This is a genomic window from Streptomyces sp. NPDC005576 (assembly GCF_042871745.1).
GTDB lineage: Bacteria > Actinomycetota > Actinomycetes > Streptomycetales > Streptomycetaceae > Streptomyces.
The window spans coordinates 332,144-381,868 of record NZ_JBIAJC010000008.1 but is presented as its reverse complement, the minus strand read 5'-3'; the positions used below and the strand labels follow the sequence as shown (position 1 = coordinate 381,868).

Annotated in this window: 29 protein-coding genes and 1 pseudogene (1 of these 30 running past the window's edge); 17 read left to right on the top strand and 13 right to left on the bottom strand. The window is 72.1% G+C overall.

Features of this window, described 5'->3' with window-relative positions:
• Nucleotides 1-445: 445 nt before the first annotated feature.
• The 3 genes from ACFYPN_RS17170 to ACFYPN_RS17160 all read left to right on the top strand — a co-directional run bounded on the left by ACFYPN_RS17170 (nucleotide 446) and on the right by ACFYPN_RS17160 (nucleotide 2,302).
• Complete coding sequence (locus ACFYPN_RS17170) at nucleotides 446-910, top strand: DUF2199 domain-containing protein (RefSeq protein ID WP_389298978.1); 465 nt, start codon at nucleotides 446-448, stop codon at nucleotides 908-910.
• On the top strand, nucleotides 910-1,572 hold the full coding sequence (locus tag ACFYPN_RS17165) for a hypothetical protein (RefSeq protein WP_389298976.1): 663 nt from the start codon (nucleotides 910-912) through the stop codon (nucleotides 1,570-1,572). The genes ACFYPN_RS17170 and ACFYPN_RS17165 overlap by 1 nt, the downstream gene beginning before the upstream one ends.
• Before the next feature lie 112 nt (nucleotides 1,573-1,684).
• On the top strand, nucleotides 1,685-2,302 hold the full coding sequence (locus ACFYPN_RS17160; protein WP_389298973.1) for a DUF6000 family protein: 618 nt from the start codon (nucleotides 1,685-1,687) through the stop codon (nucleotides 2,300-2,302).
• Between the two features lie 592 nt (nucleotides 2,303-2,894).
• On the opposite strand, the gene ACFYPN_RS17155 is transcribed toward ACFYPN_RS17160, so the two are convergent.
• Nucleotides 2,895-3,908, bottom strand: coding sequence for a LacI family DNA-binding transcriptional regulator (locus ACFYPN_RS17155; RefSeq protein WP_389298971.1), 1,014 nt, complete (start codon nucleotides 3,906-3,908; stop codon nucleotides 2,895-2,897).
• A 407-nt stretch (nucleotides 3,909-4,315) separates the two neighbouring features.
• On the opposite strand from ACFYPN_RS17155, the gene ACFYPN_RS17150 reads away from it, so the two are divergent.
• Together ACFYPN_RS17150 and ACFYPN_RS17145 are read left to right on the top strand one after the other, a co-directional pair.
• Nucleotides 4,316-5,284 (top strand): glycoside hydrolase family 6 protein, encoded by a 969-nt coding sequence (locus ACFYPN_RS17150; RefSeq protein ID WP_389298966.1) that lies wholly within the window; start codon nucleotides 4,316-4,318, stop codon nucleotides 5,282-5,284.
• 115 nt (nucleotides 5,285-5,399) lie between these two features.
• Nucleotides 5,400-6,689, top strand: coding sequence for a glycoside hydrolase family 6 protein (locus tag ACFYPN_RS17145; protein ID WP_358757068.1), 1,290 nt, complete (start codon nucleotides 5,400-5,402; stop codon nucleotides 6,687-6,689).
• Nucleotides 6,690-6,880: 191 nt separating this feature from the next.
• Here ACFYPN_RS17145 and ACFYPN_RS17140 read toward each other — a convergent pair whose 3' ends face one another.
• The 6 genes from ACFYPN_RS17140 to ACFYPN_RS17115 form a co-directional block, all read right to left on the bottom strand.
• A complete protein-coding gene (locus ACFYPN_RS17140) occupies nucleotides 6,881-8,701 on the bottom strand; it encodes a hypothetical protein (RefSeq protein ID WP_389298965.1) in 1,821 nt (606 codons plus the stop codon).
• Complete coding sequence (locus ACFYPN_RS17135) at nucleotides 8,698-12,519, bottom strand: DUF5682 family protein (protein WP_389298964.1); 3,822 nt, start codon at nucleotides 12,517-12,519, stop codon at nucleotides 8,698-8,700. Before ACFYPN_RS17135 ends, ACFYPN_RS17140 begins: the two co-directional genes overlap by 4 nt.
• Nucleotides 12,520-12,522: 3 nt before the next feature.
• A complete protein-coding gene (locus ACFYPN_RS17130) occupies nucleotides 12,523-13,743 on the bottom strand; it encodes an AAA family ATPase (RefSeq protein ID WP_389298962.1) in 1,221 nt (406 codons plus the stop codon).
• Complete coding sequence (locus ACFYPN_RS17125) at nucleotides 13,740-18,926, bottom strand: hypothetical protein (RefSeq protein WP_358757060.1); 5,187 nt, start codon at nucleotides 18,924-18,926, stop codon at nucleotides 13,740-13,742. The genes ACFYPN_RS17130 and ACFYPN_RS17125 overlap by 4 nt, the downstream gene beginning before the upstream one ends.
• Nucleotides 18,923-19,783, bottom strand: a complete 861-nt coding sequence (locus ACFYPN_RS17120; RefSeq protein ID WP_358757058.1) for a DUF4132 domain-containing protein — start codon at nucleotides 19,781-19,783, stop codon at nucleotides 18,923-18,925. Before ACFYPN_RS17120 ends, ACFYPN_RS17125 begins: the two co-directional genes overlap by 4 nt.
• A 315-nt stretch (nucleotides 19,784-20,098) precedes the next feature.
• Complete coding sequence (locus ACFYPN_RS17115) at nucleotides 20,099-22,459, bottom strand: chitinase C-terminal domain-containing protein (protein WP_358757056.1); 2,361 nt, start codon at nucleotides 22,457-22,459, stop codon at nucleotides 20,099-20,101.
• A gap of 416 nt (nucleotides 22,460-22,875) precedes the next feature.
• Here ACFYPN_RS17115 and ACFYPN_RS17110 point away from each other — a divergent pair.
• A pseudogene (locus ACFYPN_RS17110) lies at nucleotides 22,876-23,129 on the top strand (hypothetical protein); the annotation flags it as partial.
• Between the two features lie 238 nt (nucleotides 23,130-23,367).
• On the opposite strand, the gene ACFYPN_RS17105 reads toward ACFYPN_RS17110, so the two are convergent.
• Nucleotides 23,368-23,799, bottom strand: a complete 432-nt coding sequence (locus ACFYPN_RS17105) for a DoxX family protein (protein WP_358757054.1) — start codon at nucleotides 23,797-23,799, stop codon at nucleotides 23,368-23,370.
• Nucleotides 23,800-24,165: 366 nt separating this feature from the next.
• The gene (locus ACFYPN_RS17100) at nucleotides 24,166-25,539 is read right to left on the bottom strand and encodes a cellulase family glycosylhydrolase (protein WP_358757052.1); all 1,374 of its coding nucleotides are present in this window, start codon (nucleotides 25,537-25,539) and stop codon (nucleotides 24,166-24,168) included.
• A 611-nt stretch (nucleotides 25,540-26,150) separates the two neighbouring features.
• On the opposite strand from ACFYPN_RS17100, the gene ACFYPN_RS17095 reads away from it, so the two are divergent.
• Together ACFYPN_RS17095 and ACFYPN_RS17090 are read left to right on the top strand one after the other, a co-directional pair.
• A complete protein-coding gene (locus ACFYPN_RS17095) occupies nucleotides 26,151-27,173 on the top strand; it encodes a LacI family DNA-binding transcriptional regulator (protein WP_358757050.1) in 1,023 nt (340 codons plus the stop codon).
• A gap of 1,176 nt (nucleotides 27,174-28,349) precedes the next feature.
• Nucleotides 28,350-29,492 (top strand): lytic polysaccharide monooxygenase, encoded by a 1,143-nt coding sequence (locus tag ACFYPN_RS17090; RefSeq protein WP_358757048.1) that lies wholly within the window; start codon nucleotides 28,350-28,352, stop codon nucleotides 29,490-29,492.
• Between the two features lie 80 nt (nucleotides 29,493-29,572).
• Here the strand turns inward: ACFYPN_RS17090 and ACFYPN_RS17085 are convergent, their stop codons facing one another.
• From ACFYPN_RS17085 to ACFYPN_RS17075, 3 genes are all read right to left on the bottom strand, one after another.
• Nucleotides 29,573-31,999, bottom strand: coding sequence for a glycoside hydrolase family 65 protein (locus tag ACFYPN_RS17085; RefSeq protein ID WP_389298958.1), 2,427 nt, complete (start codon nucleotides 31,997-31,999; stop codon nucleotides 29,573-29,575).
• The gene (locus tag ACFYPN_RS17080; protein ID WP_358757044.1) at nucleotides 31,999-32,760 is read right to left on the bottom strand and encodes an HAD-IA family hydrolase; all 762 of its coding nucleotides are present in this window, start codon (nucleotides 32,758-32,760) and stop codon (nucleotides 31,999-32,001) included. Before ACFYPN_RS17080 ends, ACFYPN_RS17085 begins: the two co-directional genes overlap by 1 nt.
• A gap of 94 nt (nucleotides 32,761-32,854) precedes the next feature.
• On the bottom strand, nucleotides 32,855-33,721 hold the full coding sequence (locus ACFYPN_RS17075) for a LysR family transcriptional regulator (RefSeq protein ID WP_389298955.1): 867 nt from the start codon (nucleotides 33,719-33,721) through the stop codon (nucleotides 32,855-32,857).
• Between the two features lie 95 nt (nucleotides 33,722-33,816).
• On the opposite strand from ACFYPN_RS17075, the gene ACFYPN_RS17070 reads away from it, so the two are divergent.
• The 3 genes from ACFYPN_RS17070 (at nucleotide 33,817) to ACFYPN_RS17060 (ending at nucleotide 39,027) form a co-directional block, all read left to right on the top strand.
• Nucleotides 33,817-34,134, top strand: a complete 318-nt coding sequence (locus ACFYPN_RS17070; protein ID WP_358757040.1) for a hypothetical protein — start codon at nucleotides 33,817-33,819, stop codon at nucleotides 34,132-34,134.
• A 319-nt stretch (nucleotides 34,135-34,453) separates the two neighbouring features.
• Nucleotides 34,454-37,756 carry a right-handed parallel beta-helix repeat-containing protein gene (locus ACFYPN_RS17065; RefSeq protein WP_389299003.1) on the top strand — a complete coding sequence of 1,101 codons (3,303 nt, stop codon included), beginning with the start codon at nucleotides 34,454-34,456 and terminating at the stop codon, nucleotides 37,754-37,756.
• Nucleotides 37,757-37,824: 68 nt separating this feature from the next.
• Nucleotides 37,825-39,027 carry a S8 family serine peptidase gene (locus ACFYPN_RS17060; protein ID WP_389298953.1) on the top strand — a complete coding sequence of 401 codons (1,203 nt, stop codon included), beginning with the start codon at nucleotides 37,825-37,827 and terminating at the stop codon, nucleotides 39,025-39,027.
• A 21-nt stretch (nucleotides 39,028-39,048) separates the two neighbouring features.
• Here ACFYPN_RS17060 and eccCa read toward each other — a convergent pair whose 3' ends face one another.
• The gene (gene eccCa / locus ACFYPN_RS17055; RefSeq protein ID WP_389298950.1) at nucleotides 39,049-43,026 is read right to left on the bottom strand and encodes a type VII secretion protein EccCa; all 3,978 of its coding nucleotides are present in this window, start codon (nucleotides 43,024-43,026) and stop codon (nucleotides 39,049-39,051) included.
• A gap of 210 nt (nucleotides 43,027-43,236) precedes the next feature.
• Between eccCa and eccD the strand changes: the two genes are divergently transcribed.
• From eccD to ACFYPN_RS17025, 6 genes are all read left to right on the top strand, one after another.
• Nucleotides 43,237-44,628, top strand: a complete 1,392-nt coding sequence (gene eccD, locus ACFYPN_RS17050) for a type VII secretion integral membrane protein EccD (RefSeq protein ID WP_389298948.1) — start codon at nucleotides 43,237-43,239, stop codon at nucleotides 44,626-44,628.
• An 11-nt stretch (nucleotides 44,629-44,639) separates the two neighbouring features.
• Nucleotides 44,640-46,109 carry a type VII secretion protein EccB gene (eccB, locus tag ACFYPN_RS17045; protein WP_358757032.1) on the top strand — a complete coding sequence of 490 codons (1,470 nt, stop codon included), beginning with the start codon at nucleotides 44,640-44,642 and terminating at the stop codon, nucleotides 46,107-46,109.
• A gap of 190 nt (nucleotides 46,110-46,299) precedes the next feature.
• Nucleotides 46,300-46,650 carry a hypothetical protein gene (locus ACFYPN_RS17040; RefSeq protein WP_358757030.1) on the top strand — a complete coding sequence of 117 codons (351 nt, stop codon included), beginning with the start codon at nucleotides 46,300-46,302 and terminating at the stop codon, nucleotides 46,648-46,650.
• A gap of 61 nt (nucleotides 46,651-46,711) precedes the next feature.
• The gene (locus tag ACFYPN_RS17035; RefSeq protein ID WP_358757028.1) at nucleotides 46,712-47,050 is read left to right on the top strand and encodes a WXG100 family type VII secretion target; all 339 of its coding nucleotides are present in this window, start codon (nucleotides 46,712-46,714) and stop codon (nucleotides 47,048-47,050) included.
• A 65-nt stretch (nucleotides 47,051-47,115) separates the two neighbouring features.
• The gene (locus ACFYPN_RS17030) at nucleotides 47,116-47,574 is read left to right on the top strand and encodes a type VII secretion system-associated protein (protein WP_358757026.1); all 459 of its coding nucleotides are present in this window, start codon (nucleotides 47,116-47,118) and stop codon (nucleotides 47,572-47,574) included.
• 45 nt (nucleotides 47,575-47,619) lie between these two features.
• Nucleotides 47,620-49,725, top strand: partial view of an AAWKG family protein gene (locus ACFYPN_RS17025; RefSeq protein ID WP_389298943.1) — the 5' portion only. 921 nt of this gene lie beyond the right edge of the window; only the first 2,106 of its 3,027 coding nucleotides appear in the window; it begins with the start codon at nucleotides 47,620-47,622; its stop codon lies off the right edge, out of view.

Below are 49,725 nucleotides of genomic sequence, written 5' to 3'. Positions count from 1 at the left end.
GCCTTAAGTGCTTTTTACCCCCTAACACGTTTTTTTGGTAAACCCGGGGTGGGGGGGGGCCCCCCCCCCGCGACGGGGCAAAGCTTGCCGGGCGCGGCACCAGCTGTGACGTCGGGGTCGGTGCTGCATGTGCGCACCGGCCCCTCGGCGCATCCCGACGGAGCCGGGGAGAACTTCGGTCCTCCAACCCGTCACGCGTACGCCCGGGTGGGTGTCCGAGGGACCATGGCCGGGGTCGCGCCGCCCGGCACGGCACCTCGCGACGTTGCCGGAACGTCCACATACATCCAGTATGCGGACGCCCCTCCGCCTTGCGAGGCACCGCATCCGACGCCGCGCACCCATCCACCACGAATCGCGGGGGCAGCCCTCGGGCTTCGGGCCCACGTCCATTGCTTTGGGGTCCACTTGCGCGTGCTGCGGAGCCCACCACCCGGAGCTGCCGATGAACTGTACGGCCGAGGCCCCCGCCGCGTGGGATCCAGCCTTCGCCGACGCCGACGACCGTTTGCTCTCTGCGGACCAGGACGTGGTCCGCGGGCAGCACTGCTTCGTCAAGGGCCTGATCGAGATACCGGTCATCGGCAGTGACGAGGTGTTCTCCTGGGGCGGCTGGGTTTCGCTCAGCCGAGAGAGCTTCTCCCTGCCCTCAGATCTGTGGGAGAGGCCCGGCCGCGAGACCGAGGAGCCGTACTTCGGCCGGCTCACCACCGACCTTCCGGTGTACCCGAGGACGACGCTCAGCCTGAAGACGCACGTCCATACCCGTCCGGTCGGCGAGCGCCCCTACGTCGAGCTGGAGCCCTCCGACCACCTTCTCGCCATCGAGCAACGCACAGGGATCAGCCTGGGGCGCGTGCGGGACAGAGCGTCAACCGTGCTCCACGCCGGTGATGGCGAGCAGCGGTAGTGGCTGACCAGTCCGTATCGCCCGTCCCGGTCACGCCTGGCGGTCTGAGCCGCAGGGCCCAGCAGTTCATCGAGACGGAGGGCGTCCGCGTTCGTCGGCAGGACATCCGGCGACACCGCGACGCGTGGATCGGGCACGGGGTTCCCGCTGCGGAGGTCGAACGGGCCACCGCCTTCCAGGACCGCTGGGGCGGCCTCGCCCTGCCGGCGGCCCCGTTCTACGAGGGCGGTCCGCGCATCCTGGACGCCGACTGCCCCGAGGAGATGCCCGCAGTCGGCTGGTCGTTCCCGGCAGGGGACTGTCGGGCGTCCATGGCTTACAGCTTCGCGATCGGCCCCGACGATGCGTTTGGTATCGACGCCTACTGCTGGACGCCCCTGCATGCCAGCACTGGCGGATGGTTGGAATCCCTGGCGCTCGCCGCTCATGCCCGCCGCTGGGCCACAACCGTCACAAGAGTCACGTGGAGGGCCGTCGATGCGCTGGATCTCGGCGAATTCGAGCCAGTGCCCGAAGTACAGGGTGTGACCGACTCCTGGTGGCGGGGCAAGGATTCCCTCATCGCCGTGTACCGGGGTGAGGCCGTGGGCCTCGACGCCCCGCAATGCCTCGAAGCGCACATCTACGGGGGCCTCGACGAGTGGGGCCTCTACGGCGGCTGATCTGCGGGCCTTGGGTCTGAGCGCTTACTTCGGCGCACGTGCCTGCCGTACTCGCTCACATCAGGGCAAGGGAGGGGCTGGCTCTGTTTCGCCGCAAGGCAAGATCGACGGTGTGATACGGAATCCTCGCGATGATGCCGAGGCGCTGGCCCTGGTTCGCCGCTATGTCGCGCCCGGACGACGCTACCTGAAGCTCGGCGGCAGCTTGCTGCGCATGGAAAGTCCTGAGTACGACCGATGCATGCGAGATCTCCGTGAGGACGCGGGACTTATCACCCCGGAAGAGATCGCCACGCTCCTTGAGGGCAGCCGGCGAGAGCGGAGAACTGCCGCTTGGCTCGTGGCTGTCTCACGCCGGGCCGAGTTCCGGGAGCACCTCGGATCACTCCTGCTGGCCCGCGAGGTCTGCTGCGTCGGGCTGGCCTACAGCGTGGCCCTGGCGAGTTTCGGAACGCTGCGGGACGCTGACCTGCTCGCCGCCCATCTTGATCGCTACCTCTGCCGCCCTGACCTCGGATACGACCAGGCCGTCGTCATGGGCGCTCTCCAGTTCATCGACCTGAACCTCGGAGGTGGTCAGGTCGAGCGCTTCCTGGGACCGGGCGGCTTGTGGCAGGAGTGGGTCCGGGAGGCGCCTCACCCGTGGTCCGACACGGACCCCACCCCCCACTTCCTGAGCCTCATTCGTCGGCTCTGCGCGTTCGTCGACGAATGTGCCGAGGCGCTATGACCGCCCCCCTCTCGGGTGGTCTCTCTGACCATGGCGCCGCCCGGGGGAGCAATACGGCAGTCTGCGAGAAACCGGGGTGTGCTCCTGAACCGCAACGACAGGGCTGTCGAGGTCCGGACCGTGCCGCGGGAAGAAGCGGCGCCCCTCGGCTTGTTCCTCATCTTTCTGGCGCCCCTGAAGGAGGTGCGCGGGCAGAGTGGGCCGCATGAGAGACGGTCCCGGCCCTGTTCCTGCGGGTGCAGATGACTGCCAGCCGGTGGAGCAGATCCTCGGCCGCCCCTCGACCCGGACCTGGCCGGCGGGTGCACTGCCACCGGGCAGCCGGGTCGTGGTTCGTCCGCGCCGCGGTCCGGGACGGTCCCTGGCAGGTTGAGTTCGCTGGAACGGTCGATGCCCTCGGTACACCCGAACCCAACGAGCACGCTCAGGCCCACGACGGCGAGTTGCTGTACCGGGTCGCCTTCGACACGCCGCAGTACGACAGCGACGGCCCCTACCGCAAGGCACGGACCTGGGGCCGTCACCTGCGTCCCGAGCCGGAGCCGGAGCATCGGTGTGATCCGTAGGTTCCCGGTGCCAACGAGCTGGGGAGCTACGCGGATTCCCGCCGGACCAGCCTGGTCGGCAGGATCAGAGGGCTCGGGTTCTCGCTCCCCATGAGGGCGAGAAGCATCCGTGTCATCTCGCGACCGAGGGCCTGTATGGGCTGGTGAATCGTCGTGAGGGGCGGATCGGAGGCTTCGGCGACGGGCAGGTCGTCGAAGCCGACGACGGCGACGTCGGAGGGCACCACGCGACCGGCGTGGCGCAGTGGTCTCAGTGCCCCCACCGCCATGTTGTCGTTGGCGGCGAAGACCGCGTCCAGGTCGGGACGGCGGTCGAGCAACGCTTCCATTGCGGTGATTCCCCCGCGCTCGGTGAAGTCGCCGGCCTCCTCGCCGTACGGGGTCAGCCCGGCCAGGGAGAGTGCCTCGCGGTAGCCGCGGAGGCGCGATCGGGCGACATCGGTGTCGGGTGGCCCGGTGATCATCGCGATGCGGGTACGGCCGAGGGCGATCAGGTGCTCGGTGGCCGCCCGGGCGCCGCCGACGTTGTCGACGTCCACGAAGGAGGGTACGTCCTCCCCCAGAGGCCGTCCGCCGAAGACCGCGGGCACCCCCGCGTCCAGGGCGAGCCGCGTCAGCGGGTCCTTCTCGCGCAGCGCCATCAGCATGACGCCGTCGACCGCATGGGTCCGCAGCATCTGGCGCACCCGCAACTGGCCCCGGGCCGAGGTGGCGAGACAGACCATCAGGTGAAGATCGGTCTCCTCCAGCACCGTGGTGGCACCGGCGACGACCTGTCCGAAGAACGGGTCGGCGAAGATCGCGGGGTCGTCGCCGGAGACGATGAGCCCGACCGCGCCGGCTTGCCGTGTCGCCAGTGCGCGGGCCGTGGGGTTGGGGACGTAACCCAGCTCCCGGATCGCGCGCTGCACGGCTTCGCGTTTGACGCGGCTGACGTGCGGTGCGTTGTTGAGCACCCGCGATGCCGCGGTACGGGAGACGCCCGCACGCTCGGCCACCTCGTCCAGAGTCGGCCTGCGGCGCGTCGTTTCGTCCACCACGGCAATCACCTCGATCTTGATACGACAGGAGGGTAGCGCCCCTCCGCGTCCTTACCGCGCGCCCGCAACCGGAAGCGCTTCCGGAAATGCAATCACCCATCCCACAACTCCAGTCGCGCGAACAGGCTCTTGCACATGTCTTGACACAGTCAGAGAGGCAGATCCACGATGGCTCAGCGCGACAGAGGGTAGAAAAGCAGACCGGAAGCGGTTCCAAAAAAACCTCCTTCCGAGGTTCCTCACGCAGGATCCTGACCAGGCGGGACGGTGCGCTCCAGCAGCTCTCCGCCGGGCCACCACACCGGGCATGGACGACGTCCGGCCCCTCACCCGTCCCGCACCCGCTCTTCGTCGATCCGCCGGCCTCGCACGGCCGGGGGACGACCCTGTCGAGAAGAGGCCCCACCATGCGCCGACCCACCCGACGTCTGCTCGCATCGATCCTGCTCGCCATACCGCTGGCACTCGCGGCCCCCACCACCGCGCACGCGGCTGATCCCGTCTCCAGCACCAGCGGGTTCTACGTCGACCCGAACTCGACTCCCGCCGTTTGGGCCGCCGCCAACGCAGGAGACGGGCGGGCCGCCGCCATCGGCGCCTCCATCGCGTCCAAGCCCATGGCCCGTTGGTTCGGTAACTGGAGTGGTGCCATAGGCACGGCTACCGGCGCTTACGTCGGCGCGGCCCGCGCCGTGAACAAGTTGCCCGTCCTGGTCGCGTACAACATCCCCAACCGCGACATATGCGGCGGCCAGTCGGGCGGTGGCGCCGGTAGCGTCGCCGCGTACAACTCCTGGATCGCGGCGTTCGCCGACGGCATCGGCAACCGCCCCGCCATCGTCGTTCTGGAGCCGGACGCTCTCGGCGACGTGAGCTGCATGACCTCCGCCCAGATCGCCGAACGCAACGCGCTGCTCAACAACGCCATCACCCAGTTCAACACCAAGGCTCCCCAGACCTGGGTGTACCTGGACGCCGGAAACCCCGGCTGGATAAGCGCCGCCACCATGGCCCAGCACCTGAACGCCGCAGGTCTCAGCCGGACGCACGGCTTCGCGCTGAACGTCTCCAACTACTACGCCACCGCCCAGAACACGACCTACGCCAACGCGGTCAACTCGGCGCTGCAGAGTTCCTTCGGTTACACCAGGCCCTTCACGGTCGACACCAGCCGCAACGGCAACGGCTCGAACGGCGCCTGGTGCAACCCGGCCGGCCGCAAGATCGGCACACCCAGCCAGACCGGCGGCGGCGCCGAGATGCTGCTGTGGATCAAAACCCCGGGCGAATCGGACGGCAACTGCGGCACCGGCACCGGCTCGTCCGCCGGTCAGTTCCTCCCCGAGACCGCCTACAAGATGATCTACGGCTACTGAACTCCGTCCAGCCGCAGACGTCGGCGGCCGCCTGCCCGAGCGGTCCACGCATCCGCTCCGCGCTCCGGCCGACCTGGTCCCACGCTCCCCCAGTCCGCCCAGTCCGAGGAGACCGATGGCACACCTCCTGACCCGATCCGCTCCCTTCCTCGCCGCCGCCGCCCTGGCGCTCGGCCTCTCCTCACCGGCCGTGGCTTCGCCGCCACCCGGGGCGGCCGACCACACCTTGCCCGGCAATACGCGCTTCTATGTCGATCCCGGCAGCGACGCCGCCCGCCAGACCCTCACCGACGTGAAGAACCACGACCTGGCCGGTGCGGCCACCATGGCGAAACTGGCGACCTGGCCGGAGGCCACCTGGTTCACCGACGGCACCCCCGCGGAGGTGAAGGGCGCGGTGGGAAAGCTGATGCGTGAGGCCGGGCGCACCCGCACGGTCCCGACGCTCGTGGCCTACAACATCCCGCTGCGCGACTGCTCGCAGTACTCGGCCGGCGGCGCGCAGTCCGACGCCGAGTACCAGGCGTGGATCAATGCCTTCGCCCAGGGCATCGGCACCGGCAAGGCGGTGGTCATCCTCGAACCGGACGGTCTGGCGAACCTGCCCTCCGACTGCGGCCCCGACTCCGATCCGACGGGTGCCCTCAGCGCCGGCCGTATCGCCGACCTCAACGCCGCCATCGACGCCCTGGAGGCACAGCCCGGCACCTCCGTGTATCTGGACGCCGGCAACAGTCACTGGAAGAGCGTCGGCGACATCGCCCAACGTCTGCTGCAGGCCGGGGTGACGCGTACCCAGGGGTTCTCGCTCAACGTGTCCAACAACCTGGCCACCGAGTTGAACGATCACTACGGCACCTGGGTCTCCGACTGCGTCTGGTTCGCCACCGAAGGCCCCGACTGGGCGCGCGGGCACGCCGACTGGTGCGCCGGTCAGTACTACTCACCGACCGCACCGAACGACGGGCTGCCCGGCAACGCCGTGGATCCTGACGACCCGAGCACCTGGCGGTGGACCGACCAGTGGTTCCAGCAGAACGTGGGTACCCCGCCCGCCGCCCGCCGCACCCACTTCGTCGTCGACACGAGTCGTAATGGGCGCGGCGCCTGGACCCCGCCGGCGGGCAAGTACAGCGGCGACGCCCAGGTCTGGTGCAACGCCCCCGGCCGCGGCGTGGGCGCACGGCCTACGGCCAGCACGGACGTGCCCCTGGTCGACGCCTACCTCTGGATCAAGACCGTGGGCCAGTCGGACGGCCAGTGCAACCGTGGCATATCCGGCGGCACCGTGGATCCCGAATACGGCATCGTGGACCCCGCCGCCGGTGCTTGGTGGCCCGACCAGGCCCGCGCCCTGGTCCGCAACGCCGTACCGGCGCTCACCTTCAACCGCAACCTGGTCTGAGGAGAGAATCCTTGCGCTGACCTTCATTTCCCGCTCTGGGGCCGAGGCAGGGCTGCTGGTCGTCACCGACCGAGCGGTCCATGCCTCGGCCCCGGACGCGCTGCTCCCCCACTGTTCACAGAGAGTGCGGGCTCCTTCCCGGGCGACCGGGCGACTGGGCGACTGGGCGACTGGCATCCGGGCGTCCGGCGCTACCGCGTCCATTCCCAGGCCGCCGCGCACAGGGACTCGGACACGGCGGCCGTGTAACGGGCGGCGGCGAGCCAGTGCAGGGCGAAGCCGTCGGTATCGGCGGGGAGAAGGCGGCCGAAGGGGTCGCGCTCGCGACGGGCCGCCGAGGTGCGCAGCGCGGTCAGGAGTCCGGCAGCCGTGGGGAGGCCCGCGCGGGTGAGGCGACGCGTCTCGGTGCCTACGTCGCCCAGCATGCCGAGCGCGGCGCGGCCGGCCGGGACCGTCTGTTCGACCCGGCGCTCCAGGAGGTACAGGGACGCGTGGGCGCCGGGTCCTCCGGCCGTCGGCGGGGCAAAGCGGACGGCGGCGGCCGGGTCCGGCAGGTCGGCGCGGCTCAGTCGGTCGAAGCCGAGGTCGATCGTCCCCTCGCCGGTCGGGTGCGAGCAGGCGAGAAGCGCGAGCCGGGGGTGGAGGCCGGGCACGAGGCGGCCGATGATCCTCAGCTGCGCTCCCGGCGCCGCGGCCAGCAGCATCAGGTTGTCGCGGTGGGCCAGCGCGGGGTCGTCGTCGGCGACGGTGAGCCGCACGGCGATACCTCCCCCGCAATGCGCGAGCAGGCAGACGCCGCCCGGCTCCGGCACGGCACCCAGGAGTTCGACGTCCAGAAAGAGCAGGTCACTGCCGCCGCCGTCCGGTTCGGCGTGGCGGGAGGTGGACCGCAGGGCGCGGGCGGCCTGTTCGGCCGGCGGCGCCTCCCACAGTGCGGCGAGCGGCGGTTCTGTCCATGTCGCTCCCCGGGCGGTGACGGCCTTGACGCCCTTCCCGGCGCCCAGTCGGCCGTCCGGCGACACCGTCGCCCCCGAGACCGCCAGACCGGCCCGGCCCAGCTCCCGATGGGTGAGCGCGCTGTCCCCCAGGCGCACGGCCCGGTCGGCCACGCCCAGGGCCCGCCCGACGCCGCCGGGCGCCACGTCACCGACCGTGCAGAGACGGCCGTCGGATCCGGCAACCCAGGTACGGACGCCTCCGTGCCCGGAGTCGGTAACCACGGGTTCGGTGAAGAGGCCGTACAGGCGCAGCGAGCCGTCCGGGCTGTAGGGGCGGCGCGCGCGGCCTCTGACGGCGGCCAGTTCGGCGCCGGACGCCGTCCGCACCCGGTGTGCGGTGCTCAGGAGTTCGGTCAGGGCCGTGACGAGGTCGGGGGTGCGGTAGGACGGGTCCCCGGAGCGGGCCGCGCGCAGCAGCGTGACGACGGACAGCGCGGCGCCCGCGGGGCGCGGCAGGTTCCGGAGCCGGGCGGTGTGCGCCGCGCGGAGGAGGACCGACTGGGTGACGGCCCCGGCCCCGTCGACGCCGGTCTCCAGCACGGCGGCGCCGGCCGACCACAGGGCGTCGGCCGCGGCGCGCTGGGCGGGGCTCGCCTCCTCGTCGAGCGAGGAGTCAGAGCCCGCGGTGAAGGCATCGGCCCTGGCGGGGGTGGAGCCGGGAGCCGTCGCCGAGGCGGGCAGGGGGTGTGCCCGAGAGGGCTGGTCGGCGAGCTCCGGCGGCGGGTCCGCCGTGGGCGCGGCGCAGGCGGCGGCCGCGCGGTGGACGCATGCCGGGGCGAGGAGGCAGCCGCAGGTGATGGCGTCCGCCGTCGTCACCACACCGCCCGGAGCGTGCAGGCGCAACTCGGTCTCGTCGTCGACCGCGATCGTCACCGTGTCCCCCACGCGATGCGCCGGGCGGGCGCCGAGTTTGGTGACTGCCGCGTCCAGCCGCTTGCGCAGCCGGGGCGAGAGGTCTTCCACCAGCGTGGCCGTGACCTCGGGCGCGACGGGTGGCAACTGGACGGCGGTCATGCGGTCTTCTCCCCTATCCAGCGGGCCAGTTCGAGTGGGCTGAGGGCCGCGACCGGCATGCCTGCGGCCACGAGCTGCCCGGCGACGCCCGTCGAGTAGCGGGGCCGGCCGGCGTCGTCGAGGCTGGCGCACCCGAGGACGTGGCAGCCGGTGGTCACCAGGGCCCGCACCTCGGCCAGGAGTCCGCCGAGCGGCGCGCCCTCCTCGAAGTCGCTGATGACGACGACGAGGGTGCGGGTGGGCACCGCGATCAGGCTGCGGGCGTGCCGCAGCCCGGCGGCGATGTGCGTGCCCCCGCCCACGCTCACCTCCAGCAGGAGGGAGAGGGGATCGTGTACGTGTCCGGTGAGGTCGACGACCTCCGTGGAGAAGGCCAGGAAGTGGGTGCTCAGGGTCGGCACCCCGGCGAGTACGGAGGCGGTCAGCGCGGACCAGATCGTGGACGCTTCCATGGATCCGGAGACGTCGGTGACCAGGATCAGGCGCCAGTCGGCCGACCGGCGGGAGCGACTGCGGAAGACCGGCTTCTCGGGGATCACCCGGACCGTTCCGTCGGCCGTCCGGCGTGCGGTGGCCAGGTTGGCACGCAGGGTGCGTGGCAGGTCCAGTCCGCCGCCGGGGCGACGGGTGGGCCGGGCCGTCATCGTGCCGGTGAGGGCGGGGCGCAGCCGACTGGCGAGCTGCCGGGTCAGTTCGTCGACCAGGTGGCGGACGAGCGGACGGAGCGCCGCGAGGCGGGCTTCGGGGAGGCCGCCGGCGTACCGCAGGATCGTCCGGAGCAGTTCCACCGAGGGGGTGGCGGCCGCGGGGTCGAGTTCGGCGAGGACGTCCCGGCGGCCCGTCGCTGCTGCGGCGGCGAGTACCTCCTCGCGGATGCCCGGGCCGAAGAGCGCGGCCAGTTCCTCGGACCACTCACGGACGCCGGGGAACGACGGTTCCCGGCCCCCGCGCCGTCCCGAGCCGCCGGCGTTTCCGGGGCCGGGCCGGCTTCCGCGGGATCCCTCACCGTGTCCCGCACCGTAGAGCTCGTCGAGAGCGGTCGCCAGGCGGGCGGCGCCGGACGGCAGTTGATCGGTGCGGCGGCCGAGCACGAGCCGCCACCGGTCGGTGGGCGCGAGGGTGCGCGCGGGGGCGCCCTCGGCGAGGGGTTCGACGGCGGGGCGTGTTGCGGCTCGGCCCTCGGACAGCGGCGGGAACCGGTCGTCGTGCGCGGGTGCCGGCAGAGGCAGGCAGAGGCTGGTCAGAAGCTCGCGGGCCGCGAGGTCGGCGGCCGTTCGGCGGGCCAGTGCGGTGGGATCGTCCGCGTCGAGGTTGCCGACCTGTTCGCCCAGCCGTTCCTCGACGGTTTCCAGCAGCCGGTCCCGGGTGGCCGGGCTCAGGGTGTCGAAGCCACCGCGCAGGGCCGGCAGCCGGGCCAGGAATGCGGTGTCGTCCAACTCGACGACCCGGTGCAGCAACGGGTCCAGGGCGTCGGCACCGACGGTCAGGAGCGGTCCCGCAACCGTCAGGACGCCGGTGAGGCGGGCGGTGAGCGTGGCCCGCGAGGTGCTGTCCACGGCTCCGTCGACCCAGGAGGCGACGCGCGTCCCGAAGGTCCGGGCATCTTCGTGGCCCGTGAGCACCCTGACCGCTCCGGCGGCCGCGGCGATCAACGGGGTGCCGCCGGTGGCCAGCCGGGTCAGGGCATCGGTGAGCCTGATTCCGCCCGAGCGGTCTGCCCGCTGCGCGAGTTCGAGGAGCGCGCGGGCGTCCTCCGGCTCGTCGGAGCCGGCCAGGCCGTCGATCTGACGGACCGCGGCCGCGGTCAGGAGGTCGGCCGCGCCCGCGGTGCGGTCGGCACGGACGGACACCGCGGCGGAGGCGGGGGCGGAAGCGGTGGTCTCCGGGGCCGAGGGGTCGCCCGGGGCGGTCAGACCCGGCAGGTGGCCGGCGTCGATGCGATCCAGCAGTTCGAGGCCGGCCAGGAGTTCGGGAAGGGTACCGCTCGCGGGGAGTACGGCCGCCAGTTCCGTCAGCCGTTCGTCGGCCAGTCCGGGGAGCCCGCACTCGGCGGCTTCCGTGAGGCCGCCGATGACCTGGGCGGCCGTCGGGCCGCCTTCCGCCCGCTCGGCCGCGTGCCGCTGCCGCAGAACGCCCTCGGCGGCCTGGAGGGAAGTGACGCCGCGGGCCCCGGCCGCGGTGAGCATCGCGGCCGTCGCCGGGGTCCACCGCACCTGCCAGCGCGTCGTGAGCCCTTCGGTGCCCGCCGCGCCGGTCACCCGCTGCTCCTGCGCGTAGGGGATTCCGCACACCGCCAGCCTGCGGAGCAGCACTTCGCGGCGCCGGTCGAGGGCGGAGCGCGCCGGATCGAGCCGGACGTCGCGCGGAATCCTCTCGTGCGCGTCCTGCGGGCCGGGGAGGGAGAGCGCCGCGGTCTCGGCCTCGACCGCGGGGCCCAGACCACCGCGCGGAGCGCCGGGCGCGGGCCGTCCGGTACGGGCTCCGACGAGTACGCGTTCGAGGGCGCGTGCGACGGCGCGCCCCGTGCCGTAGGTCTCGCCGCGCCCCAGCACCGTCTGCACGGCTTCCAGGAGTTCGCCGCGGCCGGGTGCGGGCAGGTCGCGCAGGCGGGCCAGGTCCCCGGCGACCCGGACGACCTCCCGGCCGTCGGCCGGACCGTAGGGGTGGCCCTGTTCGCGCAGGGCGACGCAGACCCGGACGGCGGTGCGGATCAGCGCCTCGTGCAGCGCGGCCGGGTCCCCGGCGGCGTCCAGAACGGTGTGCTGCCACTCCGGGTCCCGGATGCCGGCCGGGTACCCGGAGCGTGAGTCGAGCAGCGGGTACGTGTAGGGCACCAGGGAGACCGTGCACGCCGCCGTCCCGCCGGCACCGTCCGCCTGTCCGTCCGCGCCCGGGCCGGGCGCGGCGGCGGACGTGTCCGGTGCGGGGGCCGCCGCAGCCGCAGCCGCAGCCGCGGCAGCGACGGCGGCGGACGGAAGCAGCGCCGGGGCGTGGAAGGCTCCCACCACCACGGCGGGCCGCCGCCCGCCCGCCAGGGCCGAGGCGACATGTCCGCGCATGCATGCCTCGCGCGCCAGATCCGTACCGGGCACCCCACCTCGCGCCTCGGCCTCGTGGCGCAGCGCCCAGCCGGTGAGCAGGGCGGCGCGGCGGAGCGCCTCCGGTGTCGAGCCGGGCGCAAGGGCCTCCACCAGCCGGTCCCACAGGTCATCACCGTCCCGGCCGGTGAGCCGGGACCGGAGAGCGTCGGACAGCCCGTGCCCCTCCCCCAGTACGGGCCCGGGGCCAGGGGCGGAGGCGGGGGCGTGGGTGGGGGTCGCCGGACCGCCCCCCGCCCATGCCCGGTCGGCGAGTGGCAGATCGCAGGCCACGGCCGGGACCCCGTTGCTCACCGCCCAGCGCAGAGCGACCAGTTCGGGCGAGAAGTCGGCGAACGGGTAGAAGGCCGGATGCCGTTCGCCGGCCGAGTGGGTCCCGGGCCCGTCGGAGGGCACGGCGGCCAGGGCCACCGGGGCCACGGTCTCCTCGTGGGCGAGCCAGCCCAGCCAGGGCTGGAACTCGGCCGGCAGTTCGACGAGCAGGACATCGGGGGCCGCCGCGTCCAGCAGTGCCGGGAGGGCGGCCGCCAGCGAAGGCGCGTGGTGGCGCACCCCGATCAGGAACGGCAACCCGGGTCCGGCCGCCGCGAGCGCCGCCACCGCGGCTTCCGGGGTGGCGGGCCCGGCCGCCGGGCCGTGCGCCGGGGAAGCGGCCGGCGCCCCCGCGGCGGGTGACGCATCGGCGGCGGACCGCGTGCCGGAGGTGATCGAGTCGCTCATCCGTCAGTTCTCCAGTACCGCGCGCAGTTCCCACAGGGCGCGCCAGGTGGCCGACCCCTGCTCCGCGCGCCTGCGCACGGGCCCGTCCCAGTACCCGAGAAGCCGCGCCGCGTCGGCGGGGTCGTCCTTTCGGACGACGCCGAGCAGGTGGCCGGGCAGAAGGGAGAGCACGTCCCGGTCGCCGGGGAAGTAGGCGGCGGCAAGGCCGAGAGCGCCCGCGACGGAGACCGCCTCCGCCGTACTCATCACCGTGGAGGGGCGCTCGACCTCCCACCCCTCCGCCGATCGTCCGTCTCGCAGGTCCCGGAAGGCGGTGACCAGGGCGTCGAGTACCGCGTCGTCCACCTGGTAGGCGGCGCCCACGCGTTCGACGGCCCCCCGCGACTGGCTCCGGACGAGCGCGGTCTCGGCGTCCACGTCACCGATGGGCCCCACGGTCTCGAAGTTGAAGCGCCGCTTCAGTGCGGCGGACATCTCCGAGACGCCCTTGTCCCGCAGGTTGGCGGTGGCGACGAGGGTGAATCCGGGGGCCGCGTGCACCTGGGCGCCTTCGCTTCCCGTGAGTTCGGGGACCGCGATCCGCCGCTCGGACAGCAGTGACACGAGGGCGTCCTGGACCTCCGGCAGGCAGCGGGTGACCTCCTCGATGCGAGCAACTGCCCCCCGGGTCATGGCGGTGAGTACCGGGGAGGGCACCAGAGCCTGCTCGGTGGGCCCCTGGGCGAGCAGCAACGCGTAGTTCCAGCCGTACTTGAGCTGGTCCTCGGTGGTGCCCGCGGTGCCCTGCACGGTGAGCGCGCTGGTCCCGCAGAGCGCCGCCGCCAGCAACTCGGAGAGCATGGACTTGGCGGTGCCGGGTTCGCCCACGAGGAGGAGCCCGCGCTCTCCGGCGAGCGTGACCACGCACCGTTCGACCAGAGCGCGCTCCCCGACGAACTTCTGCTGGATCACCAGGCGGCGCGGCACCCCGGCTCCGGGCCGGGCGCCCTTCGGCAGGCTCAGTGCCTCGCCCGCGCTGCCCATCACGAAGGTGACGACGGCGCGCGGGGTGAGCAGCCAGGCCGGTGGGCGGGGTCCGGAGTCGTGGGCGGCGAGGAAGGCGAGTTCGGTGGCGTACCGGTCCTCGGGCGGTGTGACCTGTCGGTGCTCCCGGCCGGGCGCCGTCGCCCGGTCGGGGAGGTCGCCCATGGAGGTGCTGTCCATGATGGTGCTGTCGTTCGTCATCGGCGGCGGCCCTTCCGGGTGGGGCGGGTGTCCAGTTCTTCGAAGGCGGGCGCGTCGCCGCCGCGGACCCGCGCCCAGGCGGCTGCGAACAGCTCGGGCACGGGGAGGTGCGGCAGGGTCCGGGTGGATCCGGCCACCGGATACAGGCGTTCCTTCCAGGTCTCCAGCGGCAGTCCCGGGGCTGCGCGTTCGAGCCAGCCGCAGGGGAGGAAGAGGGTACGGCCGGCGCGGGAGCGCTTCGCCTCCACGACGAGGCCGGTGACGGCCAGTTCCGAGCGGGCTTTCTTGATCCGTGCCGGCTTCCACCCGGTCCAGCGGGCGCAGTTGCGGTCCGTCGGGTCGGGCAGGGCGAGCAGCATCAGATAGAGGGCGGCGGCGTCCGCGCCGAGGCCGAGGGTGCCGGCGGCCTCGGTCACCAGATCCGGCACCGCACGGGTCGGGTCCTGGGCGGGATGGTGCGGGGAGCCGTCGGGGGCGCCCGCCGAGGCCAGCGCGGCGGTCTCCCCGCCGAGCAGCGCGCGCAGGGCAAGGAGATCGACGGTGCTGTGCCGGCCGAAGGTGCCCTCGACGAGTCCGAACGCGGGGTCGTCGGGGCCTGCCAGGCCGGCCGGGCGAATCAGCAGCTTCTCGTTGTTCCCGTGGCCGGGTGCGAGGAGCAGCGCCGTGCCGGCCCGGACCAGACCGTCGGCGTCGGCTCCGCCCGACTCGGGGAGCCCGTGGGCCGCGCGGACGGCGGGGCCGATCGAGTTCCCCGACTCGGTCCACTCCAGACCGAGGTCCAGCACCAGGCCCGGATCGGCGAGGCGGTTGCGCAGCGCCGCGAGCCCCACGGGCAGGTGCGCCCGCAGAGGGTGACCGTACGGCAGCGTGTAGGCGAGGGTGTGCAAGGCGGTCAGGGCCGAGGAGACCGCGCCGCGTGCGGCCACCCGGAACAGGCTCGGGCGGCCGGTGCCGTCCTGGACATCCGTGCCATGGGCGAGCCAGGTACGGGAGCCCGCGTTGAGGATCAGGTCGACGGCGCCCGAGGTGGTTCCCGACAGGTCGAGGTCCATTTCCTCGGGGACGCGGACGAGGGAGGCCAGTCGCTCCTGCCAGACCTCGCCGGCGGCCCGGACGTCGGGGCCCGTGGACCACAGTCCGGCCGGGTCCGTGGGGAGCAGTGCCCGGAGCAGGGCGTGCCGGTCGTCGCGGGGCAGTGCGCCCAGTCTCGCGTGGGCGGCCTCAAAGGCACGCGTCTTCGCCCCGAGCAGCGCGAGCGCCTCGGCGCCGGGCTCCACGACGGCTGCCGACAGCAGGACGGCGGACTGGAGGGGACCGATCCCGGTGGCCGCGTGGAAGGCCTCGGCGGCCTCCGGACGCCAGGGTGCCGGGCCCTGCTCGCGGACCAGGGCCGTGAGCCGGGCGAGCCGGTCGCGGGCGATGCCCCGCCGGTGGACGTGCTCCTGGTCCAGGGTGAAGCCGGGGACGGGGCCGAAGGCGCCGGTCGGGTCGTGGTCCAGGGCGAGCCAGCGCACCCCGTCGCTCCTGGAGTTCTGGCCGCGGCCGGCGAGGATCACCACGGTGCGGGCGCCCTTGCGCAGCACTTGGCCGAGGCGGTGCACGGGCTCGTGGCGCCCCGGTACGGAAGCCCCCGCAGCGAACAGCTCGACGAGCTCCACCTGCCGGACGGTGCCCGCCGGGTCGGCCAGCGGGCCGGCGGCGAGGGTTTCCAGCAGGAGGAGGAGTCCGGCGCGGTGCTCGGGTGACGTGGTCGCCGAGGCGGCCCGGTAGGCCAGTTCGGGGAGCCCGTCGAGGAGTAAGGTCCAGGTCAGGGACTCTCCGGGCACGGTGCACTCGTCCCGGTGCCAGCCGTTCACCGGAACGAACGGGACCTTGGACGGCGCGGGCGGGCCGAACGCCGGCTCGCCGCTCAGCACATGGTTGACGGCGAGGATCTGTCGGATCGTCGTCCATCGGCTGCCGGCTCCCCACCAGCCGCCGCGCATCCGCTCGGAGCCCCAGGCGGAGGCGTCCCGCAGGGTCGTGTCGTCGCCGTGCTCCGGCTCCTGGTCGAAGAACATGCCTCGGGTACGCGCGGTGTCCCGGGGGGTGGCAGGCTGCACCGGCTCGGGCGGCTCGACGTACCGGGCGGTCGTGGCGCCCCGCTCCACCGCGGTGCGCACGATCGCGGTGACGCCCGCGAGGAGCCGTGGGTCGGACACCTCGGGCAGCACCCGGGCAACGGCATCCTCGCTCAGCTCCCGCGACGAGGGCCCGGTGTACTCCTCGACGGCCCGGAACGCCTGATGGTGCCCGACGAGCGCGTCGACCACCGCCTCGAACAGCTGACCCGCCCGGGAGTCCGTCAGGTTCCGCAAGGCGGTGGAACCCCGCTCGTCCCTCGGGCGCAGGGCGTGCCAGTAGGCGACGGGAGGCACGTAGGGGGTGCCTGCCGCGTCGCTTCCGCCGGAGGAACCGGTGCTGACGGACCACAGCCTGCCCCCGGTGCCGTCCGTGTCCGCCGGGTGCGCTTCGACGGAGCGGTGGCGCAGGGCGGCGATGGGCCGGGACCCGCCGGGCAGGGTGAGGGCGCCGAGCGGTACCGGTGAGCCGCCGCCGGGCAGCGGGTGCGGCAGGGTGACCGTGCGGCCGTCGGGGGTGCCCGCGACGACCCGGTGCCCGTCGGCGGGAGCGGCCGTGCCGGGCTCGGTGACCGTGCGGCGCACCCAGCGTCCGAGGACGGTGCCGTCCGTGCCGAACGGGGTGGCCTCCAGACCCGGTTGCAGGGGCAGCACCTGGCAGTGCTCGGTGAGGAGCCGGCTGCCGTCCCGTACCCCGGAGCGCAGGAAGGCGGGGAGGGATGCGCGGCCGTGCGTGCCGGCGGCCGGGTCGTACTCCAGCCACACCCGCTGCGTGCCCTCGTGGCCCTCCCGCCAGTGGCCGGTGCCGTCGGCGATGACGGCGCGCTGGGGCGGGAGGGAGGTGTCGCCCGCGTGCAGGGCTTTGCCGCCGGTCGCACGGCCTCCGCCGGACAGGGGCACGCCGACCTCCTCCGAGGCGCCGGAACCGCCCCAGCGGGGGATCTGTTCCCCGCCGACGGTGAACACGTCGGCGGGGCGGTGCGACCAGTAGCCGCACTGCTTGCCGTCCTCCCACCAGATGACCAGCAACTCGCCGTCGACGTAGCGGAAGGCGAACGTACGCCAGTGGTCGACGGTGGCCGGCAGCCGCAGGGCGTGCCGCAGCAGCACGCCTTCCGGGCCTACGACGACAGCTCGTTCGAGGGTGTGGAGGATCAGCGCGGGCCAGGCGCCGGTGACACCCACGCCCTGCGACCGGTGGTGCCCCTGACGCGGGGTGGCGGCGACCTCGGCGGCCAGCTCGGTGTAGGTCTCGTCGAGCGCGGGCCAGCCCAGTTCGTCGAGTACGCCGGTACGCAGGGTGGAAGCGAGCAGCGGCACGACATCGTGGTCCCCGAGGAGTCGTACGGCCTCCGGGGCGACGTCCGCGGCCACGGAGCGGAACGCCGAGAGTCTGCTGAACGCGGCCTGCAGCCCGGGGAGACCCCGCGCGGCCGTGTACTCCTCGGCACCGGCGGTCAGCCACTCCCGCAGGATGACGGAGAGCACCGGGTGGGCCGCCAGCTTCGCCATGCCGGCGCCGTCCAGCTGACCGTGTCCCTCACCGAGGCCACCGACGTTCTGGCGCAGCAGGGCGCGGAAGACCGGACGTTCGGCGACGGCGGCGAGATCCCGCGCGCCGGGCGCGGTGTCGGTGAGCCACTGGCCGAGCGGGAGGCCGCCGGACCGTGCGGTGCGGGCCCCCCGGTCGTCCGGCTCGGCGACGGGGACGCCGGAGGCCAGGCAGAGGTCGAGGAGGTCCAGGTCGGCGGTGCTCTGCCAACGGCCCTGGAACAGCTCGACGGGGCGCCCGTCGGCGCGCAGCCGCTCCGCCATCCGGGCGGCGAGGTCGAGGGTCTGGGGGCTGCGGCCCGAGGTGACCCGGTGGCGCCGGCGGTGTCCCTCCCAGCGGGCGAGCCAGTCCGCCGGGGAGACGGACGGGGCTGTGGAGTCGCCGGGAACATCGTCGGAGGTGTCCGGAAGGGCGGTCAGCAGGTCCTCGGCCCCCGACTCGGTCAGCAGCGCGAGCCAGCCGGGTTCGCCGTCGGTGTCGTGGCCGCTCTCACCGGAGGTCTCCGGGAAGAAGCCGAGGAGCCGGACCCGCACGGACGCGTCCTGTCGGGCGAGGGCGATGAGCGCGGAGCGGTAGGTCGTCCAGAACGAGGCGGGCGCGCGGACGACTCCCGGGGAGCCGATCAAGTCGGCCACCAGCTCGCGTTCGGCGGCCTCGCGGTCCAGCCCGGCGGCCTTGACCAGCGCGCGCACGTCCTGCGGCAGCGCCGCGTACGGTGGCATGCCGGCCGCGCAGCGCTCGACCAGGAGACGGCGGAACTGCGTCCAGGCGTCCACCGCTCCGAGCCGGGCCACCAGGTCGCGCACGTACTGCCGCAGTGCCTTGACGGTCAGCGCGCCGGCGAAGGCGAACTCCAGGAAGACGGCCCGCTGCCGGTCCTCGTCCACGGCCAGCCCGTGCACCCGCTCGGCCTCGCGGGCCTTGCCGAAGAAGGAGGCGGCGTAGGTGGTGTTCTCCGCCTGGAGGAAGAGGCGTGCGACCTGTTCGTAGTAGGTGGGGAGGAAGTGGGGCACGGCCCGGCCGAGCCGGGTGCCGAGTGCGTCGAAACCCTCCTTGGCCGCTCCGGCGCGGGTCTTGGCCTGTCGGCCCAGCCGCTCGATGTCCTTGACCAGGGCCAGGGCGTGGTGCCCGTTGGCCGGGTCGTTGACCAGCGCCCACGCCGGGAAACCGAGCGTCTCGCGGCGCACCTGGCCCACGACGGGGGCCTCCGCGGTCCGCGCCAGCCCGAGGAACTCCAGCGCCAGGTCCTCGGCTTCGCCGAGGGTGCCGGGCACGAGCCGGACCACGGGGCGGTCGCCGAGGGCGGTGTGCGTGTAGGTGCGGGCGGTCAGTGCGTCGGCGTCCTCCCGGTCGGTGGTGGCGACGGGGAGGACCGCGCCCGCGTCCAGCAGGGCCGCCGCACGGGCGTCGTCGGCAGGGGTGGACGTGTTTCCGCCCCGGGTCCGGGCGGTCACCACCGCCCCGCCCTCCACCACCGTGTTCGCGTGGGTGTACGTCGTCGTGGTGCTCATGCCGCTCGCTCCTCGTCCTGCACGTCGCGGCCGGCGTAGAGCGCCGCCGCCATACGCATGCCCTCGGACCACGCGACGGGGCCGACCTCGGCGGCCGTCAGCGCACGCCCGGCGGGGTCGGTCCAGCCCAGGGGGCCGGTCTCGGTGCCGTACTCGTCGTATCCGTCGTGCTCGCCGATCCAGATCCGCGCCTCGGCGGTGGCGCCGTCCTCGATGACCGGGCAGACCGCGTATCCACCGCGTGCCCGGTACCCGAGTTGGGTGACGCGGCCGTGCAGGAAGCGCAGTTCCTTGAAGACGCCGCCGCCGTAGGTGTCCACGGAGGTGGTGTCCGGGGCGAGGCCGGGGGGCCGGCGCCAGACCTCGCGGAACAGCTGGTCGACGTTCTGACGCACCCCCAGTTCGACCGCGAACTCCCGCAGCTCGTCGAGGTCGTCGAGGAGGACGGGGTGGGGCACGCTGACGACGTCCGGGGTGATGCGGACCGTGTCGCCGTCCAGGTCGACGAGGCCGAGGCCCCGGTCGGGATCGACGTCCCGCAGGAAGCCGGCGACCCCGCCGTCGGTGCCGGTGACCACCACGTCCCGCAGGGCCGCCTGCCACGCCGGATCGGGCCAGACCTGGGCGAGCACGGCCGTGGGAACGGGCAACGAACGCACCATCCACTGCTCGACGTCGCTCAGACACTGGTGCGCGTGGCGTTCCAGCCACTCGGTCAGCTGCCGCAGCCCGACGACTGCCGGGTCGTCCTTCAGACCGGCCGGGACGGACTTCAGCCGTCGGCCCTTCCCGTTGCGGCAGACCACTTTGCCCGCCTCCAGAGCGACTTCGTAGTCGCCCGCCGGAACCCACCCCATGCGCTGTTCTCCCCGTCGTCCCGAACGGCCGCCGAACCGGCGGCACGCTGATGAGACCCGTCGACGGCGACGCACCGTGACGAGTGGAAGAGACTCTAGGTGTCCCCTGTGACAACGCCTCCGGCTCCCTCCGCTTCGGCGCACCCGCCCGCCTCCTGGAAGGTCCCGTCCGGACGTGTCCACCGCCCCTGGCCAAGGCCCGGACACGCCCAGCGGACGCGGGAGGACCCGGCCCACGAGCGGACGCGGGAGGACCCGGTGGCTGTCGGGCCACCGGGTCCTCACACTCGTCGGGTCAAGCGGGCAGACCGGGGGTCAGCACGCGCCCTGGTCCTTCCAGACACCCCAGTCACCGGTGGTGCCGGGCTCCTCGTTCTGCGTCCACCAACCGGCCTTCCAGTTGCGGCCCTTGTGCGAGACCACGTTGCCGCTGTTGTAGACCTGACCCGCGACGTACGCCGGGTTGGTGCAGGTGCCGCCCGGAGGCGTCGTCGTCGGCGGCGTGGTCGGAGGGGAGGTGGGGGGAGTCGTCGGCGGCGTGGTGGGCGGGGCCGTGGTGCCCGGCTCCACCACCGTGGTGCCGCGCGCCAGGTCGCCGGCGAGGGCGTAGGTCGTGCCGGAAATGTTCACCGTCCAGTTGGAGGGCGTGGACACCGGCAGGTAGTAGTTGAACGCCAGGTCGACCGAGGCGCCCGGGGCCAGCGCCTGCCACGCCGGGAGCTTCAGGGAGACCCGGTGGAAGTCGCCCTTCAGACCACCGACGTTGCTGCCGGTGTGGTCGCTGCTCACCACCTTCGTGCCGAATCCGGACTGGTCCGAAGCGTTGTTCGGAGCCGAGGTCGCGTAGTCGAACTGGAACTCCGTGCCGCCCGGCAGGGTGGTCCGGGTGTTGTTGGTGATCTTGATCTTCGGTGTGATCGGGTAGTTGGAGTCGCCGAGCTTGAACTCGGTGAACTCCGTACTCACGTCCACGGCCTTCTTCGGCAGCGCTGTGTTGGACTTGCTCGCTCCGTACGGTGAGGCCGCCTTGAACTTGTCGTACATCAGCGAGGTGAGCGTGTCGCCCATCTCGTACTGGCCCTTCGCGGCGTTCCAGGCGTAGTCGCCCGCCATCTCCCAGACCATGGTGCCGCCGATGCCGCGGTCCACGACATAGTCGGCCTTGGCCGCCACCGACTGCTCGTCCTCGGTGGAGAGGAAGACCTTCTTCTGGGCGTTCCACAGCCACGGCGCGACCAGCTTGGCGTCGTACTTGCGGACGTAGGTACCGGCCAGCGTGGTGTTCGCGGGGAAGCCGTACTTGGTGACGTAGTCGCCGACGATCCCCTTCTCCAGGTTCTTGGCGTGCCACATCGGGTTGGAGCCGGCGGGGGACTCGACCCCGTTGGTGTCCTTGTCGTGCCACAGGTTGTCGATGCCCACGGCGCCGTCACCGCACTTGGTCAGTCCGGCGCCGGCCGGGCAGGTCGTCGCGGACGCCGTGCCCCACAGGCCGTCGGTACCGCCCTGCACGTTCTTGTGGCCGCGGGTGTAGTACGGCAGGCCGATGTTGATGCGGCCCGCCGGCATCGAGCCGCGGAAGTAGTGGTAGGCCCAGTCGGTGTTGAGGTACCCGACGCCTCCGTACTGGGAGCTGCCGTAGACGTTTGCGGCCGCCAGCTCGGCGTCCTTGCCGTCGTCGAACAGCGAGGCGTTGGGGCCGACGTACTCGTTCCACGCGCCGTGCAGGTCGTAGGACATGATGTTGACGTAGTCCAGGTACTTCTGCATCTGGAACGTCTCCATGCCCCGCAGCAGGTAGCCGGAGGAGGGGGCGGCGACGGTGAGCAGGTAGTGCTTGCCGTCGGTGGCGCCCGCGCGGTCGAGCTTCTCGCGCAGTGACTTCATCAGGGCCGCGTAGCCCTTGACCAGCCCGGCCCGGCGGGCGTTGGAGAGCTGCCAGTCCAGCGGGTTGCCCGCGTCCTTCATGGTGGTCGGGTACTCGTAGTCGATGTCGACGCCGTTGAACCCGTACTTGCGGATGAAGTCGACCGAGGAGTTCGCGAAGGTGTCGATACCAGCCTGGTTGACCGAGCCGTCGGCGTTGGTGGCCATCGAGTAGAAGCCGCCGGAGGCCACCCGGTTGCCGTCGTCGCCGAAGTACCCGCCGGTCTCGGCCCAACCGCCCACCGATATCAGGGTCTTCACGTTCGGGTACTGCTTCTTGAACTTCGTCAGCTGGTTGAAGTGGCCCTTGTAGGGGAGGGTCGCATCCATCTCGGCGCCCGCGACACCCGGCCAGGTCATCCCGGTGGCCGCGTTGTTCGCGTTGTCCGCACCCACCGAGATCTTGTTGTCCCCGCCGACGTGGGCGAAGGCGTAGTTCAGGTGAGTGACCTTGGACCACGGGATGTTGTTGGCGAGGTAGGCGGGGGTGCCGTCCTTGCCGGTGCGCCATCCGGTGAAATAGCCGATGACGCGGCGCTGGTGGTCCGCGCCCATCTTCTCGCGGCCCTCGGAGTCGTAGACCGAGCAGTACGGGACGTCGACGCCGGGCGTCTTGTACAGCCCGTCGGGACGACACGACTCGTTGTCGGCGGCGTGCGAGACGCCGGCCGAGAGCCCGCCGACCAGCAGTCCGGCGATTGCGGCGCCGGATGCCAGAAGGGTCGCTCTCGTACGTGCGGGGGACGGCATGGTGCCTCCTGGGGAGGGGAGGGTGTCAGGACACAACGTGGACCAACATCCGGCAGGGTGAAGCTGGTTGGCCCGCGACGTGCGCACATGCGGCGGGCCGGCTCCCTGAAAAGATGAAGGGAACGTTAAGAGGACTAGACCAACTCGTCAATAGGTCTGGACCAAAGCTCGGTCGGAAGTACGCGCCCCGCGCCGGCCGAGCCATCCGGCGGATACGTCCCGAGGGGGCCGTTCATCCGGCCTCGGCGTCCCCGCGTGCGCTACCCACTGCTCCGCCGCATCCCGACAGGCCCCGGCGGCCGTGTCCGATGGAGGCAGGCAGACCCGGCGGCGCGCACGCGAGATCGGTGTGGTGGTTGGGCGTTCCGTCGGCAGGATGCGGTGGGTATCTGCTGGTCCTGTGCCCGAGGTCCGTGACCGAAGCCGGAAGGATCGTCGTCAAACCGGGCGGTGACATGAAGTCGCCGCACGAGCCCTGGTCCGATCCCGTCGATGCCGAGGCACTGAAGGTTCACCTCGACGGTCTGCACCGCGCCAAGGTCCAGCCGGCCGATGAGGTCCTCGTGGTGGGCGACCGCATCGAAAAGAGCACCCGATCCGTGATCGCCCGTGCCGGTCGCCGGCGAAGTCCCTGCGGTTCACGCACCCCGAGGTCGACCCTGCCGCCTGACCCTCTCGCGGTGCGTTCGGCCGAGCCCCCACCCCGCAGGGGCCCTCTACGAGCCAAGGAGCCGGCCGGGAGACATATGCATGAGGCCCCCGCCGGCGGTTCACGCCGGCGGGGGCCTCCCGGGCCACGGTCTGCCGCCTTCCCCCGGGCCCGCTGTCCGACCGCGGGCGTGAGCCTGCGCCACCGGACGGCCGGGAGTCAGGGAAGGGGCCGGCACATCCGGCCCCCGGACAGCGGTTCAGTGCCGTGTGAGCGGAGCCTCCGTCCGCGTGTCGTCGCTTCGCTCCGCTATCTGGTCCAGGGCCCAACGGCCCGGGCCCATGGCCGCGATGAGGAGGAACGCCCAGCAGAACATCACGGCTGCCTCACCGCCGTTCTCGATGGGCAGAAGCGCGGCCGACTGGTGGGTGCTGAAGTAGGCGTACGCCATGGAGCCGGAGCAGATCACCGCGGATGCCCGGGTGCCGTAACCCACCAGCACCAGGATGCCGCCGACTAACTGGATGAGCGCGGCCCACCATCCGGGCCACTCCCACAGACGCGGAGCCACTCCGTGGGGGCCGCCGAACACGTCGAACAGAGCTGCCGCTCCGTGGCAGGCGAACAGGAACCCGACGACGGCGCGGAACAGTCCGAGTACACAGTCACGGTTTTTGTCGAGCAGGCCCATGGGCTTCCTCACTTTCGTGCGATCCCGGGCCGGGGGTCCGTCCGGGACGACAGGGGCGGTTGGGGTGCCGGCACCGCGCGCCCACTGCGGACGGCGACAGCGAGACAGGCGGTGAGCAGCACGAGTGTGTACCCGCGGCGTTCGACGCGGAAGACGGCCGCCGACGGCACGACGGCCTCGCCGCGCAGGACCGATCGCGCGAACCGTCGGCAGGCGGGCTCGGCCCTCGTCCCGACCCGCGCGTCCGCCTCCTCTCGAGGGCGGACGCGGGGGCGAGGACATCGCAGCAGGAGCGCTTCTCGCCGCGGACGGGGCTTCAGCAGGGCCGGAGCCCCGTCACAGGCCGGCGGACGGCCGGCGAACGGGTCAGCTGGTGGGGAAGTTGTCGGGGGTGCTGATCCGGCTCTTGAGCAGCGTGCCCGACTCGGTCAGCACGCTGCTGCTGCTGTAGTCGCTTCCGTCACAGGTGCCGGGCTGGAGCGCCGCACTGCTTTCGGCAGCGTCGCTGTACGTCCAGTTCGCGTAGCCGATCTTCAGCTGATCGAGCAGGTCCAGCCAGGCCGTGGTGCTCGTCCGGTCCATGGCACCCCCACCGGTGGCGCTCACTGTTCCGAACTCCGTCACGAACATCGGAAGCTTGGCGGCCGCCCGGCTCAGCGCGGCACGGTAGTTGTCCTTGTGGCTCGCGGCGTAGAAGTGGAACGCGTACATGATGTTGGCGGCATTGACGGGGCTGTTGACGACCTCACTCTCGCTGGAGCCGTCGGAGACACCGAGCGAGGACCAACCGCGGGTGCCGACGATGACGACCGCGTCCGGGTCGGCGGCCCGGATCACCGGGATGACCTGTTCGGCGTAGCTCTTGATGGCTGCCCAGCTCACGCCGTTGGGCTCGTTGGCGATCTCGTAGATCACGTTCTTCTTGTTCGCGTTGCGGGCCGCGACGGACGCGAAGAACGTCTTCGCGCGCGCGAGGTTGTAGTTCGGGTCGCCCGGTGTCAGCGTGTGGAAATCGATCAACGCGTACATGCCACGGGCTTCGGCCATGTCGACGATGCTGTTCACCCGGCTGGTGAAGCCCGCCGGGTCGGTCTCGTAGCCGTCTTCCTGCACGTACATGGCAACGCGCAGCAGGTCCGCCTTCCAGTCATTCGCCAGGGCGTCCATGGAAGCGTTGTTGTAGCACGCGCTGAACCACTGGATGCCGTGGGTGCTCATCCCCCGCAGCTGGATCGGGCGGTTGTACTGGTTGCACAGGTTGACGCCACAGACGTGCACCTGTCCGTTGATGCCCACGGGGGTACCGGTGCTCGGCACGGGCGGCGGCTCCTGGCCGACGGAGCCCGTGCAGGCGACGCCGTTGAGCGTGAACGCCGTGGGCTTCGGGTTGGCGCCCGTGAAGGAGCCGGTGAACCCCACGTCGACCGATGCGCCGGTGGCCAGCGCCCGGTTCCAGTCGAGGCCGACGGTGGTGACCGTGGAACCGGACTGCGACCAGGTGGCGTTCCAGCCCTGGACGAGCTTCTGCCCCGCGTCCGGCATGGCGATCTTGAGCGTCCACGCGGGTATGGGCTCACCCAGGTTGGTGATCTTCACCCCGGCCTGGAAGCCGCCCTGCCACTGGCTGGCGATCGTGTAGTCGACCTTGCATCCGGCGGCAGCGACCGCCGGGGGGCTGAACATGGCCGTGAGGCCCAGGATCGTCGCGCAGGTCGCCAGTAGAGCCAGAAGGCGTTTCACAGCATCTCTCCTCGTGCGATGGGGGGTACGCGATGGGAGCGCTCCCGAAACGCCCTGCCCCGGCAGCGGCCCGTCCCGCCGACAATCAGCGGTACCGGTCCGGGCACATCACCGTACGGAACCGACCGCTCATCGCCGTGACAGCGTCCTGCGGGCAATCGGTGCCGGTCCGGAGGTCTCCGGGATGCACAACTAGGGAAGCGCGGGTGTCGCGTTACTGGGGGAACTGAAGTGGGAGCGCTCCCAATGTCGGGGTCGTGCGACGCACCGTCAAGCCTCTCGACACGATTCGCCGTTCGCCGGTGTGCGCAAGGATGTCGCCGCGAGCCCGGGGGTGCGGGGCGGGGCGCCCGGCCGCCTACGGTGGGGCCGCGTTGCCGTACGGGCGGCTACGGGCGCCGGCCGTGGAGGCCACACGCGCCACCTCCCGGCACCGGCCTCCTGGAAGGAGCCCCCTGATCCCCCTGACGAGTTCACCTCCTCCGGCTTCCGGTGCCGCGTACGAAACGCGCCCGGCCGCACTCCGCGAGCGCGCGGTCACCGACGGTCTGCCAGGGCTCTCGGCGGAGCACCCGTCGGCCCGTAGGATCGGGCGCTCTGGGGGTGGGAACATGCTGAAGCGAAGTTTCGGCACACCGACGTTGGAGGAAGTGGCTGCCCTTGCCGGAGTGGGGCGGGGCACGGCCTCCCGAGTGATCAACAACGCTTCGGGCGTCAAGGCGTCCACACGCCGTGCCGTGCAGCGCGCCATCGACGAACTGGGCTATGTGCCCAATCTGGCCGCCCGTTCACTGGCCGGGAGGCGTGCGGACGCCGTCGCGCTGGTGATGACGAAGACGGACTGGCGACTCTTCGGGGAGCCGTTCTTCTCGGAGGTCGCGCAGGCGGTCGGGGACGCCCTGGCCGAGTCGGGCGTGCAGCTGCTGCTCACACTCGTCCGCACGGACGCCGAACGGCAACGGCTCGTGGAGTACGTGCGCGGCGGCCGGGTCGACGGGGCGCTGCTGATGTCCGTGCGGGCCGAGGACCGGTTGCCGGACATGCTCGCCGAAGCCGGGCTGCCCACGGTGCTGCTCGGCAGGCGCTCCAGTGACGAGCGGGTGACCTACGTGGACGCCGACAACGTCGGCGGTGCGCGGGCCGCGGTGGCCCACCTGGTGAGCGGCGGCCGGACGGTCATCGCCACGATCACCGGCCCACCCGAGATGTACGTCGCCCAGTGCAGGCTGCGCGGCTACCGGGAAGCGCTGGAGGACGCCGCTCTTGACGTGGTGCCGTCACTGGTCGTCCAGGGCGACTTCTCCGAATCGAGCGGGCGGCGGGCGATGGCGGGTCTCATCGAGCGGCACCCGGAGGTCGATGCCGTCTTCGCCGCATCGGACAGCATGGCCGCCGGCGCGCTCGCCGCCCTGCACGCGGCCGGGCGCCGGGTGCCGGAGGACGTGGCGGTGGTGGGCTTCGACGACTTCGAGCTGGCCGAGCAGACCGAGCCGTCACTGACGACCGTCCGCCAGCCGATGGAGGAGATCGGCCGGACCATGGTGCGACTGCTGCTGGAAGAGATGGACCAACCGGAGGTGGCCTGGCGTCACGTGATCCTGCGGACGCGGCTGGTGGTGCGCGAGTCGGCCTGAGGTGCCCGCGCCTGCCCCGTCGAGAGCCTCGGGCCGGGCCGTGACCGGCCGCGCCCGGAGGCCCCGGAACACCCGGGGGCGCCGGGTCCGCGGGGAGGGCCGTGCGGGAGCGCTCCCACGCCACGGGGGCGTACGGAGAGGCCAACGCCGCATCTCGCCACCCTTCTGACCTGCCGCTCCGGATCCGGGCCATACCACTCCTGTCCGATGGGTTGTCAGGGACACGCCGACGCTTCTACAGTTCCTGTGAACTCGCGGATGGGAGCGCTCCCAGATGAGGCAGTAGGGCGCCCTGATCCCCCGATCGACCCACCCGGCCAACCCTCCTGGAGAGGCCCCGCATGCGAGCGCACTCTCACGGCCCGACGACCGCACACACTAAGGGCGGTCCCGCACTTCGTGGTGGATCAGTGCGCGGCGTCGGATGCGGTGCATCCCAAGGCGGAGGGGCGTCCGCATACTGGGTGTATGGGGACGTTCCGACAACGCGGCGCGGTGCCGTAGCTGACGTCGCACACGGTGTCCGGCGGATCGAGGCCAGGCAGGGCGCGGCGTTCGGCGCGGTGCGTCGCAAGGCGCGGGAACGTCCTCGTCACGGAGCGATTCGGACGTTTCGGCAACGCCGCGAGGCGTCGTGCCGGGGTAGCGGTGTCGGATGTGGTGCACCGCAAGGCGGACGGGCGTCCGCACACTGGATGCACGCGGGTGTTCCGACAACGTGGCGAGGCGCCGTAGCTGTCGTCGCACACCCGCCATGAAGTGCCGGACAGCCTTTGGGTGTCGGGTCCGGTCCCTTCGCCACCTGCCCCGGGGGAACGGCCCAGCCCCGTGCCTTTGCGTCATCGGATCGGCAGCGCTCCGCCGGCATTTCGTGAACGCTGCCCGCACTGAACCGACTGCGCGTGGTCCGTACCCGATCCGGCTCGGAAAAGCGCGACGCCTCGCCTAACGGAAACGTACGGCGCGGCAGCCGCTACCGACGCCCGTCCTTCCTGGACACCGACCCCCATGCCGCCCGGTTCGGCCGGGACGCCCGCTTCTCCGTTCCACGCACACCACCCAGACTCCTCGCCCGTCAGGCGGGGCCTTCGCCGGCCGGGCGAGGGTCGCCTCACCCGACGATGAGCGCGGGAGAGAAACCGGAAAGCAACCCCCACACAGGCACTGGAGACTTCCATGGCTCGACGCAAGAAACGACTCGTCTCCCTGGCGGCGGTGTTCGCGACGCTGCTCGGCGGGATCGCCCTGACCCTCCTGGGCCAGGGCAACGCGCAGGCGCACGGCGTGACGATGACACCGGGATCGCGGACCTACCTCTGCTGGCTGGACGCGAAGACCAGCACCGGTGCCCTGGACCCGACCAACCCGGCGTGCAAGGCGGCGCTCAACGAGAGCGGCGCGAGCTCGCTCTACAACTGGTTCGCCGTGCTCGACTCCAACGCCGGTGGACGAGGACAGGGTTACGTCCCCGACGGAAAGCTGTGCAGCGCCGGCGACCGGTCGCCGTACAACTTCACCGGCTACAACGCCGCCCGCTCCGACTGGCCCCGGACGCACCTGACGTCCGGCAGGACGATCGAGGTCGATCACAGCAACTGGGCAGCGCACCCGGGCTCGTTCCGGGTGTACCTGTCCAAGGCCGGCTACTCGCCCAGCACCGAACTGGGATGGGACGACCTGGAGTTGATCCAGACCGTCACCAACCCGGCGATGACGGGTTCGCCGGGTACGGACGGCGGCCACTACTACTGGAATCTGCCCCTGCCGTCGGGCCGCTCGGGTGACGCGGTGATGTTCATCCAGTGGGTTCGCTCGGACAGCCAGGAAAACTTCTTCTCCTGCTCCGACATCGTCTTCGACGGCGGCAACGGCGAGGTGACCGGTATTCGCGGCTCGGGCAGCACGCCGACGCCGACTCCCACGCCCACGCCCACGCCCACTCCGACCCCCACTCCGACGCCCACGCCGACCCCGACACCTACTCCGACTCCGACGCCCACGGATCCGCACGCCGGGTGCATGGCCGTCTACAGCGTGACCAACTCCTGGAGCGGCGGCTTCCAGGGCTCTGTGGAAGTCATGAACCACGACACGGCGGCGCGTGACGGCTGGGCCGTGAAGTGGACGCCGGGCACGGGCACCAAGGTGAGCAGCGCGTGGAACGGTGCGCTGACCACGGGGTCCGACGGCACCTTGACGGTCAAGAACCTCGACTACAACCGGACCATCCCGCCGGAGGGCAGCGTCACCTTCGGCTTCACGGCGACATCGACCGGCAACAACTTCCCGGTCGGCTCGATCGGCTGCGTCAACCCGTAACCGCTGAAGGAAACAGCGCCGGTCCCCGCATCGGGCGGGAACCGGCGCTGTCGTGCCCCGGGTGACCGCACGGACCTTCGTCAGGCGCCGGGCGTGTTCCCGGGGAACTCCAGCCATCGGGCCGTGCCCGGCTCGACGATGTAGGTGCTGCCGTCCAGCTTCACCCTCACCGCCGGCCGGTCGGAGTCGGGCACGGCGATCCTGAGACGTTCCGCGCGGATGCGCAGGTCCACGTCCCAGTGCCGGCGGAAGCGCAGCCGCACACGGAACTTGGAGAGCTGAGGGAGCGTGGCCGGCGCGAGCCACAGGGCGTCGTCGCGGGTGTCCAGGCCCGTCATGCCGCGCTGGACGAAGTCGAGGGTTCCGGCCATCGCACCCAGGTGGATGCCTTCTTCCGTCGTACCGCCCTGGATGTCGGCCACATCGCCGACCAGCGCTTCCTCGCAGTACGCCCACGCGTCGTCGCGGTGGACTCTCGCCAGGACCCAGGCGTGGACGAGCGAACTGAGGGTGGAGCCATGGCTCGTACGGTGCACGTAGTAGTCGACGGTGGTGCGCCAGGTCGCGTCGTCGACCTCGTAGCCGAGCCGCCGGAACAGCGCGTCGAGTTCCCTGGGTGGGAAGAGGTAGCCGAGCATCAGCAGGTCGGCCTGTTTGGACGCCTGGTAGCGGTTGGCGGTGTCCCCCTCCGCCTCCAGGATCCGGTCGAGGCGCCGGATGTCCCCGTACCGCTGCCGGTAACCGGCCCAGTCCAGCTCCTCCAGGTCTCCGTAGCCGGCGAACTGGCTGATCACCCCCCGGTGGTGGGGGACGTACAGTCGTCGGGAGATGTCGTCCCAGCGGTCCATCTCCGCCGGGTCGAGCCCGATCTGGTCGAGGAGCTGGCTGTACCGGCTGGGGGGCAGGGCATTGCGGAGTTCCCCGGCCCGTGCCAGGACCCACGCCGCCGTCACGTTCGTGTAGGTGTTGTCGTCGAGCCCCGCCGCATCGGAGTCCGGATAGGCGTCGTGGTACTCGTCGGGCCCGACGACTCCCTTGATGCGGTACCGCCCCAGGGAGTCGTCCCACTCGGCGCTGTCCGCCCAGAAGCGGGCGATCTGCATCACCATCTCGGCGCCCCTGGAGTAGAGGTAATCCGTGTCGCCGGTGGCCTGGCAGTACTGCCACACGTTGTACGCCACCGCCGAGCCCACATGGTGCTGCAACCGTGAACGGTCGGGCAGCCAGCGGCCCGAGCGGGGGTTGAGGTGGACCTCCTGGGTCTCCTCGCGTCCCTCGCCGGCGCTCTGCCACGGGTACATCGCCCCTGATCTGCCTGCCGCCCGGGCGGCGGCGCAGGCCGCGGGGAGCCGTCGGTGACGGTAGTCGAGCAGCCCTCTGGAGACGTCGGGAAGATGGAGGTTCAGGAAGGGCAGGACGAACAGCTCGTCCCAGAAGACGTGTCCCCGGTACGCCTCGCCGTGCAGACCTCTGGCCGGTACCCCGACATCGAGTCCCGCGGTGTGGGGGGACAGGGTCTGGAGGACGTGGAAGAGGTGGAGCCGCAGGATGCGTCCGGCGTCGCCCGGTACTTCCAGCTTCACCTGCTGCCACAGGGCCGCCCAGGCCCGGCGGTGTGAGGCTCGCAGCCGGACGTACGCCGGCGCGTCCCCCACGGAGGTCACGGCGGCACGCAGGGGACTGCCGATGGCTGGATCACGGGAGGTGTGCAGGCCGACCGTCTTGTCGACGACGGCGCCGGAGCCGGGGGCGAGCGGGAGGACCAGTCGCTGGCGGACCGCACGGGCCTGCTGCTCCGGTGCGGCCCGGTGGTCGCCGTTCCTCTCCGGACCGCAGGAGGCGACGGTACGGGCGGCAAGGGCGACGCAGATGTCCGACTCCATGGTGCGGCAGCGCAGCCACACCATGGAGCCGGGTTCGGTACCGGTCTCCCAGTCGGCGAGGTGGCGGTCGGCCAGATCGCGGTAGCGTGCGACGCCGTTGTTGCGGATGTCGCCGTCGATCGCGGCCTCCACCTCCAACTCGCCCGACCACCCCTCCGCCGTGAACTCCGTGTGCAGCGCGGCGAGATGGGGGTCCCCCATGTGGACCAAGCGCTCCTGGTCCACCGTCAGCCTGCGGCCGGCACCGTCCTCGTAGACGGAGTGGCGGGTCAGTGTGCCGCCGCGCAGGTCGAGTGTCTGCCGGTGGTCGACGAGGTGGGCGTGGTCCGGGTCCAGCCACGGCCCGGGGCCGGATTCGGTGGGGCGGATGCGGTAGCGCAGAGGCAGCCAGTTGGGGAGGTTGACCATGTCCTCGTTCTCGACCTGGCGTCCCTGGACGGAGGACGTCAGGCGGTTGTAGCAGCCCGCCACGTACGTGCCCGGGTAGTGCGTCTCACCCGCCGGCGTCTCCGGCGCGGCTCCCCGGGTGGCGAAGTAGCCGTTGCCGAGCGTGCACAGTGCTTCCCGCAGGCGCTCCTTCTCCGGGTCGTACCCCTCGTACGCCCAGGTCCATCCGCGCGCCATCAGTCCTCCCCGGTGATCAGCAGGTCCCCCGGATCGGCCACCACGAGGTCTGCGCCGTGCCGCCGCAGGTCGGCGGCGCCCTCGGGGCTGTCGCTCCGGTCCACCCCGACGACGAGCCCGAAGCCGCCCCGCCGGCCCGCCTCCACCCCGGCCAGCGCGTCCTCCACGACGGCGGCATCAGCGGGCGGGACCTTCAGGCGCCGTACCGTCTCGGTGAACAGGGCGGGGTCCGGTTTGCCCGGCAGCTCCAGGCGCCGCGCCTCGTTGCCGTCGACCACCGCCGTGAACAAGTCCAGGAGGCCCGCCCCGGCCAGCAGCTCCGTGGCGTGCCGGGACGCCGACGCGGCGGCGATCGGCACGCCCGTGTCGTGCAGTACGCGCAGGAGACGGACGGTCCCCGGCCAGACCGCGATCGGGCGGGTGCGCAGACGCCGTGTGAAAGCCTCGTCCTTCCGCGCGGCGACGGCCCACACCGTCCCGGTGCCCGGGGGGTCGTCGGGGTCGCCTTCGGGCAGGTCGATGCCTCGGGACAGGAGAAACGCGGTGGCACCGTCCTTGCGCGACCTGCCATCGACGTGGCGCCGGTACTCGTCCGCCTCGTCGAAGGGCTTCTGCCCTTCGTGCGCGGCCAGGCAGGCGTCGAACGCTTCCTTCCAGGCCGCGGCGTGTGCGGGAGCGGAGTCCGTGATCACGCCGTCCGTATCGAAGACGACGGCACGCAGGGAGAGCAGGACTGCGGCTGGTGAGGGTGCACGTGCCATGACCGGTGGTCCCTCCGACGACGGCGTCCCGTTCCATAGCACCAGGTTCCGGGCCGGACCGCTCCTCGTGGCTCCCGGAACGGGTTCTCCGGACTCAGCCCTGTGTCGCCTCCACCGCCGCGGCGACGAAGTCCGCGACCAGTCGCCGTCGGTCTTCCAGGCCCCAGGCGAGGACGAGCGCACTGCGCGGCGCGTCGGCCACCGGGACGTGCACGAGCCCCGGGTGCAGTGGCCGGGCCAGCGAACGCGGCAGCACCGCGATCGCTCGTCCCAGCAGGATCATGTGCGTCAGCTCAGCGCCATCGGCGACCTCCGGCCCGGAGTCGGTGGCGGGCTCGACACCCGGAACCCCGTCTCGGCGGATGCCCTTCCAGCGCGGCAACGTCTCCCGGGCGAGGTCGGCGAGGGTGACCTCGCTGCGGCCGGCGAGCCGGTGGTCCGGCGGCAGGACCGCCACTCGGCCTTCGACCATCAGCGTCTCGTGATCGAGCCCGGTCAGGTCGTCGAAGGGCGTGTACAGCAGCGCCACGTCCGCCCGGCCGTCGCGCACGTGATCGGCGCGGTCGGTGGAGCCTCCGAACAGGATGTCCACCTGCCGAGCGTCGGGGCGGCGGGAGTAGGCGGCCAGGATGCCGGACAGCAGATCCGCGTCCCCGCCGGGCTTGATCACCATGCGCAGCCGGGTCTCCCGCTCCCCGGCCCGACGGGCCTTCTCGGCCGCCGCCCCGACGGCGAGCAGCGCGTGACGGCCGTGGTGGTGCAGCGCCTTCCCGGCGGAGGTGAGGGCGACGTACCGGCTGGATCGCTCCACGAGCACCACCCCGAGCCGGTCCTCCAGCCGCCGTACCGCCTTGGACAGGGCCGGCTGCGCGATCCCCAGCCGCTGTGCCGCCCGGCCGAAATGCAGCTCCTCGGCGAGGGCGGCGAAGTACTCCAGTTCACGGGTCTCCAGCTCGGCCATGGCGCCAGAATACTGGTCCGTCCATTCCTTTCGGGAATGGATCGAGAACCCGCCGACCTTGGACTTTCGATAAGAAACCGCAGTTCAATCGGGGCATGATTCACCACACGATGATCGTTGCCTTCGACGAACCGATTCCCACGAACGAGCTCGACGCATACCTGGAAGAGCTCGAAGAGCTGGCCATGGACACCGGCGCGTTCGAGTCGTTCGGAGCCCGGCGCCACCTCCGCGTCCCAGGCGACGACCACGCCCCGGTGGCCGTCGCCTCCGCCGTCGTCCGGTTCGGACTGGCCGACCTCGACGCCCTCAACACCGCTTTCACCCTCCCGGGCATCCGCGAGTTCATCGACCGCTGGCAGGCCCGCCACCCGTACAAGGCGATCTGGGCCAACCACGAGCCACTCGCCTGACCCGTCGCGCACCCTCGCACCGCTGGCACCGTGGGCTCCGGGAGCGTGCTCCGAGAGCTCGGCGCAGGGGCTGGAGGCTGCCCGCCCCACTGCGGGACGGAGACGAGTCGCTCCCTGATGCTCCCGGTCCGTGCCTTGGCGGTCCCGTCCGGGCACGGGCCGGCTCCGGACAGGCGGACCGGGCCCGGACCACCATGGCGGTCGACCTGCGCCGACAGGCATGATGGGCACTCAAGTTCCGTACGTCCCACCACATGCCGCGTGTCCCCGCCGCCCCACCGGCCCCGGGGGCCGGGAGGTCAGATACGTGTCACGCCAGATGCTCACCGTCGCAGGGGACGGCTCGGGCGATTTCCGCACCGTCGCGGAGGCCGTCGCACAGGCCCGTAACGGTGCCGTCGTCAGCATCGGTCCCGGTCGCTACCAGGAGTCCCTCAGCGTTTCCACGGCGATCACGCTGACCGCCTCCGAGGGGCCCGGAACGGTGGAGCTGGCGCCCCGGCGCGGCACCGCGCTGACCCTCATGGGTGACGCCGTGATGGTGAGCGATCTGGTGCTGCGCGGCCACGACGACGAGTTGCCGGTCGTCGACTCACCCCACGGGCAGATCGCGATGGACCGGTGCGAGGTGCACGGGTCGGCGTGGGCGGCACTCTTCGCGCGGGGCAGCGGGTCCCTCGTCCTGCGCGAGTGCCGGGTCAGCAATCCGGCGGGCGCCGGTGTGGTCTCGACGTCCGGGAACGAGAGCTTCCTGGAGGACTGCGTCGTCGAGCATCTGGGCACCTCCGCGGTGGTGGCCGGCGAGCGCGGGCGGATCACCGTACGCGGCGGCCGGCTGCGCGACACCCGGGGCAACGGGGTCCTGACGAACGGCCAGGCACACCTGCACCTGGAGGACTGCGAGATATCCGCGGCGGACAAGCCGGGCGTCGCCGTCGAGGAGGACAGCACGGTGCGCATGGTGCGCGGCTCGGTCCGCGAGGCGGTGGTCGGGGTGTACGTCAGCTCGACCGGCCAGACCGTGCTGCAGGAGGTGACGGTCACCGACACGACCGGTCACGGCTTCGTGCTGGGCGCCGGCAGCTCCCCCGCCCTGACCGCCTGCCGTACGGAACGGACGGCAGGTCACGGGCTGTTCGTGACCGAACGCAGCCGGGGCACGTTCAAGGACTGCGTGTTCACCTCCGCGAAAGACGCGGGGATCCGGATCAACGGGTTCTCCTCGCCGGTACTGACGGGGACCGTCGTGGCGGACGCGGAGGCCGTCGGGGTACTCCTCGACGAGGACTCGGCGGGTGAGTTCGACCGCCTGGAGGTACGGGACGCGGGCGGCTCCGGCATCGTCGTCCGTACCGGCGCCAACCCGCTGCTGCGCCGCGCCACCGTCACCCGGCCGGGTTCGCACGGGGTGGAGGTCACCAAGGACGGGCGGGGCCGGCTCGAGGAGTGTGTCGTCGAGGCGTCGGCCGGCTCGGCCGTGCACGTCTCGGGGCACGGCAGCCTGTACGTCGGCGGCAGCACGCTGCGGGGGGCGGCCGCGTCGGGCGTGCACGTCGGGGCGCTCGGCACGGTCACCCTGCGCGACACGGCCGTCGAGGACGCGGCCGGTGCGGGCGTCCGGGTCGATCCGGAGGGCGAGTTGTCCGCCGCGCGGGCGCGGGTCACCGGCTCGGGCGAGCACGGGGTGCTGGTCACCGCGGGCGCGCGGGCGGCCCTGAAGTCCTGCGAGGTGTCCGGCTCCGGCGCCGACGGCGTACGGGTGGAGGGCACCGACCCGGCGTCGCTGACCGGCTGCACGGTACGGGACAACCGGGGCAGCGGGCTGCGGCAGGCGGTGCCCGGTGACCGGCTCGCCGTCGAAGGTCTGACCAGTGCGGACAACGGTGCTCCGGACGCCTGGGGCAGCGCCGCGGGCGCCGAGGCGGCGGGCGGTGGACGGCTGCCGGGAGGCGCGGTCCCGATGACCGCAGAACCGGACGGCGACACCGGCCCGGTGGCCGAGCTGGAATCCCTGATCGGTCTCGCCGACGTGAAGCAGCAGGTGCTGACGCTGATCAACCTGAACCGGCTGGCGCAGCGGCGCGCCAGCCTCGGCATGCCCGCCCCGCCGATGAGCCGCCATCTGGTGTTCGCGGGCCCGCCCGGCACCGGCAAGACGACGGTGGCCCGGCTGTACGGGTCGATCCTCGCGTCGCTCGGAGTGCTGCGCAGCGGCCACCTGGTGGAGGTCTCGCGAGCCGACCTGGTGGCCCAGATCGTCGGCGGCACCGCGATCAAGACCACCGAGAAGTTCAACGAGGCGCTCGGCGGGGTGCTGTTCGTCGACGAGGCGTACACCCTGGTTTCCGACGGCGGCTCGGGCGCGGACTTCGGCCGGGAGGCCATCGACACGCTGGTGAAGCTGATGGAGGACCACCGGGAGGACGTGGTGGTCGTCGCAGCCGGCTACCCGGCGGAGATGACCGGTTTCCTCGCCTCCAACCCCGGTCTGGCCTCCCGGTTCACCCGCACCGTGGAGTTCACCGACTACACCTCGGACGAGCTGGTCACCATCGTCGAACGGATGTGCACGGGGCACCACTACGAACTGGAACCGGCGGCCAGGACCGCGTTGCACGGCCACTTCGACGCCATTCCGCGCGACGCGGCGTTCGGCAACGGGCGCACCGCCCGCAAGGTGTTCGAGGAGATGGTGGACCGCCAGGCGTCCCGGCTGGCGGCCCTGGCGGAGGTCGGTGAACGCGATCTGGCGGTACTGACCGCGAAGGACGTCGGCGTGAGCGCGGCGGTGGACCACAAGCCCGACGAGGACCCGCTGCTGCGGCTGGACGCGCTGGTGGGGCTCGCCGCGGTCAAGCGGGAGGTGGGTGATCTGGTCAATCTGCTGGCCACCGCCCGTCGCCGCACCGAGGCCGGGCTGCCGGCACCGCGCATCAGCAATCACCTGGTCTTCGCGGGCCCGCCCGGTACCGGGAAGACGACGGTGGCCCGGCTGTACGGGGAACTGCTGGCCTCGCTCGGGGTGCTGCCGCGCGGCCAGCTGGTCGAGGTGTCGCGGGCCGATCTGGTGGGCCGGTGGGTCGGGCACACGGCGCAGCTCACGAAGGAGGTGTTCACGCGGGCGCTCGGCGGTGTGCTCTTCATCGACGAGGCGTACACCCTCACCCCCGCGGGGAGCGGCGGTTCCTCCGACTTCGGTCAGGAGGCCGTGGACACCCTCCTGAAGCTGATGGAGGACCACCGCGACGAGGTGGTGGTGATCGCGGCGGGCTACACCGAGGAGATGGCGCGCTTCCTGGACTCCAACCCGGGTCTCGCCTCCCGCTTCCCCCGGCACATCGAGTTCCCCGACTACTCCTCCGACGAGCTGGTCACCATCGTGCGCCAGCACGCCGTCGACAACGGCTACGAGTGCGCGCCCGGCGCCGCCACCGCGCTGCGCGCGCACTTCGACGGGCTGCCGAGGGGGCGTACGTTCGGCAACGCACGCCTCGCGCGGCAGACCCTGGAGGGGATGATGACTCGTCAGGCGGGGCGGCTGAGCGCGGTCGCTGCGCCCAGCCTGGACGATCTGCAGCTCCTGCTGCCGGAGGACCTGACCGGTCTGCCGCAGCCTTCCTGAGGGGCGCCCGGCCGTCCCGCCGCGCAGTCCTCCCCGGACCGTCTCACCGAACAAAGGGAAAGCCCCGCATGCACCGCCGTACGGCCGTTCTGCTGCTCTGCACCGCTCTGATCGCCCTGCCGGGCCGGCTCGCCCTCGCGGACGACAGCGCCGGACAGGTGGTGCTGCCCGGGGTCCCCGAGCGACTGTCCGAGCAGCAGGCGTGCACGGCCTTCAAGGGCCGTGCCACCTCCGACGCCCCCTGGACGCGCAGGGCGCTCGGTCTGGACCAGGTGTGGCCCCTGTCGCAGGGACGGGGCGTGACCGTCGCGGTCGTCGGCACCGGGGTGAGCGACGGGCCCGCCGTGCTGGCCGGCCGGGTCGACGCGGTGGACGACGCGGGCAAGGACTGCGTGGGACGGGGGACCTTCCAGGCGGGTCTGATCGCGGGTGCGGCCACTCCCGGCCAGGGCTTCGCCGGGGTCGCCCCGCAGGCGAGGATCCTGGCCGTACGGGGCACGGGCGTCCGCGGCGAACCCGATCCGGCCCGGCTGGCGGCCGGCGTGCGGGCAGCGGCCGAGCACGGAGCCGGGGTGATCACCGTGACCGCTCCGCTGGACGGCGCGGACAAGGCGGTACGGGCGGCTCTGGCGGTGGCCGCGGCCAAGGACTCGCTGGTGGTGGCCCCGGCGGCGGCGGACAGTGTGCCGCTGTCCACGGGCGCCGATGCTCCCGCCGAGGCCGCTCCCGCACCTCCGAAGGATGTCCTCGCCGTGCTGGACACCGGCCCGCGGGGCACCCGTCCGGACGGCGCCCCGCCCTTCACGCGCGCCGACATCACCGCGCCCGGCGACGCGCTCGTCGGTCCGGGCCCGGTGGACGGCGGGCTGTGGACGGGCTCCGGCGCGTCGCTGGCGGCGGCGGTGACGGCGGGCACGGCGGCGCTGGTGCGCTCCTACCACCCGGAGCTGAGCGCGGCCCAGGTGCGGGAGAGGCTGCTGCGCACGGCGTACCCGGCGGACCTTCCGGCGCTGGACCCCTACGGGGCGGTGGCGGGCGCGGAGGCTCCGGCCGCGCGGGCGGCGGCGGCCCGCCCGGACCCGGTGCGGCCGGTGTCGCACCCGGACACCGCGGGCGCCAGGAACACCGCGCTGCTGGTCACGGCGGGCGCCGCGGGGGTGGCCCTGCTCGTGGCGTTCTTCGCGGTGGCGCTGCCGCGGGGGCGGGCCAGAGGCTGGCGGCCGGGCCGACTGGGCACCGGGGACGCCCGCGGGGGTGGCGGCGCCCCCTGACGGCCAGTGCCGCGACCGGCACTACTGGCCGCGTTCCTCCTCCGGCGGTGCCACCTCGCGGGGCAGCGCGATCTGGACGAGCGCGGCCTTGCGGCGGGCGATCCGCAGCGCACGCCCCGGTGGCAGGATTTTCGGTTTGACGCTGTCGAAGACGTATCCCTCCGAGGGCGGGCAGGACAGCTGGAGGGCCGGGGAGTTGACCTCCTGGAGCTTGCGCATCAGGGGGTCCTGGCGTGACGCGCCGGTCGAGGCGCGGGCCACGACCAGGTGGAGGCCGACCTCGTAGCCGAGCGGAATGTGCGGCAGCAGCGGTTCGAAGGGGCCGCTGAAGCCGGTGCCGACCATCTCGTAGTCGTCGACGAGCACGAAGAGGCGCGGCCCGGTCCACCAGTCGGCCCGCCGCATCCGGGCCGGGGAGATCTCCTCGCCGGGGGCGCGGACGACCATCGCCCGGGTGACCCCGTCGACGAGTTCGCGCAGCGGGTCCGCCGCCACGGCGTGGCCGAGCCGGTACTCCTCGGGGACCGCCTCGACGAGCTCGCGGCGGTAGTCGACGACCAGGATGCGCGCCTGCTGGGGGGTGTGGGTCGCGACGATCTGCTGGGCGAGCAGCCGCAGCGCGCTGGTCTTGCCGCTCTCCGTGTCCCCGACCAGCATCAGGTGCGGGCTCTGGGCGAAGTCGTGCCAGACCGGCGAGAGTTCGGCTTCGTCCAGGCCGAACGGGACGCGCAGCGGCCGCTCCGGGTCGGTCGGCGGCAGGTCGGCGGTGGTGAGGCGGGCGGGCAGCATGCGCACGGGCGGGGCCGGCGGGGCGTCCCAGTTCTCCGCGACGGCCTCGACGAGGTCCGCGAGGGCGTCGGTGAGGTCCTCCGCGTCCTCGCCGCCGTCGATGCGCGGGAGTGCGGCGAGGAAGTGGAGCTTCTCGTTGCTCAGACCGCGTCCGGGGACGGCGGGCACGGTGCCGGCCTTGCGGATGTCGATGGCGGAGTCCATCGGGTCGCCCATCCGCAGCTCCAGGCGGTTGCCGACCTGGTCGCGGAGGGCGGCGGAGAGCTCCACCCAGCGGGAGGTGCTGACCATGAGGTGGACGCCGTAGTTGAGGCCCCGGGTGGCGATGCCGTTGAAGACGGCGATGTCGTCGAACATGTCACTGCGCACCGTGGACCAGCCGTCCACGACGAGGAAGACGTCGCCCAGCGGCTCGTCCGGGTACTGCCCCTCGGCCCGTCGCCTGCGGTAGGTGGCCATGGAGTCGATGCCCTGCTCCTGGAAGAACAGCTCCCGCCGGTTGAGCAGCGAGGTGACCTCGGCGAGGGTACGGGAGATCCGTTCCCGGTCGAGACGGCCGGCGACCCCGCCGACGTGCGGCAGCCCGGCGAGCCCGAGCAGTGCGCCACCCCCGAAGTCCAGGCAGTAGAACTGCACTTCGCGCGGGGTGTGGGTGAGGGCGAGCGCGGCGATGAGGGTCCGCAGCACGGTGGACTTGCCGCTCTGCGGACCACCGGCGACGGCGAGGTGTCCGCCCGCGCCGGAGAAGTCGACCGTGAGCAGGTCGCGCACCTGGTCGAAGGGCTTGTCGACGATGCCGACGGGGATGCGCAGCTTGCCCCGGTCGGCGGAACCGGTCGTGGTGAGGCCGAAGTCGGGGTCCGGGAACAGGGGCGGCAGCAGTGCGTCGAGGGCCGGCGGGGCGCCCAGCGGAGGCAGCCACACCTGGCGGGCGGGCGGGCCGCTGTCGCGCAGCCGGTCGAGCGCGAGCGCGAGGAGGGACTCGCCGGAGTCGGGCTCGGCGGTCACCGGTTCGGGGGCGGCGGGAAGGGTGCGCGGCACCACCCAGTCGGTGCCCCACGGCACGACCTGGCGGGCGATCTGCGCCTGCTGGACGGCACCACGCCTGCTCGTGTACGCCCCGGAGACGTACGCGGCACGGAACCGGGTCAGCGCTTCGACGCCGCTCTTCAGGTAGCCGCTGCCCGGGGTGGGTGGCAGGTGGTAGGCGTCGGGGACACCGAGCACCCCGCGGCTCTCGATCGCGGAGAAGGTGCGCAGACCGATGCGGTAGGAGAGGTGGGACTCCAGCTGGTGCATGCGGCCCTCCTCCAACCGCTGCGAGGCGAGCAGGAGATGGACGCCGAGCGAGCGGCCGAGACGGCCGATCATCACGAAGAGCTCCATGAAGTCGCGGTGCGCCGAGAGGAGTTCGGAGAACTCGTCCACGACGATGAAGAGCGAGGGCAGCGGTGCCAGCGGGGTGCCGGAGGCGCGGGCCTTCTCGTACTCCAGCACGGAGGAGTAGTTCCCGGCCCGGCGCAACAGTTCCTGACGCCTCATCAGTTCACCGTGCAAGGCGTCCTGCATGCGTCCGACGAGGGGGAGTTCCTCGGCCAGGTTCGTGATGACGGCCGAGGTGTGCGGCAGCTCATCCATGCCGAGGAAGGTGGCGCCGCCCTTGAAGTCGACGAGCACGAAGTTGAGGGTCTCGGAGGAGTGGGTGAGAGCGAGGCCCAGCACCAGGGTGCGCAGCAGTTCGCTCTTGCCGGAGCCGGTGGCCCCGATGAGCATGCCGTGCGGGCCCATGCCGCCCTGGGCGGATTCTTTGATGTCGAGTTCGACGGGCAGCCCGTCCTCGCCGATCGCTATCGGTACCCGCAGCCGGTCGCGGCTCTCCAGCGGGCGGGCGCCCCACAGCTTGGCGGGGTCGTGACGACGCAGGTCCGCGATGCCGAGCAAGGTGGTGAGTTCGGTGTCGGAGGCGAACGGCTCGGCCGAGACCGCACCGCCGCCGAGGCGGTAGGGAGCGAGCCGGGCGGCCAGCGTGCGGGCGGCGACCGGACCGAGCGTGTCGGGCTCGCCCAGGAGGGTGGACTGCTCCTTGCGTTCGCGGTCGGTGCGCACCAGGTGGAGTCCGTCGTCGTCGATGCGCAGCCGCAGTGTGCCGCGGGCGGGCTTCCAGACGAGCGTCTCCGACAGGTCGACGACGACGGCGTTGCGGTACCCGGCCCCTTCCAGGCGGTGGCCGCCGGGCACGGTGCCGCCGTCCACGACGACGACGGTGAAGGGCTCGTCGCGGCCGGGCGCGGTCTCCGGGTCGAACGGGGGGCGTTCGGTGAAGTCCGCGCCGAGCAGCTCGTCCAGCTCCACGAGTCCTGCCGCGACGGTACGGGCCTGACCCGCGCCGTCGCGCTGGTAGGCGTGCTGGGTGTGCGGCAGCCACTTCACCCACTCCCACTCGGCGCGCCGCGCGTCGGAGACGCAGAGCGCGACGGTGAGTTCCTCGGGGGCGTGGAAGGCCGCGAGCTGGGCGATCAGGGCGCGGGCGAGGGCACGGGCCCGCTCGTTGTCGCCGTGCACGAGAATCCGCGACCAGGCCCGCAGGTAGAGGGCGATGGGCTGGCCGGGCACGGTGCCGTACGCCCGGATGAAGCTGCGCAGGGCGTGCGCGGTGAGCGGCTCCAGGTCCTCGACGGGCTTGGTGGCCAGCGGGGCGAGCCGGGTGCCGAGCTTCTGCTCGCCGACGGCGACCCGTACTTCCGCGAAGTCCTCGTCGGCGGGGCGGCGTTCCCACTGCCGGCTGGTACCGGTCAGCGCCCACAGCCCGGCCGGGTCCGGGTGCCGCCAGGCCAGGGCCTTCTGCTGATCGGCCACCGTGCGGCGGATCTTGCGCCGGGTCTGGGCCAGGTACCGCAGGTAGTCCCGCCGCTCACCCTTGAGTTTGCGCTTGCGTTCGCCCGCGCTGCGCATCAGCTGTCCCACGATCATCGCGACGGACGAGAGCAGCATCAGCCCGATGGCCAGGTAGCTGAAGGTCGTCGCCTGGCCGGGCCTGATGAACATCATCATCATGGCGAGTGACGTCAGCCCCATGGGGAGGTACATCCACATGGCCGAGGTGTTCGGCTCCGCCTCCGGGAGGGCGGGCGGTTCCTGGAGGCTGATCTCGCCGTCCGGCATGTCGGGGCCCCGCCTGCGGGCGGGACGGCGGAACAGAACGGTGCTCACGCGGAATTACTCCTCGGGCTCGTCGCTTCTGAGGCGGTGGGGAGGCAGGGGGGTCCCAGGGCGGTTCGGCACGAAGGAGGTGAATGCCGCAGGTGAATGCCCAGCTCGGAACGGTCGCACCAGTGGCTGGCGGCCTGACGCAAGATCAAAGGTAGTGTGCGGTCATCAACTTTGGTATCCCCGCCCCTCGGAGAGGTGTGGCCCCGCCGCATGACAGACATATCCGCCCCCGGCCTGTGTCGGCTCACGGTGCGAACCCGGGAACGGCTCATCGATCTGGCGGTCCCCGCCGACGTGCCCGTGTCCGACCTGCTGCCCGTCCTCCTCGACCACGCGGGTCACGACCTGGCGGAGAGGGGGATCGAACACGGCGGCTGGGTGCTGCAACGCCTGGGCGAGGAGCCCCTGGACGTGGAGCGCACCCCGGAGGGCCTGGCGCTGCGGGACGGCGAGACGCTCTTCCTCCGCCCTCGCACCGAGGTGCTGCCGCCGGTCCACTTCGACGACCTGGTGGACGGGGTCGCCGGCACGATGCGCGACCGCCCGCACGGGTGGGAGGCCCGGACCAGCCGGTGGCTGTTGCGCGGCACAGCGGTGGTGCTGCTCGCGGCCGGGCTGCTGGTGCTGGCGCTGCCGGGCGGCTCCGCACCGCTGCGGGCCGCGGTCGCGGCCGCCACCGGGCTGCTGGTGCTGTTCGGCGCCGCCACGGCGAGCCGGGCGGTGGGCGACTCCGCCGCCGGCGCCGCGCTCGGCGTCCTCGTCGCACCGTATCTGGGGCTGGCCGGTGCGCTGCTGCCCAGCGGTGACGCGCACGCGCACCTGACGGGGGCGCGGCTGCTCGCCGGTTCGGCGGCGGCCGCGGGCGGGGCGGTGCTGGCGGTGGCCGCGGTCGCCGCCTTCGTGCCGCTGCTGCTGACCGCGGCGGTGGTCGCGCTGGCGGGCGCCCTGTGGGGTGCTCTGATGCTGGTCACCGACTGGCCGGCCGCGCACGCGGCGAGCGTCCTCGCGGTCCTCGCGGTCGTCTTCGGCGGCCTCGTCCCGAGCATCGCCTTCCGGCTGTCCGGGCTGCGGCTGCCCGCCCTGCCGACCAATGCGGAGCAGCTCCAGGAAGGCATCGAACCCCACCCCAGCCAGGTCGTGGTGAGCCGCACCGCGCTCGCCGAGGAGTGGATGACCGCCCTGTACACGGGGACCGGTCTGATCTGCGCGGTGGTCCTGACCGCTCTCGTGACGGTCCGCCCGGACAGCGCCGCCGTGGTCACCGCCGGAGTGCTGTGTCTGCTCCTGCTCCTGCACGCGCGCGGCATCGGCAACATGTGGCAGCGGCCCGCGGTCATGCTCCCGGGCCTGTACGGCCTCGTCCTGATGGCGGTGCGGGCCGCCGGTTCGATGGACGCCGCGCACCGCCCGTTCCTGATCGCGGCGCTCATCGCCGCCGCCGTGTCGGCGGCCATCGCCTCGTGGACGGTGCCCGGCCGCCGGATACTGCCCTACTGGGGCCGGGCGGCCGACATCCTGCACAGCCTGCTCGCCGTCGCCGTGATCCCGCTGACCCTCTGGGTGCTGGGCGTGTACACGGCCCTGCGCACCGCCAACGGCTGAGGGGAAAGGACATGCAGTCCAGGAAGGACCAGGTCCAGGCCCATCTCTTCGTCATGGGGCGGCTGACCAGCGGCATGCTGCGGAGCGACCCCGACTCCCCGGAGTCCCCGGTGGGCCGCACGAACCGGGGCATGGCCTGGGGCATCGGCCTCGGAGTCGTCCTCACCGTCGGGTTCCTGCTCTTCGGGATGATCTCGCCCGCGGGCTCCAAGACCTGGCAGCAGGACTCGGACCTGATCGTGCAGAAGGACACCGGTACCCGCTTCCTCTATCTCGACGGGACGTTGCGCCCGGTGCGCAACTACGCGTCGGCGAAGCTGATCGCGGCCGACGACCTCAAGGTGGTCTCGGTGTCCGGGGCCTCCCTGGCGGGCGAGCGGCACGGCACCCCGGTCGGCATCCCCGGCGCCCCCGACGCGCTGCCCGGCCCCGGAGACCTGGAGCAGGGGGCGTGGCAGGTCTGCGCGGAGGAACCGGCCCGCACGGGCGCCGACCGCACCGGCCGGCGCCCCGTCACGTCGCTGCGGGTGGGCCTGCCCACCGGCGGGGTCTCCCCCGGCGACGACCGTGCCGTTCTCGTCCAGGGCCCGGACAGAACCACGCATCTGTTGTGGGGCGATCACCGGCTGCGGCTCGGGAAGCACGGCGCGGCCGAGGCGCTGGGCTACTCCGGGGCGACGCCGGTACCCGTCTCCGCGGCGTTCCTCGACAGCGTGCCGGCCGGACCCGATCTGACCGCGCCGGAGGTGGACGGCCGGGGCGCGGCCGGACCCCGGATCGGCGGCCGCACCGGACGGACGGGCCAGGTGTACGCACTGGCATCGCCGGGCACCGTCACCCAGCACTTCCTGCTGGAGAAGAGTGGCCTGCGCCCGCTGAGCACTCCCGGGGCAGCCCTCGTACTGGGTGACGACCGGACGGCGAAGCTGGCCTACCAGGGGTCGGTCCCGGCCGTGCTCCCGCTCACCGCGGACCAGCTGGCCCAGCACCGGGCGCCGGCTGCCGAGGCGGCCGAGGACCCGGCGGGGTGGCCGTCCCGTACGCCCGTCGTGCGGGACCCGGGCCCCGGCATGTCGGTGTGCGCCCGGATCCAGCCGGAGGGCTCCGCGCCCCGGGTGGCCCTGGCTCTCGTACCGACGGCGGCACGGGCGGCTCCGGTGCCCTCCGGCCCCGAGATCCGGCATGCGTGCCTGGCGGTGGACGGTCTGGAGGTACGGCCCGGGGGCGGCGCGCTGGTGCAGGCGCTGGGCGCGGGGGGCTCGGTGATCGGCACGACGACGTACCTGGTCACGGATGTGGGCATCAAGTACCGGCTGCCGGACGCTGAGTCGGTGGAGCGGCTCGGCCTGAAGGGCGGCCACGCGCAGGCGGTGCCCTCGCGACTGCTGGACATGCTGCCGACGGGTCCGGTGCTGGACGCGGCGGTGGCCGGCGGCGGTCGGGCGGCTCCCGCCGTGTCCTCGGAGGGGTCCTGCGGGTGAACGGCCGGTCATGGGGCGGCGTCCGCGCCGGACCGGGCGTTCATCACCTTCCCCCGCGTGACGGCCGTCGGGGGCCGGCCCGGTCGGACAATGATCAATTCCAGCTCAGATCTTGCCGTTGAGCATTGCCCCCGCCACACCGGCCTCCCTAGCATCAGCAGACGCCCAAGTCCGGGAAAGGACACCTGACATGTCGAACACCCCCGCCGAACCCGGCAGCCTCCAGACGTCGTCGCAGTCCGAGAACCAGAAGGGCTACAACGCCCTCAGCACTGTGCAGAGCGGCATCAAGCAGTCCCAGGAGGAGGTGCGCACGACCATGAGGGGCCTGATGGCCGCGTACGGGGGCCAGGACGGCGGCGCGTACCAGCAGCTGCTCTCGGACTGGAGCGGCCAGGTCGACATCATCACCAGGAACATCAACCAGATGATGGAGCAGCTCCAGGAGACCGGCGTCCTCCAGCGCGGACTTCAGGGAAGGACCACGGAGGCGATCCAGACCAGCAGCCGGTCGAACGACGTCTTCGCCGAGCTGACCTGACAGGCCGTCCGGCACTTCCCTCCTCCCGTCCCCGCCCCTCCTCCCTCTCCAGGAGTTCGCCATGACCACCCCCTACGATCACTCCAACAAGACCGACGGCATCATCCACGTCGAGTACAGCAGGGTGGATCAGGCCGCCGAGGACATGCGCCTCCAGACGAACCGCATCCAGTCCCTGGTGCAGGCCCTCAACGAGGAGCTGGCCGGGTTGCACGGCGCCTGGCAGGGCGCGGACGCCGCGACGTACTCGGCTCTGCAGGAGAAGTGGAACCAGGCCACCACACAGCTGGGAACCGTTCTGACGAAGCACAGCTCCACGCTGAGCGACATCTCGGACCAGTACCGCAAGCACGAGAACCGCAGCGCGTCGGAGTGGGGGAACATCCGCGTCGGCGGTTGATCCACCGCCTGCCCCGGACCGCCGGCTCCTGCCCGCCCCCTCCCCGACGACGATTGTGAGAAGCCATGGCGGCCGACCCGGCCAATCTGTCGCACCTGGACACGGACTCTCTCCAGAGGTTCATCGACACCGACGTGCAGGAGTTCATCGACCTGCTGACCGCGCTGGAGAAGGACGCCGAGAAGGGTGGGATCTCCTCGCTGAAGTTCCTCAGTGCCCAGATGGCCTCCCCCGGGGTGGGTCTCAGCAGCCATGTGCTCAAGCTCGGCAAACTGGTCGGGAAGGACGCTTCCCCGCTGAGCGCGAATCCGCTGGTGGAGTACCTCACGGGCGCGGCGGGGTCCCAGGCGGGCGTCATCAGCAACCAGCTGAAGCTCTTCAAGGACATCCAGAGGAACATGAGGACGGTGCTGGAGACGATGAAGAAGAACCAGGCGGACAGCCTGGAGGACATCAAGAGCCAGGAGTTCCTGAACGACCTGGGTGATGTGGACGGGGACCTCGCCCCGACCCGGAAGACCTGACCCTCACCCTTCGTCTCCGCTCGTCGCACAAGGAGAGTCCTGCCCGTGGCAGTTGATCCAAGCTGGGAATCCGTCGTCAAACAGCTCACCGGTTTCGACGGCGGTACCCGGGCCAATGTCGCGGCCGTGGGCGGTGCGGACGCGAAGACGGGAACCGGCAGCGAGTGGATGCGGGTCCGGGTCGAGAAGGTCAGCAAGACGGGTGTGTCCGACGACCGCAACACCACGGGCGAGGTGGGGGCGGGCGAGACGCCCGAACGGGTCATCCAGTTCTACGGCCCCTCCGACGGGCAGTCCAGCACCTACCTCGACGTCTACAAGGTGACCATCTCCCTCCCGTGGAGTTCGTCGAGCGGCGCCGACTGGAGCAACACCGGAAACGCCGGAGCCTATGACTGGGGTTACGGAAAGGCGCTGGAGGCGCTGCGGGACACCTTCACCACGGAGGGGTTCGGCGGCGGATACGACCACACCCCGGCGGTCGTCACGGCCGACGCGATCAATCTCAAGGAATTCAGTCCCATCGCCGAGGCGTTCAACCGAGTCGTCGACTACTTCTCGACCAAGTCCGTCGACCTCGAAAAATGGGTGAAGCAGCTCGACAGCGAGTTCTCCTCCTATCAGGGCAGCGGCGCGGACGTCTTCCGCGACCTGATCGACGCGGTGAGCCTCGGTTACAAGGACTTCCTCACCCTGATCGCCCCCGGGACGGGTGCGGTCCAGCCCGGCGGCGGAAGGGAGTTCAAGAGCAACAAGGATTACAGGTCCCGCTCCGTGGTCGGGGACAAGCTCGTCGATGCCGAACTGGCGATCTGGACGGCGGCGAACGAGCTCGCCACGGCCTGGAACGGCTGGCTGAACAACTCGGACCCGGCCGTACAGACCGCGGTCGAGTCGGCGTACGCCGGTCTCAGGGCCCGGCCGGCGAACGTATGGCTCGGCACGTCCCATCTCGACGCGCTGCTCGACGATCTGGCGTTGTGGCTGAACGAGAACAACATCCTGAAGATGCGCCAGGACTACGGCAACAACAAGCCCGGGGACGGGTTCCTGCACATCCACCCGGTCTACGGCAACCTCACCCTCGACAGCGACTGGAAGAACCTCGCCACGCGGGCCTGCACCAACTGGCTCGCCACCCTCGCTCCTCTCGACCAGGCGGCGAGCAAGGCCATGCTGGAGCTCAACCAGGCCATGGTGGGGATGAACTCGGACTCGTCCTTCCCGTTCAAGGCCGGAGCGGGCAGCCTCAAGGAGGCGAACGCGAGCGACGAGGCCGGGCGGGCCAAGGAGGAGGCGGAGAAGGAGAAGGAGGACGCCCAGAAGGAGATGGACAAGGCCAACAAGGACCTGGACGCGGGCGGCGGAGCCGGTGACGTCGATCCTCCGCCGCAGATCGGGGAGAACGAAACCGGCGGGGAGTTCGGCGGCGGCGGAGCGGGCGGCGATCTCGGCCTGAACGGCGGGAACACCGGCGCCGGCGGCAGCGGCGGAGGCGGCACCGGCATCGTGCCCCCGCCCACGCTCGGCCTCAACGGTACGGGGGGCGGCAGCGGCCCGGGCGGCGTGAACCTCCCGATCACCCACCCCGACGGCTCCACCAGCCTGGTGAACCCGGACGGTTCGACCACCACCACCTACCCGGACGGTCACAAGGAGACGACGCCCGCGGGCGTTGTCCCGCCTCCGCTCTCCCCCAACGTCACGGGCGGCAGCAGCAGCGGCGGCTACCCCGTCAGGACGGTCAAGGGTCCGGACGGCAGCACCACTTCGTACAACGCCGACGGTTCGCGGACCACCACGCACAAGGACGGCACCACCACCACCGTCAACCCCGACGGCACCTCCGTCACGAACAATCCCGACGGCTCGAAGACGGTCCTGAACAAGGACGGCAGCGAGACCATCACCTACCAGGACGGTACGAAGGCCACGATCGGCCCGGACGGTACGACGGTCACGCAGTACCCGGACGGCACCTCGACGAAGCTCGCCCCGAACGGGGTGCTCACCAGCACCGACGCCCACGGCAACAGCACCACCAGCCATCCGGCGCCCGGTTCGACCGTGAAGAACGCGGACGGTTCGTCCACGGTGTACGGCAAGGACGGCACGACCACCACCACCCACGAGGACGGCACGAAGACCTCC

Excerpts from the sequence above, each read along its gene's own strand:
- ACFYPN_RS17070 (WP_358757040.1), top strand. The coding sequence starts at position 33,817 with ATGATTCACCACACGATGATCGTTGCCTTCGACGAACCGATTCCCACG.
- ACFYPN_RS17060 (WP_389298953.1), top strand. The coding sequence starts at position 37,825 with ATGCACCGCCGTACGGCCGTTCTGCTGCTCTGCACCGCTCTGATCGCC.
- ACFYPN_RS17120 (WP_358757058.1), bottom strand. The coding sequence starts at position 19,783 with ATGGGGTGGGTTCCGGCGGGCGACTACGAAGTCGCTCTGGAGGCGGGC.
- ACFYPN_RS17090 (WP_358757048.1), top strand. The coding sequence starts at position 28,350 with ATGGCTCGACGCAAGAAACGACTCGTCTCCCTGGCGGCGGTGTTCGCG.
- ACFYPN_RS17130 (WP_389298962.1), bottom strand. The coding sequence starts at position 13,743 with ATGACGAACGACAGCACCATCATGGACAGCACCTCCATGGGCGACCTC.
- ACFYPN_RS17030 (WP_358757026.1), top strand. The coding sequence starts at position 47,116 with ATGGCGGCCGACCCGGCCAATCTGTCGCACCTGGACACGGACTCTCTC.
- ACFYPN_RS17115 (WP_358757056.1), bottom strand. The coding sequence starts at position 22,459 with ATGCCGTCCCCCGCACGTACGAGAGCGACCCTTCTGGCATCCGGCGCC.
- ACFYPN_RS17095 (WP_358757050.1), top strand. The coding sequence starts at position 26,151 with ATGCTGAAGCGAAGTTTCGGCACACCGACGTTGGAGGAAGTGGCTGCC.
- ACFYPN_RS17125 (WP_358757060.1), bottom strand. The coding sequence starts at position 18,926 with ATGAGCACCACGACGACGTACACCCACGCGAACACGGTGGTGGAGGGC.
- ACFYPN_RS17150 (WP_389298966.1), top strand. The coding sequence starts at position 4,316 with ATGCGCCGACCCACCCGACGTCTGCTCGCATCGATCCTGCTCGCCATA.
- ACFYPN_RS17040 (WP_358757030.1), top strand. The coding sequence starts at position 46,300 with ATGTCGAACACCCCCGCCGAACCCGGCAGCCTCCAGACGTCGTCGCAG.
- ACFYPN_RS17135 (WP_389298964.1), bottom strand. The coding sequence starts at position 12,519 with ATGAGCGACTCGATCACCTCCGGCACGCGGTCCGCCGCCGATGCGTCA.
- ACFYPN_RS17085 (WP_389298958.1), bottom strand. The coding sequence starts at position 31,999 with ATGGCGCGCGGATGGACCTGGGCGTACGAGGGGTACGACCCGGAGAAG.
- ACFYPN_RS17075 (WP_389298955.1), bottom strand. The coding sequence starts at position 33,721 with ATGGCCGAGCTGGAGACCCGTGAACTGGAGTACTTCGCCGCCCTCGCC.
- ACFYPN_RS17170 (WP_389298978.1), top strand. The coding sequence starts at position 446 with ATGAACTGTACGGCCGAGGCCCCCGCCGCGTGGGATCCAGCCTTCGCC.
- ACFYPN_RS17065 (WP_389299003.1), top strand. The coding sequence starts at position 34,454 with ATGCTCACCGTCGCAGGGGACGGCTCGGGCGATTTCCGCACCGTCGCG.
- ACFYPN_RS17145 (WP_358757068.1), top strand. The coding sequence starts at position 5,400 with ATGGCACACCTCCTGACCCGATCCGCTCCCTTCCTCGCCGCCGCCGCC.
- eccD (WP_389298948.1), top strand. The coding sequence starts at position 43,237 with ATGACAGACATATCCGCCCCCGGCCTGTGTCGGCTCACGGTGCGAACC.
- ACFYPN_RS17080 (WP_358757044.1), bottom strand. The coding sequence starts at position 32,760 with ATGGCACGTGCACCCTCACCAGCCGCAGTCCTGCTCTCCCTGCGTGCC.
- ACFYPN_RS17105 (WP_358757054.1), bottom strand. The coding sequence starts at position 23,799 with ATGGGCCTGCTCGACAAAAACCGTGACTGTGTACTCGGACTGTTCCGC.
- ACFYPN_RS17140 (WP_389298965.1), bottom strand. The coding sequence starts at position 8,701 with ATGACCGCCGTCCAGTTGCCACCCGTCGCGCCCGAGGTCACGGCCACG.
- eccB (WP_358757032.1), top strand. The coding sequence starts at position 44,640 with ATGCAGTCCAGGAAGGACCAGGTCCAGGCCCATCTCTTCGTCATGGGG.
- ACFYPN_RS17035 (WP_358757028.1), top strand. The coding sequence starts at position 46,712 with ATGACCACCCCCTACGATCACTCCAACAAGACCGACGGCATCATCCAC.